Annotated in this window: 54 protein-coding genes, 2 tRNA genes and 3 pseudogenes (2 of these 59 running past the window's edge); 47 read left to right on the top strand and 12 right to left on the bottom strand. The window is 64.9% G+C overall.

Features of this window, described 5'->3' with window-relative positions:
* Together hisE and AC1DZY_RS03825 are read left to right on the top strand one after the other, a co-directional pair.
* Positions 1-189: the final stretch of a phosphoribosyl-ATP diphosphatase gene (gene hisE, locus AC1DZY_RS03820; protein ID WP_476818718.1), read on the top strand. 198 nt of this gene lie to the left of the window's left edge; only the last 189 of its 387 coding nucleotides appear in the window; its start codon lies off the left edge, out of view; the stop codon is at positions 187-189.
* 94 nt (positions 190-283) lie between these two features.
* Positions 284-360, top strand: a tRNA-Arg gene (locus AC1DZY_RS03825).
* An 82-nt stretch (positions 361-442) separates the two neighbouring features.
* On the opposite strand, the gene AC1DZY_RS03830 is transcribed toward AC1DZY_RS03825, so the two are convergent.
* The gene (locus tag AC1DZY_RS03830; protein ID WP_476818719.1) at positions 443-745 is read right to left on the bottom strand and encodes a hypothetical protein; all 303 of its coding nucleotides are present in this window, start codon (positions 743-745) and stop codon (positions 443-445) included.
* A gap of 361 nt (positions 746-1,106) precedes the next feature.
* Here AC1DZY_RS03830 and AC1DZY_RS03835 point away from each other — a divergent pair, with 361 nt between their 5' ends.
* Entirely contained in the window at positions 1,107-3,284 is a 2,178-nt protein-coding gene (locus tag AC1DZY_RS03835) for a methyl-accepting chemotaxis protein (protein ID WP_476818720.1), read from the top strand.
* Between the two features lie 61 nt (positions 3,285-3,345).
* Positions 3,346-3,618 (top strand): annotated as a pseudogene (locus AC1DZY_RS03840) (site-specific integrase); the annotation flags it as partial.
* Between the two features lie 96 nt (positions 3,619-3,714).
* Here the strand turns inward: AC1DZY_RS03840 and AC1DZY_RS03845 are convergent.
* Complete coding sequence (locus AC1DZY_RS03845; protein WP_476818721.1) at positions 3,715-4,800, bottom strand: LacI family DNA-binding transcriptional regulator; 1,086 nt, start codon at positions 4,798-4,800, stop codon at positions 3,715-3,717.
* A 139-nt stretch (positions 4,801-4,939) separates the two neighbouring features.
* Between AC1DZY_RS03845 and AC1DZY_RS03850 the strand changes: the two genes are divergently transcribed.
* The 8 genes from AC1DZY_RS03850 (at position 4,940) to AC1DZY_RS03885 (ending at position 12,823) form a co-directional block, all read left to right on the top strand.
* On the top strand, positions 4,940-5,716 hold the full coding sequence (locus AC1DZY_RS03850; RefSeq protein ID WP_476818722.1) for an ABC transporter permease: 777 nt from the start codon (positions 4,940-4,942) through the stop codon (positions 5,714-5,716).
* Positions 5,717-5,720: 4 nt separating this feature from the next.
* The gene (locus tag AC1DZY_RS03855; protein ID WP_476818723.1) at positions 5,721-6,509 is read left to right on the top strand and encodes an ABC transporter permease; all 789 of its coding nucleotides are present in this window, start codon (positions 5,721-5,723) and stop codon (positions 6,507-6,509) included.
* Positions 6,510-6,522: 13 nt separating this feature from the next.
* On the top strand, positions 6,523-7,320 hold the full coding sequence (locus AC1DZY_RS03860; RefSeq protein ID WP_476818724.1) for an ABC transporter ATP-binding protein: 798 nt from the start codon (positions 6,523-6,525) through the stop codon (positions 7,318-7,320).
* Positions 7,310-8,566 carry a DegT/DnrJ/EryC1/StrS family aminotransferase gene (locus AC1DZY_RS03865; protein WP_476818725.1) on the top strand — a complete coding sequence of 419 codons (1,257 nt, stop codon included), beginning with the start codon at positions 7,310-7,312 and terminating at the stop codon, positions 8,564-8,566. The genes AC1DZY_RS03860 and AC1DZY_RS03865 overlap by 11 nt, the downstream gene beginning before the upstream one ends.
* A 33-nt stretch (positions 8,567-8,599) precedes the next feature.
* Positions 8,600-9,649 carry an ABC transporter substrate-binding protein gene (locus AC1DZY_RS03870; protein WP_476818726.1) on the top strand — a complete coding sequence of 350 codons (1,050 nt, stop codon included), beginning with the start codon at positions 8,600-8,602 and terminating at the stop codon, positions 9,647-9,649.
* A gap of 83 nt (positions 9,650-9,732) precedes the next feature.
* Positions 9,733-11,046: a sulfopropanediol 3-dehydrogenase gene (hpsN, locus tag AC1DZY_RS03875; RefSeq protein ID WP_476818727.1), complete on the top strand. Its 1,314-nt coding sequence runs from the start codon at positions 9,733-9,735 to the stop codon at positions 11,044-11,046.
* Between the two features lie 3 nt (positions 11,047-11,049).
* Positions 11,050-11,820 carry an SDR family NAD(P)-dependent oxidoreductase gene (locus AC1DZY_RS03880; RefSeq protein WP_476818728.1) on the top strand — a complete coding sequence of 257 codons (771 nt, stop codon included), beginning with the start codon at positions 11,050-11,052 and terminating at the stop codon, positions 11,818-11,820.
* Positions 11,821-11,833: 13 nt separating this feature from the next.
* A complete protein-coding gene (locus tag AC1DZY_RS03885) occupies positions 11,834-12,823 on the top strand; it encodes a zinc-dependent alcohol dehydrogenase (protein WP_476818729.1) in 990 nt (329 codons plus the stop codon).
* Positions 12,824-13,007: 184 nt separating this feature from the next.
* Here the strand turns inward: AC1DZY_RS03885 and AC1DZY_RS03890 are convergent, their stop codons facing one another.
* The gene (locus tag AC1DZY_RS03890) at positions 13,008-13,739 is read right to left on the bottom strand and encodes a TetR/AcrR family transcriptional regulator (protein WP_476818730.1); all 732 of its coding nucleotides are present in this window, start codon (positions 13,737-13,739) and stop codon (positions 13,008-13,010) included.
* Between AC1DZY_RS03890 and AC1DZY_RS03895 the strand changes: the two genes are divergently transcribed.
* The 8 genes and pseudogenes from AC1DZY_RS03895 to AC1DZY_RS03930 form a co-directional block, all read left to right on the top strand.
* Positions 13,738-14,664: a ketopantoate reductase family protein gene (locus tag AC1DZY_RS03895; RefSeq protein WP_476818731.1), complete on the top strand. Its 927-nt coding sequence runs from the start codon at positions 13,738-13,740 to the stop codon at positions 14,662-14,664. The two genes, AC1DZY_RS03890 and AC1DZY_RS03895, sit on opposite strands and share 2 nt — an antisense overlap.
* Before the next feature lies 1 nt (position 14,665).
* The gene (locus AC1DZY_RS03900; RefSeq protein ID WP_476818732.1) at positions 14,666-15,763 is read left to right on the top strand and encodes an enolase C-terminal domain-like protein; all 1,098 of its coding nucleotides are present in this window, start codon (positions 14,666-14,668) and stop codon (positions 15,761-15,763) included.
* Positions 15,764-15,776: 13 nt separating this feature from the next.
* Positions 15,777-16,901, top strand: coding sequence for a mandelate racemase/muconate lactonizing enzyme family protein (locus AC1DZY_RS03905; RefSeq protein WP_476818733.1), 1,125 nt, complete (start codon positions 15,777-15,779; stop codon positions 16,899-16,901).
* A gap of 50 nt (positions 16,902-16,951) precedes the next feature.
* Entirely contained in the window at positions 16,952-17,236 is a 285-nt protein-coding gene (locus AC1DZY_RS03910) for a sodium/substrate symporter small subunit (protein ID WP_476818734.1), read from the top strand.
* A complete protein-coding gene (locus tag AC1DZY_RS03915) occupies positions 17,233-18,873 on the top strand; it encodes a sodium:solute symporter family protein (protein ID WP_476818735.1) in 1,641 nt (546 codons plus the stop codon). The genes AC1DZY_RS03910 and AC1DZY_RS03915 overlap by 4 nt, the downstream gene beginning before the upstream one ends.
* Positions 18,867-19,358 (top strand): hypothetical protein, encoded by a 492-nt coding sequence (locus AC1DZY_RS03920; protein ID WP_476818736.1) that lies wholly within the window; start codon positions 18,867-18,869, stop codon positions 19,356-19,358. Before AC1DZY_RS03915 ends, AC1DZY_RS03920 begins: the two co-directional genes overlap by 7 nt.
* Positions 19,359-19,385: 27 nt before the next feature.
* Positions 19,386-20,126, top strand: a complete 741-nt coding sequence (locus tag AC1DZY_RS03925; RefSeq protein ID WP_476818737.1) for a haloacid dehalogenase type II — start codon at positions 19,386-19,388, stop codon at positions 20,124-20,126.
* A gap of 406 nt (positions 20,127-20,532) precedes the next feature.
* A pseudogene (locus AC1DZY_RS03930) lies at positions 20,533-20,721 on the top strand (FAD-dependent oxidoreductase); the annotation flags it as partial.
* 452 nt (positions 20,722-21,173) lie between these two features.
* Here the strand turns inward: AC1DZY_RS03930 and AC1DZY_RS03935 are convergent.
* Together AC1DZY_RS03935 and AC1DZY_RS03940 are read right to left on the bottom strand one after the other, a co-directional pair.
* Positions 21,174-22,136 (bottom strand): Bug family tripartite tricarboxylate transporter substrate binding protein, encoded by a 963-nt coding sequence (locus AC1DZY_RS03935; protein ID WP_476818738.1) that lies wholly within the window; start codon positions 22,134-22,136, stop codon positions 21,174-21,176.
* 242 nt (positions 22,137-22,378) lie between these two features.
* A complete protein-coding gene (locus AC1DZY_RS03940; protein WP_476818739.1) occupies positions 22,379-22,861 on the bottom strand; it encodes a MarR family winged helix-turn-helix transcriptional regulator in 483 nt (160 codons plus the stop codon).
* A gap of 564 nt (positions 22,862-23,425) precedes the next feature.
* On the opposite strand from AC1DZY_RS03940, the gene AC1DZY_RS03945 reads away from it, so the two are divergent.
* From AC1DZY_RS03945 to AC1DZY_RS03965, 5 genes are all read left to right on the top strand, one after another.
* Positions 23,426-24,205, top strand: a complete 780-nt coding sequence (locus AC1DZY_RS03945) for a class II aldolase/adducin family protein (RefSeq protein WP_476818740.1) — start codon at positions 23,426-23,428, stop codon at positions 24,203-24,205.
* A gap of 12 nt (positions 24,206-24,217) precedes the next feature.
* On the top strand, positions 24,218-26,173 hold the full coding sequence (locus tag AC1DZY_RS03950) for an FAD-binding monooxygenase (protein ID WP_476818741.1): 1,956 nt from the start codon (positions 24,218-24,220) through the stop codon (positions 26,171-26,173).
* 191 nt (positions 26,174-26,364) lie between these two features.
* Positions 26,365-26,802, top strand: coding sequence for a hypothetical protein (locus AC1DZY_RS03955; protein ID WP_476818742.1), 438 nt, complete (start codon positions 26,365-26,367; stop codon positions 26,800-26,802).
* Complete coding sequence (locus AC1DZY_RS03960; RefSeq protein ID WP_476818743.1) at positions 26,792-27,787, top strand: sterol desaturase family protein; 996 nt, start codon at positions 26,792-26,794, stop codon at positions 27,785-27,787. The genes AC1DZY_RS03955 and AC1DZY_RS03960 overlap by 11 nt, the downstream gene beginning before the upstream one ends.
* Before the next feature lie 29 nt (positions 27,788-27,816).
* On the top strand, positions 27,817-28,941 hold the full coding sequence (locus AC1DZY_RS03965; RefSeq protein WP_476818744.1) for a GNAT family N-acetyltransferase: 1,125 nt from the start codon (positions 27,817-27,819) through the stop codon (positions 28,939-28,941).
* 9 nt (positions 28,942-28,950) lie between these two features.
* On the opposite strand, the gene AC1DZY_RS03970 is transcribed toward AC1DZY_RS03965, so the two are convergent.
* Positions 28,951-30,453, bottom strand: a complete 1,503-nt coding sequence (locus AC1DZY_RS03970; RefSeq protein WP_476818745.1) for a glucosamine inositolphosphorylceramide transferase family protein — start codon at positions 30,451-30,453, stop codon at positions 28,951-28,953.
* 241 nt (positions 30,454-30,694) lie between these two features.
* On the opposite strand from AC1DZY_RS03970, the gene AC1DZY_RS03975 reads away from it, so the two are divergent.
* Both AC1DZY_RS03975 and AC1DZY_RS03980 read left to right on the top strand, forming a co-directional pair.
* Positions 30,695-32,845, top strand: coding sequence for a GumC family protein (locus AC1DZY_RS03975; RefSeq protein ID WP_476818746.1), 2,151 nt, complete (start codon positions 30,695-30,697; stop codon positions 32,843-32,845).
* Between the two features lie 2 nt (positions 32,846-32,847).
* Complete coding sequence (locus AC1DZY_RS03980) at positions 32,848-34,173, top strand: VpsF family polysaccharide biosynthesis protein (protein WP_476818747.1); 1,326 nt, start codon at positions 32,848-32,850, stop codon at positions 34,171-34,173.
* Here the strand turns inward: AC1DZY_RS03980 and AC1DZY_RS03985 are convergent.
* Positions 34,142-35,389 (bottom strand): glycoside hydrolase family 5 protein, encoded by a 1,248-nt coding sequence (locus tag AC1DZY_RS03985; RefSeq protein WP_476818748.1) that lies wholly within the window; start codon positions 35,387-35,389, stop codon positions 34,142-34,144. The two genes, AC1DZY_RS03980 and AC1DZY_RS03985, sit on opposite strands and share 32 nt — an antisense overlap.
* Complete coding sequence (locus tag AC1DZY_RS03990) at positions 35,386-36,558, bottom strand: DUF1972 domain-containing protein (protein WP_476818749.1); 1,173 nt, start codon at positions 36,556-36,558, stop codon at positions 35,386-35,388. The genes AC1DZY_RS03985 and AC1DZY_RS03990 overlap by 4 nt, the downstream gene beginning before the upstream one ends.
* 164 nt (positions 36,559-36,722) lie before the next feature.
* Between AC1DZY_RS03990 and AC1DZY_RS03995 the strand changes: the two genes are divergently transcribed.
* Positions 36,723-37,889 (top strand): glycosyltransferase family 4 protein, encoded by a 1,167-nt coding sequence (locus AC1DZY_RS03995; protein WP_476818750.1) that lies wholly within the window; start codon positions 36,723-36,725, stop codon positions 37,887-37,889.
* Positions 37,886-39,160 carry a polysaccharide biosynthesis protein gene (locus AC1DZY_RS04000; RefSeq protein ID WP_476818751.1) on the top strand — a complete coding sequence of 425 codons (1,275 nt, stop codon included), beginning with the start codon at positions 37,886-37,888 and terminating at the stop codon, positions 39,158-39,160. Before AC1DZY_RS03995 ends, AC1DZY_RS04000 begins: the two co-directional genes overlap by 4 nt.
* A gap of 12 nt (positions 39,161-39,172) precedes the next feature.
* On the opposite strand, the gene AC1DZY_RS04005 is transcribed toward AC1DZY_RS04000, so the two are convergent.
* Both AC1DZY_RS04005 and AC1DZY_RS04010 read right to left on the bottom strand, forming a co-directional pair.
* A complete protein-coding gene (locus tag AC1DZY_RS04005; RefSeq protein WP_476818752.1) occupies positions 39,173-39,940 on the bottom strand; it encodes an SDR family oxidoreductase in 768 nt (255 codons plus the stop codon).
* A gap of 10 nt (positions 39,941-39,950) precedes the next feature.
* Positions 39,951-41,150: a mandelate racemase/muconate lactonizing enzyme family protein gene (locus AC1DZY_RS04010; RefSeq protein WP_476818753.1), complete on the bottom strand. Its 1,200-nt coding sequence runs from the start codon at positions 41,148-41,150 to the stop codon at positions 39,951-39,953.
* 208 nt (positions 41,151-41,358) lie between these two features.
* On the opposite strand from AC1DZY_RS04010, the gene AC1DZY_RS04015 reads away from it, so the two are divergent.
* The 17 genes from AC1DZY_RS04015 to AC1DZY_RS04095 all read left to right on the top strand — a co-directional run bounded on the left by AC1DZY_RS04015 (position 41,359) and on the right by AC1DZY_RS04095 (position 53,480).
* Positions 41,359-42,120 carry a GntR family transcriptional regulator gene (locus AC1DZY_RS04015; protein ID WP_476818754.1) on the top strand — a complete coding sequence of 254 codons (762 nt, stop codon included), beginning with the start codon at positions 41,359-41,361 and terminating at the stop codon, positions 42,118-42,120.
* Positions 42,121-42,158: 38 nt separating this feature from the next.
* Positions 42,159-43,145 (top strand): 2-hydroxyacid dehydrogenase, encoded by a 987-nt coding sequence (locus tag AC1DZY_RS04020; RefSeq protein WP_476818755.1) that lies wholly within the window; start codon positions 42,159-42,161, stop codon positions 43,143-43,145.
* 66 nt (positions 43,146-43,211) lie between these two features.
* Complete coding sequence (locus AC1DZY_RS04025; RefSeq protein ID WP_476818756.1) at positions 43,212-44,015, top strand: transporter substrate-binding domain-containing protein; 804 nt, start codon at positions 43,212-43,214, stop codon at positions 44,013-44,015.
* A 197-nt stretch (positions 44,016-44,212) separates the two neighbouring features.
* Entirely contained in the window at positions 44,213-44,872 is a 660-nt protein-coding gene (locus AC1DZY_RS04030; RefSeq protein ID WP_476818803.1) for an amino acid ABC transporter permease, read from the top strand.
* Positions 44,872-45,525: an amino acid ABC transporter permease gene (locus tag AC1DZY_RS04035; protein ID WP_476818757.1), complete on the top strand. Its 654-nt coding sequence runs from the start codon at positions 44,872-44,874 to the stop codon at positions 45,523-45,525. The genes AC1DZY_RS04030 and AC1DZY_RS04035 overlap by 1 nt, the downstream gene beginning before the upstream one ends.
* The gene (locus AC1DZY_RS04040) at positions 45,506-46,237 is read left to right on the top strand and encodes an amino acid ABC transporter ATP-binding protein (protein ID WP_476818758.1); all 732 of its coding nucleotides are present in this window, start codon (positions 45,506-45,508) and stop codon (positions 46,235-46,237) included. Before AC1DZY_RS04035 ends, AC1DZY_RS04040 begins: the two co-directional genes overlap by 20 nt.
* Positions 46,238-46,364: 127 nt before the next feature.
* Positions 46,365-46,449 (top strand) — tRNA-Leu (locus tag AC1DZY_RS04045).
* 164 nt (positions 46,450-46,613) lie between these two features.
* Positions 46,614-47,828 (top strand): tyrosine-type recombinase/integrase, encoded by a 1,215-nt coding sequence (locus AC1DZY_RS04050; RefSeq protein WP_476818759.1) that lies wholly within the window; start codon positions 46,614-46,616, stop codon positions 47,826-47,828.
* Between the two features lie 2 nt (positions 47,829-47,830).
* The gene (locus tag AC1DZY_RS04055; protein ID WP_476818760.1) at positions 47,831-48,967 is read left to right on the top strand and encodes a hypothetical protein; all 1,137 of its coding nucleotides are present in this window, start codon (positions 47,831-47,833) and stop codon (positions 48,965-48,967) included.
* Positions 48,968-49,164: 197 nt separating this feature from the next.
* Entirely contained in the window at positions 49,165-49,308 is a 144-nt protein-coding gene (locus tag AC1DZY_RS04060) for a hypothetical protein (protein WP_476818761.1), read from the top strand.
* Between the two features lie 5 nt (positions 49,309-49,313).
* The gene (locus tag AC1DZY_RS04065) at positions 49,314-49,520 is read left to right on the top strand and encodes a hypothetical protein (protein WP_476818762.1); all 207 of its coding nucleotides are present in this window, start codon (positions 49,314-49,316) and stop codon (positions 49,518-49,520) included.
* Positions 49,510-49,803: a winged helix domain-containing protein gene (locus AC1DZY_RS04070; protein ID WP_476818763.1), complete on the top strand. Its 294-nt coding sequence runs from the start codon at positions 49,510-49,512 to the stop codon at positions 49,801-49,803. Before AC1DZY_RS04065 ends, AC1DZY_RS04070 begins: the two co-directional genes overlap by 11 nt.
* Positions 49,800-50,132 carry a hypothetical protein gene (locus AC1DZY_RS04075; RefSeq protein WP_476818764.1) on the top strand — a complete coding sequence of 111 codons (333 nt, stop codon included), beginning with the start codon at positions 49,800-49,802 and terminating at the stop codon, positions 50,130-50,132. The genes AC1DZY_RS04070 and AC1DZY_RS04075 overlap by 4 nt, the downstream gene beginning before the upstream one ends.
* Positions 50,129-50,590, top strand: coding sequence for a hypothetical protein (locus AC1DZY_RS04080; RefSeq protein ID WP_476818765.1), 462 nt, complete (start codon positions 50,129-50,131; stop codon positions 50,588-50,590). Before AC1DZY_RS04075 ends, AC1DZY_RS04080 begins: the two co-directional genes overlap by 4 nt.
* Positions 50,587-50,814, top strand: coding sequence for a hypothetical protein (locus AC1DZY_RS04085; RefSeq protein WP_476818766.1), 228 nt, complete (start codon positions 50,587-50,589; stop codon positions 50,812-50,814). Before AC1DZY_RS04080 ends, AC1DZY_RS04085 begins: the two co-directional genes overlap by 4 nt.
* Positions 50,811-51,707, top strand: coding sequence for a hypothetical protein (locus AC1DZY_RS04090; protein ID WP_476818767.1), 897 nt, complete (start codon positions 50,811-50,813; stop codon positions 51,705-51,707). Before AC1DZY_RS04085 ends, AC1DZY_RS04090 begins: the two co-directional genes overlap by 4 nt.
* A gap of 3 nt (positions 51,708-51,710) precedes the next feature.
* Positions 51,711-53,480, top strand: a complete 1,770-nt coding sequence (locus tag AC1DZY_RS04095) for an AAA family ATPase (RefSeq protein WP_476818768.1) — start codon at positions 51,711-51,713, stop codon at positions 53,478-53,480.
* A 1,074-nt stretch (positions 53,481-54,554) separates the two neighbouring features.
* On the opposite strand, the pseudogene AC1DZY_RS04100 reads toward AC1DZY_RS04095, so the two are convergent.
* Positions 54,555-54,671, bottom strand: a pseudogene (locus AC1DZY_RS04100) (IS1595 family transposase); the annotation flags it as partial.
* A gap of 26 nt (positions 54,672-54,697) precedes the next feature.
* Positions 54,698-55,087 (bottom strand): GFA family protein, encoded by a 390-nt coding sequence (locus AC1DZY_RS04105; protein ID WP_476818769.1) that lies wholly within the window; start codon positions 55,085-55,087, stop codon positions 54,698-54,700.
* A gap of 117 nt (positions 55,088-55,204) precedes the next feature.
* Between AC1DZY_RS04105 and AC1DZY_RS04110 the strand changes: the two genes are divergently transcribed.
* Positions 55,205-55,224 carry the start of a hypothetical protein gene (locus AC1DZY_RS04110; RefSeq protein ID WP_476818770.1) on the top strand. 880 nt of this gene lie beyond the right edge of the window, so the window shows 20 of its 900 coding nt (coding positions 1-20); its start codon is at positions 55,205-55,207; its stop codon lies off the right edge, out of view.

The raw sequence follows: 55,224 nt of genomic DNA on the forward strand, positions 1-55,224 counted from the left end.
ATCTATAACCTCGTCGTGCTCTGGAGCGAGATCGGCATCGCGCCCGACGATGTCTGGCGCGAGATCGACCGGCGCGAGCAGCTCTATGGCATCGCCGAGAAGCTGCCCAAGAACCGCCCGGCAAAATTCCTGAGGCCGTGCGAGCCCGATGCGCAGCCGCTGCGCCGGGTCGCGTCCGGCGAGGATTGAGCGGCCTTCGCTTGCTTTCGGGGTTGCCAAGCCCGGCAAGAGCCGCTATCTCCGCGCCATCGGTCGAAAGCGCCCGCAAGGCGAGGCCCGGTACGCGCCCATAGCTCAGCTGGATAGAGCATCAGACTACGAATCTGAGGGTCGGACGTTCGAATCGTTCTGGGCGCGCCACCACCTTTTTCTGCATGTTAATCTCCTTTAAGATGCTGAAAGGTAACGAGATTTTCGGGTTCGAAAATCCGTTTTCTCGGCTTTAGCCGAGACGCTCGACAAACGCCAATCGCAGCACCATACGGCGAAGCTTGAAGTGCCCGGAATTCCAGATAGTCCAAGGACTTGAGAGGAATCGCATGGCGAGTTCGAACAAATCCTCGTAGGCTTGTTGCGGACGGCAGGTCTGTTCGATCTTTTCCGCCAAAAGCAGCTTCCGGCTTTCGAGCTGGACGATCTTTTTCTCGTAAGCCGGAGCCGCCGCAGGACTGTCGGATTCGATGATCCGTTCCAGCAGCTTGTCCGTCTGCGCTTCGGTATTTTTCAGTTCCCTCCTAAACGCCAAGCGCGGGTCGTACCCCTCTTATGGAATCGTTGGGGTCTACTGCTGGGCTCCGGGATTGCGTCGCGCAGCTCGCTATCACTTCGGTCGCAGTTGCCCCCGCGCACCGCATCGACGTGCGCTTGCTGACCGGCATTGACTTTGCTTTCGTTGCCCTAAACTTGGCCTGAGCGCGCTCCTGACGCGTGCTGTCGTGGGATTTGTCGCTTCATCCGCTGACGAAATTCCACGATTGACGAGCTCTGGCAGACCAAAAACGCAGAACTATGCCGATCGGCCTATAGGTTCAAAACGAACCAAATATTCACAATGTTCGACGCACCTTGACCGAGATGCGGTGAAAGCATCGACAAGGATGCTCGTCATGAAATCTTTGAGCGCGAAAGCGATATTTCTGGTTGTAGGTATCTGCGTCTTGCTTGCAATGACGATGACCGCGATGTCCCACTTCGCGCTCAAAGCCGACGCTGAGGAAGATCTCAAGCAGACCGCTTTGGCGGCGAGAACGCGAGCTGGTGACGTGATTGCTAAGCTCGCTTCGCGAGTGGAAACATTCGCGGCAATCTATGCGGCGCATCCGGATTTGGTCGGCGCGCTTCTCGCTGGCGACAAAGGTCGGCTCGAGGGAACTCTGGTCAGCCAGTTCAAGAAGATTCATGAGCTCGATCCGATCGTCGGTAGCATGGAAGTAAGTGACGGGTCGGGCATTGTCGTGATGCGCGGGCACAACCCGAAAACCTACGGGGACGACAAATCCAAGGAGTTCCTGGTTGCCAAAGCCCTGGGCGGCCAGGTCGGCGTCGGCCTGACCGTTTCGCATACATCGGGCGAAGTCTCGACGGATGCGGTCGAGCCGATCGTAGCCGGCGGCAAACGCATTGGGACATTGAAAATTGGTTCGAGATTCCGGGCCGATACCGCTTTAGAAATCAAGCGGCTCGCTGGAGCGGAAGCGGTCCTGCTCTACAAGGGCAAGGTGAACGCATCTACGATCGCAAATTTGAAGGAGATCGTCGCTATCCCAGCTGCCGCTTTCAGCGACGCAGATACGGCAATTTTGGATGTAGACGGCGTTGCCTATCAAGCATCGGCGCTTTCGCTGCCCATCGTCGGCGGCGAACCACTCACTGTTTTGACGCTGACCGACCGCAAGCCGGTTCTTTCCAAGCTCACTGCTTTCGAAACCAGCCTGGCGCTGAAGGCGTTCCTGCTGATGTTATTGCTCGTGCCTCTAGTTGCCATTGTAACACGACGCGGCGTGCGAGCGATCGAAGACCTGACACGCACAATGAAGACCCTGGCCGGAGGCGATCTCGAAATTGCCATTCCCCATGCGCGCCGCACCGACGAGATCGGCGCCATGGCTGCGGCAATTGTCGTTTTTCAAGACAATGCGAAGCAGGTGCGTGCGTTTGAAGCCCAGGAAAAGCTGACTTCGGCGCAGCGCCTGGCACGAGCCGACGCGGTCGCAAAAGTCGTGGCCGATGTGGGCATCGCTGTCGATCGTGCGCGGCGAGGCGATTTTGGGGCCCAACTCAGCAGCAGTGATGTGCCACCGGAGCTGACAAATCTCGTTGAAGGCGTAGCTGCGATCAACGAGGCCGTCGATCAGGCAACTGGCGAGTTCGCGAGTGTCATGGACGCCCTTGCGCAAGGCGATCTCACTCACAGGGTCGAGGGTGCCTACGAAGGTCGCTTCGGCGAGCTCAAGACGGCGATCAACGGCACGATCGATCATCTGAGTGCAATGGTTTCGACCATCCAGGAGACGTCTGGCCAGGTCAGCGTGTCAGTACGCGAGATCACGATGGGTGCAACCAACCTTTCGCAGCGCACGGAGCAACAGGCCGCCTCGCTCGAGGAGACAGCCGCAACTACGGAACAACTTGCAGCGTCAGTGAAGCAGAGCAGCACCTCGTCGCGGCACAGTGTCGCCGTGGCGAATGAGGCGACCGGGATCGCCGAACACGGCGGCACCATTATCACGGAGGCCGTGAGCGCGATGGCGCGCATCGAGCAATCAAGTCGGCGTATCGCGGACATCACATCGGTCATCGATGAGATCGCATTCCAGACCAACCTGCTGGCGTTGAACGCTGCCGTTGAAGCAGCCCGCGCTGGAGATGCCGGTAAAGGTTTCGCGGTCGTCGCCTCAGAGGTCCGTGCTCTTGCTCAACGATCGAGCGAGGCGGCGAAGGACATCAAGGCCTTGATTGCGTCATCGAGCGGGGAAGTGTCCCAGGGCGTAGCCTTGGTCCATCAGACGGGCGACACCCTTGGGAAAATCGTCACCGCCGCCAAGAACCTGGCGGGTATCGTCGCGGATATTTCGGCGGCAAGCGGTGAGCAGGCGAATGGCATCGACGAGATGGCGCAGGTCGTCGCCCATATGGACGAGATGACGCAGCAAAACGCGGCGCTTTCGGAAGAGAGCGCCGCATCGGCCGATGCTCTAGAACAACAGATCGATCGCCTCAATCGGCTAGTCTCGGGCTTCAGGATCCGCGCCGATGTATCCGCGAGGTTGAGGCTTGTAGCCTGAGGCATCATCGGGTTGAGAGCAATGTTGGAAACGCTGCTCTGCAGTTGCTGAGAGGCAGAGGCTGTTTTCAAGCCGCAGCCGCACTGGCGATCACGTCACCACCAGACAATATGGGCGATTGCTCGACGAGTGGGGCGCACTCATTGACCTGGATCCCGCGCTGTCCGGGACGCGTAGCCTGCGGCGGACAAAAGTGACGCTGGTCTAAAAGCACACTGGCGACCTGCGAGCCTGCCAGCTCCTCTTGGGCCATTTGAAGCTCGAAAGTACGGTGCGATACCTTGGCGTCGAAGTCGATGACGCCTTGATCCTGTCGGAGCAGACCGATCTTTGAAAGCCAGACGGCACGGCAGTCACCGTCGCGCCGTCACCTGAGCCAATGACGGCTCCGAAATGCGAAATCGGGAGCGTCCGCTTCACGCTACGGCACTCACATCCCCTTTCGGTGAAATTCGGTTGCCTGCGGCATCCGAACCTGTGGTCCGGCAAGCCGCTGAGAGGACCGGCGGACCACGAGCTCAACGGGTAGCACTCTCTCCCTGTCGACCGTCTGATGCGCGATCATGGCCATAAGGGTCTGCGCCGCGAGATTGCCGATACGACCGGTAGGCACATGAACGGTGGTCAGCCCCGGCGAGACATGCGCCGACATGTCCAATCCGTCGATCCCGACCACGCTGAGGTCGTCTGGCACCGCCATGCCCCGCGCATGCGCCTCCTCGAGGCAGCCGATGGCGAACACGTCGATGCCACCGATGAGCGCCGTTGGCGGAACATCAAGGTCGAGCAGCATCGCGCAGCCGGCCCTGCCGCCGGCCAGCGTCAACGTTTGTTCGACGACAAGGGAGTCGGGGAGCGACAGGCCCGCCTCCACCAGCGCCGCCCTGGCGCCGGAAAGCCGCGCCCTCTGGCGATCATTGAACTGGAGATGACCGGCGATCATGCCGATCCGGCGGTGTCCGAGTTGGATGAGATGCTCGGCCGCCAGGCGCCCTGCCAGACCGTTGTCGATGGTGACGGCGGTGAAATACCCATCTGCGCACCATGTCAGCACGACAGGCAGGCCCGATGTCTTCAGAAGAGCGGTGGTTTCCGGGGCCCGCTCCGCGCCGACCAGCATCAGCCCGTCCACACCGCGTCCGAGCAAAGCGCGGACGGCTTGCGTCTCGGCGGCGGGGCTGCCCTCGTGGGATGCGACCAGCAGCAGATAACCCGACTGGGCCAGTGTCGCCTGCATCGCCTGCAGCGCACGCGCGAAGATCGCGCTGTCGAGCGTGGGCACGATGGCGCCGATGGTCATGGAGCGGCCGGACGCGAGCGCCCGCGCGGCGCCATCGGGGAGATAGCCCAAGCGCTGGGCGCTGGCCCGAACCCGCGCGAGCGTATCCGGCGATAGGAGGTCGGGCTGGGCGATGGCCCGTGACACGGTTGCAGGCGACACGCCGGCGTCCCTGGCGACATCGCTCAGCTTGACGCGCCCTCCGATCAAAACCGCTCTCCATGAAATTTCTTTCATATCGTCTAGCCGCGAAATCCTGGGCTAACAAGCTGCTCCAGCGCGTCGGGGAAGGTTTTAACGAAAGATTGACATTCGTTCGGCGATCTGGAACGTTTCTTGAAAGCGCTTTCATAAGAAGGGCGCGTTGGGAAACGTCATGATTGGACGACGGGCATGGGCCGGCTTGGGCTCGGTGGCGGCTGTGCTGCTGTTGTGGTTCGGCTTGACCACGGCGACGGGCTTCGTCTCGCCCGGCCGCTTCCCTTCGCCTGCGGATTTCTGGCTGTCGCTGAATCAGGTCGCCATGCGCGGCTATGCCGGCGCCGGGCTCGCGGCCCATGCTCTCCAGAGCGTCAAGCTCGTCGTGATGGGCTTTCTTGTCGCGATCGCCACCGGCGTGCCGCTCGGACTCTGGATGGGCTGGGACCGCCGGGCGGAGGCGGCGATCAATCCGATCTTCCTGATCATACGGCCGATCCCGCCGCTGGCCTGGATCCCGCTCGCCATCCTCTGGCTCGGTCTCGGCGATGGCGCCAAGATCATGGTGATCTGGTTTGCCGCTTTCGTACCATCGGTGATCAATTCATTCGCCGGCGTGCGCAACATCGACCGGCCGATCATCGAGGCCGCGCAGATGCTGGGCACGCCGCGCTGGCGGCTGATCACGGAGGTGGTCGCACCGGCCGCCGCGCCGATGATCTTCACCGGCTTGCGCCTGTCCTTGCAGGCGGCCTGGACCACGCTGGTCGCGGCCGAACTGGTCGGCGCCCTGGCAGGGATCGGCTTCGTGCTGAACGTGGCCCAGCAGGACATCTATCCGGGCATGATTCTGGTCGGGATGGTCACGGTCGGCGTGCTCGGCTGGGCGACGACTTACATTCTGAGCCTGGCGGAGCGCCGCGCGCTCGCCTGGAACGTGGCGGGGAGGGATTGAGCCGATGCAGCCGCTCCCTCTGCGCATGATCGAGAAATGGGCCTGGGGCGCCCTGGGCCTCGTCGGTTTCATCGGACTATGGGCTGCGCTGTCTGCCTTCGGCATCGTGCCGCGCCAGTTCCTGCCTTCTCCGCTCGACGTGCTGGCGCGCTTCGTCCATCTACTGACCAACCCCTTCGCGGGCGCAACGCTTCCGCAGCATCTGGCCTCGAGCTTTCAGCGCTATGCCTATGGCGTACTGCTCGCCGCCTTCATCGGCGTGCCGCTCGGCCTGCTGATGGGCTGGTTCCGCTGGCTCGACGATATCGTCACGCCGCTCTTCGATGGGCTGCGTTTCATCGCGCCGATCGCCTGGGTGCCGTTCGCGGCGCTGTGGTTCGGCGTCGGCATCGGCGGACCGATCCTGATCATCTTCGCCGGCGCCTTTCCGCCCTGCCTGATCAACGCCTATCGCGGCGCGCGCTTCGTCGAGCCGAGGCTGATCGAAGCCGCGCGCATGCTCGGCACCGGGCATCTGCGGATGATCCTGGAGATCCTGCTGCCGGCGGCGACGCCCTCGATCGTGTCTGGCCTGCGGGTCTCGGCGGGGCTCGGCTGGCAGTCGCTGGTCGGGGCGGAACTGATCGTGGCGGCGGCCGGCGTCGGATTCATGATGGTGCAGGCCCAGGCCAATGTCGCGACGCCGACGGTCATGGCCGGGATGGTCGCGATCGGTCTCGTCGGCATGGCGATCGACGTGATGTTGCGGCAGGGCGAGGCCTGGCTTCGCCGCCGCCGCGGCCTTCAGGCGTAAGAGGACGAAGACGATGGGATCGATCCGTTTCGACAAGGTCGACAAGGTCTTCGGGCCCGCATCGGCCGGCGTTAAGGCGCTCGACGACATCAATCTGGAGATCGCCGACAAAGAGTTCGTCGCGATCGTCGGGCCTTCCGGCTGCGGCAAGACCACCTGCCTGCGCATGGTCGCCGGCTTCGAGCCACCCAGCGCCGGCATCGTCAGCGTCAACGGCAAGGCTGTCACCGAGCCGGGGCCCGATCGCGCCGTGGTCTTCCAGCAATTCGCGCTGTTTCCGTGGAAGACGGTGCGCGAGAACATCGAATTGGGCCTGCGCAACAAGAACCTGCCGAAGGGCGAGCGAGACGGGCTGGTCGCGGGCGCGCTCCAGCTGATGAACCTCGAAAGCCATGCCGACGCCTTTCCGCATCAGCTCTCGGGCGGCATGCAGCAGCGCGTCGCGATCGCGCGCGCCTATGTGCTCGACCCCGAGGTGCTGCTGATGGACGAGCCTTTCGGGGCGCTCGACGCGCAGACCCGCGTCGTCATGCAGGAGGAGTTGGTGCGGCTGGCGCGGGTCAATCCGCGCACCGTGCTGTTCATCACCCACGCCGTCGAGGAGGCGGTCTATCTCGCCGACCGCGTCGCGATCATGACGCGGCGTCCCGGTCGCATCAAGGAGGTGCTCGACATCAAGGCGATCCGCCAGGCCGAAAACTGGGACCGCCATGAGCGCATCGAGGACGTGATGGACCTCGAATCCTTCGTGCATCTGCGCACCCAGATCTGGAAGTCGCTGCGCGAGGAGAAGGGCGCCCATGGGGTCTGAGCTCGCCCTGATCCCGCGCCTGCAGCGCGACCTGACCGAACCGGAGCCGATTCCGGAGGCGGGCATCGCGCGCGCCGTCGAACTCATGCGCTCGGGCCGGCTCTTCCGCTATGGCGAGATGGGAGCGGACCAGAATGATGTCGCGCTGCTGGAGCAGGAGTTCGCGGCTTTCACCGGGCGACGCTACTGCGTGGCAGTCAATTCCGGTGGGGCGGCCCTGTGCCTGGCGCTGAAGGTGCTGGATGTGCAGCCGGGCGAACCGGTGCTGCTCAATGGCTTCACGCTCGCGCCCGTGCCCGGCGCCATCCTGCATGCCGGCGCCCGGCCCGTTCTGGTCGAGATCGGCGCGGATTACGTCATCGATTGCGAGGATCTGCGCACCAAGGCCCGCGCTTCGGGCGCGCGAATCCTACTGCTGTCGCATATGCGCGGGCACATCGCCGATATGGATGCCGTAATGGCCGCCTGCGAGGAACTGGGGCTGCTGCTCGTCGAGGATTGCGCCCATGCGCTCTGCGCCATGTGGGGTGGCCGTACCATCGGAACCTTTGGTGCGGCAGCGGCCTTCAGCGCCCAGACCTACAAGCATCTGAACGCCGGCGAAGGCGGCTTTCTGGTCCTCGACGACGCCGATCGCGCCGCACGCGCCATTCTCCATTCTGGCAGCTACATGCTGCACGGGCAGCATCTGAGCGCGCCGCCTCCCGAGCTCATCGCAGGCTGGGAAGAGGATACGCCGAACTTCAGCATGCGCATGACGGCGCTCGCCGCCGCGCTGCTGCGGCCGCAACTGCAGGACCTGCCGCGCCGGGCCGCACGCTGGAACGCGATTCACGACCGGATCGGCAGCGCCATCGCACACTCGCAGCATGTCCGCCTGCCGCCGCGCTCGCCCAAGGAGCGATACTCGGCGACATCCGTTCAGTTTTCGCTGCTCGGCTTCGCGGATGGCGAGATCGCCGCCGTGCTCGATCTTTGCGCCGCCCGTGGCCTGCCGATCAAATGGTTCGGTGCCGGCCGGCAGCGCGGCTTCACCAGCGCACCGCGCCATTGGCGCTATGCCGGCGAGCAGGGGCAGATGCAGCAGACCCACGCCATTCTGGCGGGGCTCTGCGACATCCGCACGCCCCTGTCGCTGACCGATGAGGATTGCGACCTCGCCGCCGAGATCCTGCGCGAGGCCATCGAGACCATCGTCTCCGCTCGGGCGGGGACAGGGGAAACCGGGCGAGCCGCGACAGGCTGAGATCGGGCTAACGACAACAGGGAGAAAACCAAGATGAAACGCATCATTGCCGGACTTGGTATCGCCGCCGCGCTGACCTGCGCCGCGGTTTCGCCGACGCAGGCCCAGACAGCGATCGGGGTCAGCTACCAGCCGTCGCTCTACTGGGCGCTGCCTTTTCATTACGCGACGGTGAAGGGCTGGTGGAAGGATGTCGGCCTGACGCCGAACTTCTCGACCTTCCCGGCCGGCGCGCCGCAGATCGCGGCCTCGGCGGCCAAATCATGGGATGTCGGCGGCACCGGCTCGGTTCCCGCCGTGCTCGGAGCCGTGCGCTTCAACATCCTGACGATCGGGATCACCAACGACGAGTCCAAGACCAATGCGATGATGGTCCGCGGCGACAAGTTCGAGGCGATCAAGGCCGATCCGAAGCTGCTGAAAGGCCAGAAGCTGCTGCTCACCACCAACTCCACGGTGGATTTCGCCGCGCGCAAATGCCTGGCCAAGTACGGGCTGGCGCAGAGCGACATGCAGTTCGTCAATCTCGGCCAGGCCCAGATCATCACCGCGATCACCTCCAACAATGGCGATGTCGCCGGCGTCTGGGCGCCCAACACCTACACGCTCGAGGAGCGGGCCAACGCGAAGTATCTCTGCTCCGGGGCCGATGCGAACGCCATCGTGCCCGGCGCGCTGATCGTGCGCGGCGAGTTCGCTAAGGAGAAGCCAGAGGACGTCGCGAAGTTCCTCGCCGTCTTCCTGCGCGGCTGGTCCTGGGCCAAGGCCAACCCGGCCGAGGCGCGCACGCTGGCGCTCGATTTCTACAAGCAGGGAGGTCTCGAGGTGACGCCCAAGGCGATGGATGAGGAGTTCGCGCTGCGACCGACCTTTGGCCTCGACGAGCAGCTGAAGCTGATGGCGCGCGCCTCCGGCGCTTCCACCGTCGACGGCTGGTTCTCCGAGATCGGCAAGTTCATCACCGATGTCGGCACGATCCCGGCGAACCCGGATGCCAAGAGCTACCTGACCGACGATTTCCTCAAGCGCGTCGCGGCCGATCCCAAGCTCAAGGCCTTCGCGACCGAGTTCGACAAGAAGTGACTTGAAACCGCGACATGACGAGCAGCGGCGGTCTCCGGGCCGCCGCCACATCCACTCCCTTTCGACCGCAAGCGGACAGCGCCATGGCCATCACCCATCTGAAGACCGCCACCAAGACGCCCGAGACCGAAACCGATGCGGCGCGCGAGGTGGTCACGGCCATGCTGGCCGCGATCGAAGCCGGCGGCGAGCAGGCGGTGCGCGATTACGCCCGGAAGCTCGACAAATGGGACGGCGACATCGTGCTGGACAAGGCGGCCATCGCCGCGCGCATCAGCGACATCCCCCAAAGCGTCAAGGACGACATCAGCTTCGCGGCGGGACAAGTCCGGCGCTTCGCGCAGGCGCAGCGCGACTCGTGCCGGGATTTCTCGATCGAGATATCGCCGGGCCTGCATCTCGGCCAGAAGCTCGTGCCGGTGAACACCGCCGGATGCTATGTGCCGACGGGCCGCTACGCCCATATCGCCTCGGCCTACATGTCGGTCGCCACCGCCAAGGCCGCCGGTGTGAAAACCGTCGTCGCCTGCTCGGCGCCCTTTCGCGGCCAGGGCATCCATCCCCACGTGCTGTACGCGATGACGGTGGCGGGAGCCGACATCATCATGTGCCTGGGCGGCGTGCAGGCCATCGCCGCCATGACCTTCGGTCTGTTCACCGGCCAGCCGGCCGACATCATCGTCGGGCCCGGCAACAAGTTCGTTGCCGAGGCCAAGCGTATGCTGTTCGGCAAGGTCGGGATCGATGTCTTCGCCGGCCCCTCGGAAGTCGCCGTCATCGCCGATGACGGCGCCGATCCGCTGATCGTCGCGACCGACCTCGTCGGGCAGGCGGAGCACGGCCATGAAAGCCCGGCCTGGCTGATCACCTCCTCGCGCCGCATGGCCGACGAGGTTGCCCGGCTGATGCCGGAACTGATCGCGACCCTGCCGCCGACCGCGCGCGATGCGGCCGGGGCCGCCTGGCGCGACTATGGCGAGATCGTGCTCTGCGACACGCGCGAGGAGATGGTGGCGGTATCCGACGCCTACGCCTGCGAGCATCTGGAGGTGCATTGCAGCGAGCTCGACTGGTGGCATGCCAATCTCAGCAATTACGGCTCGCTCTTCCTCGGCGAGGAAACCAATGTCGCGTTCGGCGACAAGGTTTCGGGTCCCAACCACATCCTCCCGACGAAGTTCGCGGCCCGCTACTCGGCGGGGCTGTCGGTCCACAAATTCCTGAAGCCCCTGACATGGCAGCGCATGGACCGCGAGGCCTGCCAGCGCGTCGCGCCGGTCTCGGCCCGCATCTCGCGGCTGGAGGGCATGGAGGCCCATGCCCGCACCAGCGACGCGCGCATGGCGAAGTACGCGCCGGGCTCGAATGTCGATCTCGGCGCTCCAGTCGAGGTCTGAGCGATGTTCAGGCTCGCCTCGCTCTTCGACCTCACTGGCAAGACGGCGCTGGTCACCGGCGGCAACAGCGGCATCGGCCTCGCCATGGCCCGTGCGCTCGGGTTGGCGGGCGCCCGTCTCGTCATCGTCGCGCGGCGCGAGGATGCCCTGCGCGAGGCGGCAGAAGGGCTGATGGGAGAGGGGATCGAGACCGATTTCACAGCTGCGGACCTTGCCTCATCCGAGGCCGGCACGGAGCTCGCCGCAGCCTGCGGGCGGCTCGGGCGGTCGATCGACATTCTCGTCAATGGTGCCGGGCTGAACCTGCGCCAGCCCTTCATCCACGTCACGGCCGAGAGCTTCGACCTGCACATGGCGGTGCATCTGCGTGCGCCCTTCCTGCTGACCCAGGCTTTTGCGCCGGCTATGGCGCAGCGCGGCTATGGCCGCATCGTCAACATCGCATCGCTGCAGAGCTACAGGGCCTTTCCGGATAGCGCGCCCTATGGCGCGGCGAAGGGGGGCGTCGTGCAGTTGACGCGGGCGATCGCGGAAGAATGGTCGCGACACGGCGTCACCTGCAACGCCATCGCGCCGGGCTTCTTCCCGACGCCGCTGACGGCGGCGGTCTTCGCTGACCCCGCGCGCGCTGCCAAAAATGCGAACCAGACCGCCATCGGCCGTAACGGCGAACTTGACGATCTCGCTGGCGCCACCGTTTTCCTTGCCGCGCCAGCCTCGGCCTATGTCACCGGGCAGACGCTTGCCGTCGATGGCGGCTTCACCGCGAAATGAAGAGCGCCGCCGCATGAAGGCCCTAGTCTATATCGGCCCCAACAGCCTCGTCTTCCGCAACGAGCCCGACCCGGTGCCGCAGGCCGACGAGGTCCTGGTCCGGGTTGAGGCCGTCGGCATCTGCGGCTCCGACATGCACGCCTATCACGGCTTCGACGCCCGCCGCCCGCCGCCGCTGATCCTCGGCCATGAGGCGGCGGGGCGGATCGCGACAGGGCCACGCGCTGGAGAACGCGTGACGATCAACCCGCTCGTGGTCGATCCCGACTGTCCGTATGCGATCGAGGGTCGCTGGCATCTCTCTCCGACGCGGCAGATCATCTCGATGCCGCCGCGACCAGGCGCGTTCGCGGAGCTGGTCCGCATCCCGCTGCGCAATCTGACGCCGATCCCCGACACGATGCCGGTCGCCCATGCAGCGCTCGCCGAGCCCGTCGCCGTCTCCTGGCATGCGGTACGGGTCGGGATGCAGCGTCTGCATCAGCCTCTCTCGGCCTGCCGCGTCGTCGTGCTCGGCGGGGGCGCCATCGGGCTGGCGGCCGGGCTCGTCGCCCGCCTGTTCGGCGCGCGCCATCTTCTGCTCGGCGAAACCAATCCGCTTCGGCGTGAGACGCTCCTGGCGGAAGGGTTTTCCGTCTATCAGCCGGGGGGCGACGAGCCGCCGGACAACAGCATCGACCTCGTCATCGATGCCGTCGGCGCCGATGCGACGCGCGCTGCCGCCTGTCGTCTGGTGCGGCCCGGCGGCGTGATCATCCATGTCGGTCTGCTCCCCGGCCAGGGCGGCCTCGACGTTCGAAAGATCACCCTGCAGGAGATCACGCTGGCCGGGGTCTATTGCTATACCCCCGCCGACTTCGCCCAAGCAGTCCAAGCCCTCGCCATGGGGCGTCTCGGCGATCTCGGCTGGATCGAGCAGCGCTCTCTCAGCGAGGGCGGCCACGCCTTTGCCGACATCGATGGCGGGCGCGTGGGCGCAGCAAAAATCGTTCTCAACACCTGACGCGGGATTCGCAGTTCATCGGGAGGTCGGCACAGCCGCTTGGACGCTGTCTGGACTGCCGAGTGGCGCTCTCCTGTGAATGCTAACGTGCTTCAAGATTAAACCGCTGCTACTCGGCAACTCGGGCTTGCGCACCACCGGCGCGGGTCGAACTCAGCCGGCATTCGGCGGAAGCCGAGCGTGGTCAGTCAGACCGCGAGATCGATTTAAGTGCCGGTGCTACGATCGCCTGAAGCCGCTCGCGCGAGGGCTTTGTCTTGGCGACGACGTTGAGGCCTTGGACCAAGCATATGAGGAACGGTGCCGCCTTCGCGGCCTGCGCCGGCGCGTCCCCGACCTCGACGGCGCGAACTAGCGCTGACGAGAAGGCGGCTTCCAACCTCGCGAAATGAGTCTGCACCTTCGCGGCGATCTCGGGATCGCGCGCCGCCAGTTCGACGGCGGCATTGGTCGCCAGACAACCCCAGCGGCGCCTGCCGTCCAGTATCGAGTCAACGAGATACGCGAAATAAGCATGGATGCCGGCGGCGCCTGAGGGCGCGCCGACGATACGCTCGATCGCTTGCTTCGAGACCGTGCTGGCGTAGCGGTCGAACGCCGCCAGAAACAGCGAGCGCTTGTCGCCATAGGTGCCGTAGAGGCTACCGGGGTTTAGACCCATCGCACGGCATAATTCCTGGATTGGCAGGCCGTCATAGCCCTTTTCCCAAAAGCGTTCGACGGCGAGATCGAGCGTAGTCTCGGGGTCGAATGTCCTAGGGCGGGCCATGGCGCGGTAGCTCCAGAGTTTCGTTTTCGTTGAAATAGCTGTGCTGCTGCCTGTAGGCGAGGCGCTTGACCGATTATTTTTGAGCGCATATTCAGGAATCGTAATTGAATAATAATTCAAGAACTGGTTTGAGAGCGATTCTGGCATGCGCGTAGCGATGATGGGAGCTGGCGGCATCGGCGGCTATTTCGGCGCCAAACTGGCGCTGGCCGGCGCGGATGTGCGTTTCGTCGCGCGCGGTTCCCATCTCGCGGCGCTCCGCGAGCATGGCCTGACGGTCGAGAGCGACCAAGGCGCGATCAAGCTTCCCAATGTGCAGGCGAGCGACGATCCGCTCGCCTTCGGTCCGGTCGATCTCGTCGTGATCGGCGTCAAGCTCTGGGACACCGAAGACTCGGCGCGCGCCGTGCTGCCCCTCGTGCAGGCGGGTGCGGCGGCCGTCTCGTTCCAGAATGGTGTGCGCAAGGACGCGATCCTGCGCGACGCGCTCGGTTCGCAGGCCGTGCTCGGCGGCGTCAGCTACATCGCAGCCTCGATCGCGAGGCCTGGCGTCATCCGCCATGTCGGCGCCATGCAGAAGCTGGTCTTCGGAGAGTTCGGCGGGGCGGCCTCGGCCCGGACCCAGGGCCTGCTCGACGCCTGCCTTGCCGCCGGCATCGACGCGCAGATCAGCCCCGATATCGGCCGTTCGACCTGGGAAAAATTCGTCTTCCTCGCTGGGCTCTCGGGCGCAACGACGGCGATGCGCTCGCAGATCGGTCCGATCCGCGAGAATCCGCGCACCCGCGCCTTCCTGCTCGGGCTGATGCGCGAGGTCGTCGCCGTCGGCCGCGCCAGCGGCATCGCGCTGCCGGAGGATTTCGCCGAGAACCGTCTCGCCTTCTGCGATACTTTGCCGGCGCAGATGACCTCGTCGATGCATGGCGATCTCGATCGCGGCAACCGGCTTGAACTACCCTATCTGAGCGGCAACGTCGTCGAGCTGGGCGAGCGGTTCGGCATCCCAACGCCGCTCAACCGGGCCGTGGTCGATATCCTGGCCTTGCACCAGGACGGCAGGACGACCGCCTGAAATGACTGCTCCCGTGCCGATCATCACCGGATTTCGCGCGGTCACCGTCAATGTGCCGATGGCGCGCCCGCTCGGCACCAGCGCCGACACCGTGCGCCACGCGCCGCTGCTGCTGATCGATATCGAGACCGATCAGGGCATCACCGGCCACGCCTATCTCTTCTGCTATGTCGCGGCGGCCGGCCCGGCCATTGCCCATCTGCTCGGCGCTGCGCTCGATAGCGTCAAGGGTGATCCGGTTTCGCCGCAGGCGATCGCGACCAAACTGCACAAACGCTTCCGCCTGATCGGCGTGCAGGGCGTGGTGCGGATGGCGCTCGCCGGGCTCGATGTCGCGCTCTGGGATATTCTGGCAAAAGCCGCCGGCCTGCCGCTGGCCGCCATGCTCGGCGCGACCCTTGCCCCAATCCGCGCTTATAACAGCAATGGCCTTGGCCTGATGGCGCCGGAAGCCTGCGCCGACGAGGCAATCGAACTGCTGGAGGGCGGCTTCACCGCAGTGAAGCTGCGGCTCGGCCGTCCGACGCTCGCCGGCGATCTCGCCGCTGTGCGTGCGGTGCGGAAGCGCCTGCCCGATGATGTCGCGCTGATGGTCGATTTCAATCAGGCGCTCAGCCTCGCCGATGCGCTGGAGCGCGGCCGGGCGCTGGATCTCGAAGGTATCTACTGGATCGAGGAGCCGATCCGGCACGACGATTATTCCGGCTACGCAAGGCTGACCGCGATGCTGACGACGCCGATCCAGATCGGCGAGAACTTTTCCGGGCCGACCGCGATGGCGACGGCATTGGCGGCCAAGAGCAGCGACTACGTCATGCCTGATCTCGAGCGCATCGGCGGCGTCACCGGCTGGATGCGCGCTGCCGGGCTCGCGGCGGGCGCCGAGATCGCGATGTCCTCGCATCTCTTCCCGGAGGTCAGCGCCCATCTCCTCGCGGCGACCCCGACGGCGCATTGGCTCGAATACATGGACTGGGCCGGCGCGATCCTGCGCGATCCGGTCGCGGTGGTCGACGGCATGGTCACGCCGTCGGCTGCGCCCGGCGTCGGACTCGCCTGGAATGACGAGGCGGTCGCGCGCTATCGGCTCGCGCCATGAGGGCCGCCGCGCCGTGTCTGCCCTTCCGAGCCGGCCCGCGCCGGTGAAGATCACGGCGGTCTCCACGATTCTGATACGCCTGCCTTTCACGAAGGCCGGGCCACCGATGATGTTCGGCGGCAAGCCCTGGGACACGATGCCGATCCTGTTCCTGCGCGTCGACACGGACGAGGGCATCACCGGCTGGGGCGAGCCGTTCGGCTATCCCGCGATCACCGCCGTCCGCACCGTGATCGAGACGCTGGTCGCGCCGAACCTGATCGGCCGCGATCCGACGGACATCGCCGGCCTGACTCTCGAACTGCAGAGGAAGCTGCATCCGTTCGGACGCAATGGCGGTGCCATGTGCGCGATCTCGGCGGCCGACATCGCGCTCTGGGATATTGCCGGCAAACGGGCCGGGCTGCCGCTGCATCAGCTGATCGGCGGCGCACGCACCGACACGCTCGAAACCTATGCCAGCCTGCTGCGCTACGGCACGCCGGGTCTCGTCGGCGAGGCGGTCTCGCAAGCGCTAGGTCGCGGTCACCGGCTGATCAAGCTGCACGAGATCGGGCTGGCCGAGGTCGCTGCCGCGCGTGCCGCGGCAGGCCCGGAGGTCGAGATCATGCTCGACACCAACTGCCCATGGAGCGCCGAAGAGGCCGTGCGGATGGCGCACGCGCTCGAGCCGCACCGGCTGCACTGGCTCGAGGAGCCGGTGTGGCCGCCCGAGGATTACGACGCTCTGGCTCGTGTCCGGGCGACGGGCATGACGGTCGCGGCGGGCGAGAACGTCGCCGGCGTCGTCGCCTTCCGCCACATGTTCGAGAAAGGCGCTGTCGATGTCGCGCAGCCGGGCGTGACGCGCTGTGGCGGCCTGAGCGAGACCTTGAAGGTCGTGGCGCTGGCCGAGGCCTTTGGCGTGCGGCTGGTGCCGCATTGCGCCCAGTTCGGGCCGGGCTATCTCGCGTCGCTGCACCTGACCGCGGCGCTGGCGACGGTCACGCCGATCGAGCTGCTCTACGCCGATCTCGAAGCCAGCCCGTATCCGGAATTCACGACGGCGCAGGCCGGTCGCGTGCCGGTTCCGCAGGGGCCGGGTCTCGGGTGCGAGCCGGATGCCGCGATCCTGAAGCGCTTTCGATCGGACGATTGAATTTACCAGAAGCCCGGCCAAACGGGCGTGTATCAATGGGGAGGAAGACGATGGACACCTATCGCAAGGAGGCCCGTCTGACGATCGGCTTCTTCGTTCTGTATCTGCTTACGGCGCATACCGCGCCCTGGGCGCTGATCCTCGGCACCAACAACGGCGTCCGCATCTTCGGCTTCCCGCTGCACTATTTCATGGCGGTGTTCCTCGGCTGGGTCGGTGTGCTCGCCGTCTCGATCTGGTGGAACATCGCGGCCGACAAGCTCGACGAGGAGATCGCTGCTTCCGACGGCCCGGCCGTCGCCCCCGCTCCGATACAGGAAGGAGAGCGGACATGACCGCCGCATCCTGGCAGCTCAGCAATATCTGGCTCGGCATCGGCGTCAGCGGCGCGATGTTCGTGCTCTACTATTGCGTCGCGCTCTACTTCCGAGGCGAGACCCACAGCGAGCGCGATCTCTATCTGGCCGGCCGCCAGATCGGCCCGATCATCAACTCGCTCGCGGCGGCCGCGACCTGGATGAGCGTCGCGACCTTTCTCGGCGTCGTAGCGCTGATCCAGCAGTTGCACCTGCCCTTCGTCTACATGTGGATCCAGCTGATCCTCAGCGTACCGTTGCTCGTCCTGTTCTACGGCGCGATGCTGTGGCGGCTCGGGGTCTACACCTCGGTCTCCTTCGTTCGTGTGCGCTACGGCCAGGGTGTCGCCTATCTGGCCGCCGGCTGGATGATCCTGATCATGCTTATGTACATGATCGGCCAGTTCATCGGTGTCGCCAAGGTCTTCGAGGTCCTGCTCGGCCTGCCTTATCTCGCCTCGCTGATCATCTCGGCGCTGGTGATCACCGGCTACATCACACTCGGCGGCATGAAGGGGGCGACCTATAACGACGCCATCCAGATGATCATCATGCTGCTGACGCTGCTCCTGCCGCTGGCGGCGATCCTGAAGCAGCTCGATGCCACCGGCTGGTGGTTCCCGCCGCTCGGCTACGGCAACATGACCGACGCCATGCTCCAGCGCATTCCGGACTTCTTCGATCTGAAGTTCGATCCGCGTTTCTTCCTGGCGCTGTTCGTCGCGCTGACCCTGGGCACGCTCGGCCTGCCGCAACTGGCTCAGCGCGTCTTCACCTCGTCCAGCATCAAGGATGCGCGTCGCACCGTGCCGTGGTTCTGCTTCTGGGTCGGCCTGACCTTCTCGGGTGTCTACGCGGTCGGCTTCGCTGGCGTGTTCCATTTCGCGCGGCTGGGCCAGACCCTGCCGCCGGCGGCGGCCGACAAGACGACATTGCTCCTGAACCTCGCCTACAATCCGGAGTGGGTCAGCGCGCTCGTCATCGCCGGCGCGCTCGCAGCGGGCGTCTCGACCATCGCTGGACTGATGATCGGCGTCGCGACGGTCGCCAGCCATGACATCGTCGGCATGCTCAAGCCCGATCTCGACGAGAAGGCCAAGCTGCGCTGGGGCTACATCGCCCTGATGGTCACCGGCGTCGTCTCTCTGCTGATCTCGCTCAACCCGCCGCCCTTCCTGATCATCTCGATCTTCTGGGCCTTCGGTCTCTGCGCCTGCACGATCACGCCGATGCTGGTGCTCGGCGCCTGGTCGACGCGGATCAACAAATACGGCGCCTTCGCCGGCAGCGCTCTCGCCGGCATCCTCTACATCGTGATCTCTCCCTACGTCTTTCCGCAATTCGCGGTCGGCAAGGGGCTGATCGCGAATTTCGGCTATGCCGCAGCTCTGGTTGCGGTCCCGATCGGCTTCATCGCGACCATTCTGGTGTCGCTGGCCGCCGAGAAGGTCTCTGGCGCGGTCGATGCGGCCACGCGCACGCACACTCAGGCACTGGTCGAGGGCATGCATGGCTGGCCGAGTGTGACCGGCATGCGCTATGGCGCCTCCGGCTGGCTCCTCGTGCTCTGCGTGCTCTGGCTGCCGGTTCTCTGGTGGGCGCTGCGGCCATGGTGAGCCTGCCCGTCGTCCTGCCGCAGCGCGCCGCCGGGCTCGGCGTGCTGCTGCTCGGCCTGAGCTGGAGCGGCGGCGTGTATCTCGCCCGCCACGAGATCGTTGCGGCGTCCGGCCTGCCGCCAGGCGAGGCCTTCGGCTATATCGCGGCTGGCGGGGTCGGTGCGGTCGCGGCATCCTGGTTCGGCATTGGGGCCGTGCTGTTTGCGATGACGCGGCTGCTGCGCGCCCGCGTGCCGTTCTGGAATGTGCTCTGGGCGCTTGCCGGCGCCTTGCCGCCGCTCTGGCTCGCGGCGCCGGCGGCTGCCATGATCCGCGGCGGCGATACCCGTCTTGCGCTTGCCGCGGTGGTAGCGGTCGCCATCGTCGTGTTCCTCGGCATGGCGACGCATGCGATCGCGGAGGTTACCGGCCTGTCGCGGCTTCGCGCCGCTTTCTGCCTTGTGCTCACGGCGGTGTTTTGCCTGAGCGTCGCCACCCTGAGCTGAACCCGTCTTCGCCAGAAAGCAGCACCGATGACCACCAAGGCTTTTGTTTTCGACGCCTACGGCACCCTCTACGACGTCCAGTCCGTTGCCGGCATCACCGATGCCGCCTTTCCCGGCCAGGGCGAGTACATCACACAGCTCTGGCGGATGAAGCAGCTCGAATACACCTGGCTGCGCTCGCTGATGGGGCGGTATGAGGATTTCTGGTCGGTGACGCGGGCCTCGCTGCACTACACCTTGAAGACGCTCGGACTGGAGGCGACGCCCGACTTGTTCGAGCGGCTGGCCCAGGCCTACAACACGCTGAAGCCCTATCCCGACGCGCGCGCCGCGCTCGAGGCGCTTGCCGGCCACGAGTGCGCGATCCTGTCGAATGGCAGCCCGACGATGCTGGCGGCGCTCGTGCGCAACAGCGGCTTCGAGGATCTGCTGAAGACGGTCATGAGCGTCGATGACAAGAAGGTCTTCAAACCCGACCCGCGCAGCTACGAGCTGGTCGAGGAGCGGCTCGGCGTCACGCCGGATCAGGTGATTTTCGTTTCGTCGAACGGCTTCGATGTCGCCGGCGCGAAATCCTTCGGCTTCAGGGTCGCCCGGATCGAGCGGGTTTCGCCGCAGGCGCTGCGCGACGAACTGTGGTCCGCCGACTTTATCGGCCCCGGGAACATGTTCAAGGCGATGCGGATGCAGGCGGAAACGATAGGGTTCGATGCGGATTGGACAATAGGGTCTCTCAGCGAACTCGCGGGGCTGAACGTCTCGCGCTGATCGGCTTCTCCGGCTAGAGCCTGGGTCGATGCAAAGGATGTCCGCACCGGGGCGCGCGGGATATATCAGGGCTGCCTAGAAAAAAGTTTAGTAATTTCAGCAGGTTGTGTTCCTTCGGATTTGCGAGATTTGTATGATGGCCTGGACTGAAATTGCTCGTTGCTAATGTCGGCGCGCTTCAGGGAGTGACCTGCCACCGAGATGTCATCCAGCGGCGATTGGAGCCTCAGCGGGCCTGATCCGGTCCCATTTTCTGGATCGCCGGAGAGTGGCGTTTTCCTGCCTTTGTCACGGTGACGGGCGGTGAGCGCCACCGTGGTTCTGCAATGAGATCGGCGGCTTATGGCCGATGGCCCCATGCAGCCGATCCTCGTTGTGGTATCTGCGCCAAGCCTCCAACTTTTCCTCCGGGCCCGGTCTAGCCGAAGCCGGCGTCGAACTCGGCGCGCTCGGCGAGGTCGTCGTCGATGCCGCCTCGGCTAACAGCGTGCCGTCGATCCATGCGGTCGGCGACGTCACCAATCGCATCAGCCTCGCCCCTGTTGCGATCCGCGAGGACCATGCTTTCGCCGACTCGGTCTTCGGCGGCCAGCCGTAGCAGATGGACCTCGGAGCGCCGCCGAGGAGCTGGTGACGATGCGGTCGGCACGACCGGGGTAAGAACTGCGCCTGTGAAAAGTTGCGTCTTGCCACAGAAGCCTTGAACCTCAGGAACTCTCCGGGCCCCTGCGCAACGGACCGAGAAAAGGCCCGCATAAGAGGGAGAGCCGTGATCATCAAAATGCGGGCCGGCATCCCGATCCACGACAACGCTTTCAACGATATCGGCCAGTTTCGGAAGCCAAGATATCCAGGGCGCGTCGGCCTTGGCTAAAGGCCGACTAAATTACAACGATATTTCAAACACATAAGTGTTCGCAGCTTTATCCTGAATGGCGCGCCATTTCCTGGCTCTTTTTGTGGCCTGTAGCCTGAAAAGCGGCCCTCCCTGCTCCAGGCTATCAAGCCGCTGGAGGACGCCCATTCTGCTGCGGAGGGCACCGCTGATCAACTCGGCTTGATGCCGGCTTCCTCAACGACGCGATTGGCGCGCTGGACTTCGTTTTCGATGAACTTTGCGAAGCTGGCCGGATCCTCCGTGACGGGCTCCGCTCCGAGCGCGGTCAGCCGGTCGATGATGTCGCGTTCTTTCGAGGCCGCCTGCACGGCCGCGTTGACACGCTTCACCGTGTCGGCGGGCAGGCCTTTCGGACCCCAGAGCCCGTACCAGAGCGTGAAATTGAGATCGTTCAGGCCAAGCTCCGCGGCAGTCGGCACGTTCGGCAGCACCGGGCTGCGCTGCGCGCCCAAAACCGCGAAGGCGCGCACGGTGCCGTCATTGACGTAAGCCACCGCGGAGCCGAGCGGCGCCACCATCAACGGCACCTGCCCGGCGAGGACATCGGTCATTGCCGGCGCCGTGCCGCGATAATTGACCAGCTCCGCCGTCGTCCCCGTCCGCCGCTTGAAGCTCTCGGTCGCGAGATGGCCCATGCTGCCCAGTGCCGAATTGGCAAAGTTGAACTTGTCGGGCTCAGCCTTCATCCGAGCGATCAGCTCCGTCATCGTTGCCGGCGTCTTTGCCGTCGAGCCTATCAGGATCATCGGCGAGGTCGCGAAGCGCGAGATCGGGGTGAAGTCCGCCAGCGGATCGTAGAGGACATGGCGCATGACATGCCTGGCCATGATGTGGATGTCGGCGTTGGTCAGGTAGGTCGCGCCGTCGGGCGCGGATTTGGACACCTCCGCGGCGCCGATCGTGTTGCTTGCTCCGGCCTTGTTCTCGACGACCCAGGATTCATCGAGGGCAGGCGCGAGCCGCTGGGCGTAAAGCCGCCCGATGACGTCGATAGCGCCGCCAGGCGCCGCAGGCACGATGAGCCTGACGAGCTTGCGTTGAGCCATGGCGGCGCGCGGCGCAAGGGTCCCGGCCGCGAGCCCCATCAGGGCGGTGCGTCGTGTGATGGTCACCAGATTTTCCTCCGTTTGCGGCCGCTTCAGTGGCGGCTCTCGCTTGTCTGCAAGGGAAACGTCGTCGGTCGGGGCCTCGTCGCAACGGGCGTCGGGATGGCGCGCCCGGTCGTCGAACAGGCTTTCCAGCCAATAAGGCCGCATACTTATTATCAGTATGCCTCGTATCTTCGGACTGTCAAATCCAGGCAGCKCACCGCCCGATCGACCTGGGCGCGGATTTCAGGCGGCCAGACCGTCGATCAGGCCGCTTCCGGCGGATTCACCGCTGCGAGCCGCAGCGGCGCGCGCGAGGCGTCGTTGTTCAGTTCAACGAGTTGCGACAGCATGCGCATGAAGATCTCGCGATCCGCCGGCGCGAGAGGAGCCAGGATGCGTTCCTGGGCGCGACGCGCCAACGGCTCGGCCTCTTTGAGGGCGAGATCGCCCTTCGGCGAAAGATGCAGCACCTTGACGCGCTTGTCCTCCCTGCTGCCAGAACGCTCGATCAGGCCTTTCGCCTCCATCCGCTCCAGGACGTTGCCGAGCGTCGAGCGATCGAAGGCGACGAGCGCCGACAGCCTTGTCGCATCGATGCCTGGGTTTTCGCGCACCGCGACCAACGCCGCATACTGGACCGGGGTCAGGTCGACGGGCGCACATTCTTCGAGGAAGATCGAGACCGCGATCTGCTGGGCGCGCCGGATGAGATGGCCGGGCTTCTGATAGACATCTTCCATCGACATCGTCGGTTTGCCTTTTTGTGGCGGTGGGCGAATTTCACTACGGGAGTGCGTGCAGCGCGGTTTCGTCGCCGCTCGGCAGAAGCGAATACTGACCGGCCATCGCCGGCGTCAGGCTTTGGATGGTATGCTTTCATTCCGTAGACTGTCAAAATATTGCTGCTCTGCAGCATTCTCGTCAATCGCCGTTCTGATGCGGCCAAGGCATTTCGACCCCCGCTAATCGGCCAGATCCGAATACGCTCTGGTCGGCTCGCAGCGACGCCACAGCAGGGCCGCCCTCGCCTCTCGCCGCAAAGCCAAAGCGAGTGCGGTTGACAGGATACGGTCCGTGCGTATCCTGTTATTCAGTATACGGACGATCCATAGAGATCGGGCAAACGGGAGGATCGATCTGGTGATGTCCGGTTTCGGGGAACCTGCAGCGTTGCCACCGAGCGACCGCCGGCGTCTCACGTTCCTCCATGCGTTCCATTTCGATGCCCGTGTCGCCAACACATTCCGGGCCGGTCGCCGGCTCACACCGTAAACGCTGAAAACCAGCTGATTTTCGAAAAGGACCGGACGATGTGCACTGCCGATCATGGCCATCCGATCGCCGTCGACGTCGCCGACACGGCCAGCGCCTCCGTTGCGCCATCGCCGGAGATGATCGAGGAGCTCGTCGCGGCCAATCACATCCTGTTCGACCAGGGCGTCGTCGACGCGTTCGGTCATATCAGCGTGCGCCACGACAGCCGGCCAGACCGTTTCCTGCTCGCCCGCAACATGGCGCCGAGCCGGGTCACGGCCGACGATATCGTCGAGTTCACGCTCGACGGCGAAGCTGTGAACGCAGCCGGGCGCCGGGTTTATCTCGAACGCTTCATCCATGGCGAGATCTTCCGCAGGCGGCCCGACGTGATGGCGGTGATCCACAGCCACTCCCATTCGATCGTGCCGCTCAGCGTGGTGAAGGGCATGAGGCTGCGCGCCATCTTCCACATGGCGGGCTTCGTCGGCCAGGGCGCGCCGGTGTTCGAAATCCGCGAGGCCGGCGGCGATGCGACCGATCTCCTGATCAGCAACAACCATCTGGGCCGCGCCCTGGCGGAGCATTTCGACGGGCACGACATCGTGCTGATGCGCGGCCATGGCTCGACCGTCGTCGGCGGCTCGATCAAGCAGGCGGTCTACCGGGCTGTTTATGCAGAGCTCAATGCCCGCTATCAGTTGCAGGCGATGCAGCTTGGTGACGTCACCTATCTCACCGAGGGCGAGAGCCGCTCCTGCATCGCCAATATCGAGGCGCAGGTTCACCGGCCCTGGGACATGTGGCTCGAACAGGCGCGGGCGCGGCGGCGCTGACGGGTCGCCTCCATGCAATTCCATCTCAATGGTTTCCGGACTGGCGATCCCGGCGTGTCGATGCGGCCCGGCGGCCTTGCGGACGCGCAAGGCCATGACAATTTGCCGGAGGAGGTCGACGTCCTGATCGTCGGCTGCGGCCCGGCCGGACTGACATTGGCTGCGCAGCTCGCGGCCTTTCCCGACATCACGACCCGGATCGTCGATCAGAAGCCCGGCCCACTCGAACTCGGGCAGGCCGATGGCATCGCCTGCCGGACGCTCGAAATGTTCCAGGCTTTCGGCTTCGCCGAACGTGTCCTCAAGGAGAGCTACTGGGTCAACGAGACCGTGTTCTGGAAGCCGGACGAAACCCGGCCGGAGACCATCATCCGCAGCGGGCGGATCCAGGACGTCGAGGACGGGCTCTCGGAAATGCCCCATGTGATCCTGAATCAGGCACGGGTGCACGACTTCTTCCTCGACGTGATGCGCAATTCGCCGACCGGGCTGGAGCCGAACTATTCCCGGCGCCTGCTCGACCTCGCGATCGACACAAGCGGCGCAGCCAATGGCATCGACTTGGGGCATCCGGCGACCGTGAGGCTGGAGCGCCTCGACCCCGCGCGTGAGGGGCAGATCGAGACCGTCCGGGCGCGCTATGTCGTCGGCTGCGATGGCGCGCGCAGCGCCGTGCGCAAGTCGATCGGGCGCGCCCTGGACGGCGATTCCGCCAACAAGGCGTGGGGCGTCATGGACGTTCTGGCGGTGACCGACTTTCCCGATATCCGGTTGAAGGCGCTGATCCAGTCCGCCGGCGAAGGCAGCATCGTCCTGATCCCGCGTGAAGGCGGCTATCTGGTCAGGATCTATGTCGAGATGGACAAGCTCAGCGAGAACGAGCGGGTGGCGAGCCGCAACATCGGCGTGGAGCATCTCATCGCTGCGACGCAGCGCATCCTGCGGCCCTATACGCTCGATGTCCGCGAGGTCGCCTGGTGGTCGGTCTACGACATCGGGCAACGCCTCTGCGACAAGTTCGACGACGTACCGGCCGACGAGGTGACGCAACGCCTGCCCTGCGTCTTCATCGCGGGCGACGCCTGCCACACCCATAGCCCGAAGGCCGGCCAGGGCATGAACGTCTCGATGCAGGACAGTTTCAATCTCGGCTGGAAGCTCGCCGCCGTGCTGCAGGGGCGATCCCCGCCGCAGCTGCTGCACAGCTATTCGGCCGAGCGGCAGGCTGTCGCGCAGGAATTGATCGAGTTCGATCGCGAATGGGCGAAGATGCTCAGCGCGCCGCTTAAAACGTCGGAGAACGGTGAAGGTGTCGATCCCAGGGCGGTGCAGGACTATTTCGTCAGGCATGGACGCTATACCGCCGGAACCGCCACACGTTACGCGCCCTCGGGCCTGACCGGCGCATCGACGCATGCGCATCTGGCCGCCGGAATGCCGATCGGCGCCCGCTTCCATTCCGCCCCGGTGGTGCGCCTCGCCGACGCCAAACCGCTTCAGCTCGGCCACGTCGCACAGGCCGACGGGCGCTGGCGTCTCTTCGCCTTTGCCGACTCGGCCGATCCCGCGTCCCCGGCGTCACGCCTGCGCGCGCTGTGCGATTTTCTGGCGCGTTCGCCCTCGTCGCCGATGCGCCGGCACGGATGGGCGGATGGCGATGCGGACGCCATCATCGACGTTCGCGCGATCTTCCAGCAAGGCCATCGCGATCTGGCTGTCGATGCGATGCCGGCCTTTCTCCTGCCGCGGAAAGGCCGCCTCGGCCTGATCGACTACGAGAAAATGTTTTGCCCGGACCTGAGCGGCGGCACGGACATCTTCAACATGCGCGGCATCGACCGGGAGCAGGGCTGCGTCGTCGTCGTTCGGCCCGACCAATATGTCGCCCATGTCCTGCCGCTGGACGACTTCGCGGGGCTATCGGCGTTCTTTGCAGGCTTCATGACGACGCAGGCCTGTACCGCCTGACGGACCGCGATTTTCTCGGCGCCGCAATCCAGGTCGGACGGAGCCGTGCAGGCGCAGGGGCGTGGCTTCGATGTCGCGCCGGAAATGGCGCTTGGCATGCGCCGACAGGCGGACATTCGTCGACTGGAGCCAAATTCTCAGCCGGCTCCGCGCATCTGATCAAACCACGTGCACAGGACAAAGATCATAGCATGATCTCCATCCTTGGCCGCGAGCATACACAGGCGACCGAGGCGTTGGTTGAGATCGTCGCCCGCTTCGACCCGTTGCCACCGCGAGACCCGCCGCGTTTCGCGGAGGTCGACTGCGCCGGACAGGTTTTTCGCGAGCATGTGCTTGCGCGAATGCATCCCGACACCACGTCGATCTCGACCACGAGCGGGCTCCCGCTCTCGTCTATGTCCTGCGCCACCGAGGACCTGCCTGCCTCACGTCCAACGTGCTCGCGACAGGATCTGGCCCGTTGCCGCACGGCAAGGCCATGGCGCTCGGCATCCTTCGGCCGGGGCCCATCGCAGCACTACGCGGCGTTAACCACTGACCGAGGGAATTTCGCCGCGGTCATGATTCCTGAAAACTCGTCGGTTTTACTGGCGCGCAACAAGGACCGCCCGCGCGATGATCAGTGATCTGGTTGCCAAGATTCTCGACAGGATATCCGGCGCCAGCCTGCTGGCGACGGGCCTGCTGCTGTTGACCGCGCTCGGCAGCGCGCTGATCGCCTATTGGCGCACCGTCGAACACAAGAGCTGGCGCGAATTCTTCGATTTCGTCTTCCCGCACGAGATCATCACCCATCCATCGGCCAAGGCCGACCTGCTGTTCTGGGTGACGAAGAAGGCGTTGATGCCGTTCCTGATGCTGCCGGCCGGCGTCACCTTCGTCGTCGCGGTCGGCTACGGCACGAACCAGCTGTTCTCGGCGCTGCTCGGAATCCAGTCGCCGCTGATCGCGGGACCGGCGGGCGTGACCACGGTCGTGCTGTTCACGATCACCATGCTGCTCGCCTACGACATCTCCTATTACCTCTACCATGTCGCCCAGCACCGCTATCCCGTGCTCTGGGAGCTGCACAAGGTCCACCATTCGGCCGAGGTGATGGTCGGCATCACCAAGGACCGCGTCCACCCGCTCGACGAACTGATGAACCGCATCTGGGACGGCGTCATCCCCGGCATCTGCTTCGGGATCTGGTCGCTGGTCTCGCTCAATCTGGTCGAGCTCACCGTCTTCGGCGTCAACGTTTATGTGATGCGCAACATCCTGATGATGGACTTCGTCAGGCATACCCATTTCAAGATCTCGTTTGGATCGCTGAACAACGTCGTGCTGTGCCCGCACTGGCACCAGCTGCACCACAGCGTCGACCCTCTGCATTACGACAAGAATTTCGGCCTGCTGTTCTCCTTCTGGGACCGTTTGTTCGGGACGCTGTGCGTGCCCAGGCCCAATGAGGACTTCAAATTCGGCCTGATGGAGCGCGGCGTGCGCGACTACCAGTCGCTGCAGGGCCTCTATCTGATGCCGCTGAAGCGGATGTGGGGCCATGTCGCCCGCCGCCTGCGCGGCGACAAAAGCGCGCCCGCCGAGGGCTCTGAAGGCGTGAAGCCGTGAACGCGCATGTTGCAATGGACGAACAGACGATGTCCGCGACCCAGGTCGTCACCTTCGAGATCGTCACCTCCGAGGCGCGGCTTGCCGAGGTCGCGCTAGCCTGGGGCGAGCTTTGGCGCCGCGCCGACGGACTGGTCTTCCAGCATCCGTCCTGGATCGCCGCCTGGTGGCGCACCGACCCCAACCGCGCCCGGCGCGAACTGAAGATCGGCCTGGCCTGGCGCGGCGGCCGGCTCGAGGCCGTGCTGCCGCTGGCAAGCGTCAGGCGCTCGGGCGTGCGCATGCTGGAATGGGCCGCCAAGGACCACAGCGACTATGGCGACGCTCTGCTCGCGCCGGGTAGCGACGCCGCCGTGCTGGCCGCGCTGTGGCGGCATGTCGTCGCCGGCGGCGGTTTCGACGTCGCCTATCTCAACCGCCTTTTGCCGGAGGCTAAGGCCTGGGCCCTGCCGAACGCCACCCCCGCACCGGTCAAGCTTCGCCCCAACCACCGCAGCGAGATCAGCTATCGCGTCGCCGGTTCATGGCCAACCGGCAAGGACTGGTTCGAGCAGCAATCGAAGAAGACGCGCCAGAATTATCGCCGCGGCTGCAAGGTCATGGAGGAAGGCGGGGACCTGCGCTTCCGGCTGATGACGGGAGACGAGCCGCTCGAGCCGGTTCTGGAGCGCGTCGCGGCGCTCAAGCGCAAATGGCTCGCGCGGCACGGGCGCGCCTCGGATCTGTTCGACGAGGGCGCGCCCGCGCTCGCGGCGCTGGTCGGCGTGCTGGCGGAGCTCGGCCTGCTCAGGGTCTTCGTTCTAGAGCGCGCCGGGCTCGTCGTCGCAGTCTCGATCAATTTCGTGCAGCGCAACACGATGATGGCCTTCGTCACCACCTATGATCCCGATTTCGAGCGTGGCTCGCCGGGCATGGTGCTGATGATGGACTATATCCAGTGGTCGATCGACCAGGGCCTGATCATGGTCGACTTCCTGTGCGGGTCGGAGGATTTCAAGCGCCGTTTCGCGACGCAGTCGGTCGAATTGCCGTCGGTGCTGGGCGCGCGCACATTGCGCGGCAGCGTCGCGGCGCTGGCAGACCGGACAGGCCACGCCGTCAAGCGCTGGCGCGCCAGGCGTTCGCCTGCGCCCGAAGCTCAATCCGGCGACTGAGCGGGCCCGCTACCGAAACAGCGCCCGCCGCGACGCGGCGGAGCCGTCGATAAACTCGAAACCCCCGGCGCTGTTCAGCGTGTGCAGCCTCCGGCCCGGCCATGACGGCCCCGGCCGGATGATCGCCTCGACGCTCTGCGCGAAGCCGCCCTCGTCGAGCTGCGTCACGATGGCGATGCCGAGCGCCCGGCCGTAGCCGAGGCGGCAGTCCTGGACCGGGCGCAGCAGCACGCCATCGCGCAGAACCATTTGGCCTGCAGGCCTCGCCGAGGCGATGTCGATCATCACCGGGTTGCGGGGATGGGGCGTCCATGGGCCACGGAAATCCGGGGCGGACCAGAGATGGAGCGCATCGGAGAAGGCGCCGCCGCCGTCGCGCACCGTGGCGAAAAGCCACCATCTCCCGTGATGCTCGATCAGCGTCGCGTCGCTTGCGACGATGCCGTCGATCAGCGTCGCCTCCTTGACCCAGCCGCCGGGAAAAGCCGTGGCGCGAAACAGGTCGACACGGCCGGCGCTGCAGCTTTCGGGGATCATCCAGACCTCGCCCTCGCGCGCGAAGACGAAGGGGTAGGACAGATGGCCATCCTGCTCCAGCACGGGTTCGGGCCGGCCGAGCGGGCCATCGGGACCGAATTCCACTGCCGAGATAATGCCCTTGCCGGTGGCGTGCCGGTAGTCCTCGACGAACAGCGTGACGCGCCCGTTATGGAAGACCGGAAAGGGGTCGGCGTAGAATCGGCTGCCATCGTCGGGCAGGGTCTGCCATTCGGCTTCGGGCAGGCGGCGGAGGTCGAACAGGTCGGGACCGTCGAGCTTGCGCCAGCCGACCCGCCAATGCGGCGTGTGATAGAGGCCGCGATAGACGCGCCCCGCCATTGTGGAGATCAGCCCCGCGCCCGCCCGCTTCGCCAGCCCGGCCACGCCCATCGCTGCTGCGTCCGCGAGAGCGGCTTCATCGCCAGGCAATGCCGGAACGGCGGGGCTTGCGCCGGTGAGCGCGGCGATGATCAGCGTGATAAGGCGATGCAGCACGTCGGCGAGGACAGCCGGCAGCACCGCATGGTGTTCCGTGCCCAGGCGGCCGGCTGCGACGACCCGCTCCTGCTCGACGATTTCGGCCAGCGGCGCGCGGCCTGCGAGCAGCGATGCGATCAGGGCAGACTCGCCCGCCTGTCCGTCGAAGGTCAGTCGCCAGCGACGCCCCCCCGCGGGCCCGGCGTCGGCCTCGCACGAAGCCGTGAGATCGAGCGTCAGATCGCCAGCCCAGGAGGTAGGCTTCGTAAATTGCTCGGCATCGGTCGCGGGGACCAGCGCGAATGCGTCCTTGCCGGCATACCCATGCAGAAGCGTCTCGAACCGCAGCAGCAAGGCCACCGACGGATCAGGCAAAGCGTTGCTCTCGACGAAGACGAGCGACGTTTCCAGCTCCGGTACAGCGTCCAGCCGCGCCAGCAGATCAAGATGCCAGCGTCGGAAGAACCTGCCGTCGATCCGCAGAACCAGTCTCATATCCCTCATCGATCCGGCACGACGGCTGACTGTGTCATCGACAGCTCCACCAGTGTCTCGCATGGGCGCATTTCGATTTGGTTAGCCTCTGTTTCGGAACGTGTCCAAGAGAGTGGAAATCCACGAAAGCGGTTGACTGGATCCTGCGCCGGGGCAGTTGTTAAGAACTCGATGGCAAGGATCAGGTTGGAGAAGCGCCGTAGCGCGGGTGCTTCGCAGAGTTGCGTAATCGAGAGCGGGTATGACGAGCCTCGTTTCCACCGCCCAACAGCAGGATGCCCTGCCCGAGGCCGGTGTACCGGAGCCATATCGGCTGCGCCCGGACGGGACGGTCGAGATCGCCGAGTTGTGGCGCATCCTGAGACACCGGCGTCTGCTCATCCTGAGCGTCGCCGGCCTGATGACGCTCGCCACCCTGTTCTACGGCCTGCTGACGCCCGCCCTCTTCACCGCCTCGACCCAGATCCTGATCGACCCGCGGGATCGCATCGTCGTCAGCAACGACGTCAATCCCAATACCGTCTCGCCCGATGGCGGCATCGCCCAGGTCGAAAGTCAGGCGAGCGTCATCCAGTCGACCGGCGTCCTCATGCGCGCCATTCGCGCGATCGACCTGACGAAGGACGGCGAATTCAACAGCCAGGGCTTTCTGCGCTCGTTTCTCGGCCTGCTGCCATCGGCCCAGCCGTCGACGGGCATCGGCCTGAATCCCGCGGAGGCGCGCGCCCTCGACACGCTCAGACGCAAGCTTTCGGTCAGGCGCGCCGACAAGGTGCTCGTCGTCGATGTCGTCGTGACCACGCAAGAATCCGAGAAATCGGCCCGGATCGCCAACGCCATCGCCGAGGCCTATCTCGCCGATCAGGCCGAGGCGCGCAGCCAGGGCGTACGCGACGCCTCGGCTGGGCTGACCGCGCGCCTGGCCGAGCAGCGCAAGCGCGTCGAAGTCGCCGAGAACGCCGTCGAGCGCTACCGCGCCGAGAACAACCTCGTCGCCGCTTCGGGCCGGCTGATCAGCGAGCAGCAACTGACCGAGATCAGCAACCAGGTTTCGGCCGCGCAGGCGCGCTCGGCCACGCTGAAGGCGCAGGTCGAGCAGATCAGCCAGCAGCGCCGGACGGACGGCAACCTCGCCGGCAGTTCGTCCGAGGCGATGCAGTCGGCGGTGATCGCCAAGCTGCGCGAGCAGGAGGCGACGCTGATCCAGCGCGAGGCGGAGTTGCAAAGCCAGCTCGGGCCAAGGCACCCCTCGATCGCGGCGGCGCGAAGCCAGGTCGTCCAGGTCCGCCAGTTGATCGCGACCGAGATCCAGCGCGTCGAGCAGTCGGCCCGCGCCGACTACGCGCGCGCCCTCAACAACGAGAAGCAGCTCGTCGCCAAGCTCGACGCCCTGACCAAACAGACCCAAGGCTCCGATCAGGCTTCGGTGCGCCTGCGCGACCTGCAGCGCGACCTCGAGGCGGTCAGAGCGGTCTATGCGACGTTCCTGCTGCGCGCCCAGGAAACGCGCGAGCAGGCCAATCTCGACACCACCAACGCCCGCATCATCAGCCAGGCGCAGGCCCCTGCCCAGAAGAGCTGGCCGCCGCTCGGTCTTCTGATCGTCGGCGCCATGGGTCTCGGGCTCGGGCTCGGCGCCGGACTCGCGCTCATCCGGGAATACATCTCGCCGACGCTGCTGTCGGTCAGGCAGGCCGAAAGCGCGATCGGTTCTCCGGTGATCGGCGTCCTGCCGGCCGAGAAGCGCCGCTCGCGCCTGCGGCGATCGGTCAACGATCCGCAGGAGCCGCCTCCGCGCGACATGGCGGCCGAAAGCGTCGCGGGCCTGGCCTTGATGCGCCTGTTCCAGCCGGCTGACGGCAAGAACGGCGCGGCGCGCAGCATGCTGCTGGTCTCGACCGCCGCTGATGCGAATGAGCGGCAGCGGATTGCGCTTTTGCTCGCGGACGCCGCCACCAATCGCGGCGAACGGGTGTTGCTGATCGACGCCGATGTCGAGCAGACGCAGGAGAACGGCGTCGCAGGGCTCCTCGATGTGCTGCGCGGCGAATGCGGTTTCGAGGCCGCGATCCATTTCAGCAAGAGCCAGGACGTGGCGCTGATGTCGACGGGCCGCCCCAAGGCCATGCCGGCCAAGCCAAATGGCCGTCTCTTCGCGACGCGCATGCTCGCCGAAGCCAGTCGACATTTCGAGACGGTGGTGATGGATGGCGGCGTGCTCACGCAGAACATCAAGATCGCGCCGCTGGTCGGCACGGTCGAGCACATCGTGCTGGTCGCGGAGCTCGAACGGTCGAGCCAGGCCGAGATCGCCAAAATTGTTCAGGCGACGCACATCATGGGCCGCAGGATCACCGGCACGATCCTCGTCGATCCCGCGGGACGTGCGTAGCCGTGAGTGCGCCGAGCCTTCCTGCGCCCACGGGCGCCGGATTCGCGCCGCGCTGGGCCCGGATCGGCAGCTTCAGCCGTCTCGGCACGATCCTCGCCGTGCTCGTGCTGTTTTGCATCTCGGGCGGCATGCTCTGGCTCGTCGGCTACAATTACGACGGCCTCGCCGGTGGGGCCGCCACGAAGATCCACCCCTCGACCTATATGATCATGCTCGTTTTCGGCTGGAGCGTTCTTGCCTGCGGCGATCCTGTCAGCCGAAGCATCCACCTCGTCAACCAGCGCCCCGCGACGATCTTGATGCTCGTCGTCAGCGTCGTCGTCATCGCGATCACGATTCTGCGCGACGGACAGGGTCTCGGCGGCATCGTCGACACCTATATCGCCGCCTGCCTGCTGGTCCTGCTTCTGGCCGACGCCGACGAGACGCTGATGGCGCGGCTGGAGCGGCTGCTGCACATCGTCATGGCGGTGAACGCCGTCATGGCGCTCGGCGAATTCGTGACGCAGATCAGGTTCTTTCCCTATCGCTTCGACGGCGTCGCCTTCGAGACCGACACGCGCTCGACCGCGCTTCACGGCCATCCGCTCGCCAACGCCATGGTGACGGCCTGCTATCTGATGAGCTTGATGAATGGCGGGCGATCGATGCCGGGCTGGGCGCGCGGCGCGATGATCGGCCTGCAGAGCGCTGCCCTCGTGGTCTTCGGCGGCCGCACGGCACTGCTGATCTGCCTGTTCGCGGGCGCAGCCTACGGGTTCGTCGCATTGCTAACGACGCTGAAGCGTGGCCGTGTCTCGTTGCCGACCGCGGCGGCCGCCTGCGTTCTGGCCGCCGCCATTCCCGCTGCTATTGCCGGCCTTGCGGGGCTTGGCTTCTTCAACGACGTCGCCGATCGCTTCGTCTCCGATGGTGGCAGCGCCAATGCGCGCAAGGAGATGTTCGACCTGCTCGCCATGTTCTCGCCCGGCGACCTGTTCTTCGGCCCCGATACCGATCTCGTCGACACGCTGCGGCGCGTCAACGGGCTCGAATGGGGCATCGAGAACCCCGTCATCCGCATGGTGCTCTATCAGGGCGCGATCGTGACCCTGCTGGTGACGATCGGGTTTTGCGCGTTCATGTTCGAATTGTCCCGCGTTACGCGCGGCGGCCTCTGGCTGCCGATGGTGATCTGGATCGTGCTCCTGAACGGCTCGGAGAGCATCTCGACCAAGACGACGCTGATGTCGAAATTCGCCGTGATCGCACTGTGCATGTACCGGCCGGGGCCACGCCTCGGCCAGACGATGCCCCCTACTCGGCCAGCGTCAGCCCGAGCGCCCTGACGATCGGCGGATCGAGCCGCCGCGTCGTATCGTCCATCATGCCCATGCCGTCGAAGGCGTTCCAGAACGCCCAGGGAAATCCGAAGCTTTCGGCGCTGCGGCGGACGTCCTCGACATAGCGCGCCCGGTCCGCCGAGCCGGAAGCGACATAGCGCTGGTCGGAGCGCAGCGCGCCGAACTCGCCCATCAGTATCCGCGCAGGAGGCACGCCTTCGCGCTGCGCCCAGGCGCTGATACGGGCAAGATAGCCGTCGATGAAGCGCCGGTCGGGCTGCGCCTCGAAATACACTTTCAGGACGCGCTCGGTCTCGGCATAGGCCTCGCGCCTCGCCTGCTCGGAGCGCTCCTTGTCCTGCGCCATCCGGGCTCGCACGGCGGCCAGCGTCGCCGGCAGCGTTCCCGCCGAAGCAGGCCAGGGCACCGCATTGAGCGCCTTGTAGACCGGCTCGCTCATCCACGGCGCGCCCTGATGGCTGAAGAGATAGGGCTCGTAGAAATGGAAAGTGTAGATCAGCGGCTCGAAGCGGGCGAGCCGGCGCGGCGACAGCGTCTCCAGCCCCTGCACCATGCTGCCGCAGGCGCCGGTCGCAACCAGCGTCAGGCGCGGAGCGGCCTGTCGCGCCACCGACAGGATGCGCTCCTGCATCAGGCTCCATTCCGGCGCGCCGCAGCCCTGCGACGGCTCGTTGACGGGCTCGAGCGCGACGCGGGACTGATCGAGCAAGGCCAACCGCGCGGCGAAAGCGCCGACGAGATCGCAATAGGCCGCAAAGGCAGGGGCTTCCGGACCGCCCAGCATCCGTTCGGCGTTCCAGTGATGCGTCGCCGCATTGGCGTGGAGGTTCACGACAACCGACAGATCATGTTGCAGCGCCAGCGAAACAGCGGCGGCGACCTGCTCGACAAGCGCCCGGCGCAGCGGCGGCGTGGTGGCCAGGAAAGGCCCGGGATCGACCGGAATGCGCACGAAATCGAGGCCGGTCGCTCGCAGCCGCGCCAGATCGGCTGCCGTGGGGACGGGGCGGTCGAACTGGAAGGGTGGCCAGTCATAGTCGGTTCGCGGGGCCGGGTGCTCGCGGGTCAGCGAGAACCACGGCCACAGGTTGACGCCGCGCCGAAGCGCAAGCGCGCCGCCGCCAGTCGTCTGCGCCGTGCTGCCATGGCCGAATGCGAGCGCGGCCGCGCCGGCCAACACGGCCCGACGAGCGATCCTCATCCCGCGTGCCGCCCGGCCGGCTTGAACCGCCTGCCCGGCGAGACGGTCTGGCCGGCGACCAGCGCCAGGGCTTCACGCTCGTACTGTTCGAGGACATCCTCCCAGTTGAAGGTTTCCTCGGCGCGCCGCACTGCGGCGGCCCGCATCTGCGCGACCACGGCATCGCCCCTGACGACGGTGTCTATCACCTGCGAGCAGCTTTCCTCGTCGGAGAAAAACAGGCCGGCGCGACCCGCCGTCCAGCGATTATAGACATTGTCATGCGCGATCACCGGGCTGCCGGCCCACAGCGACTCGACCAGGGATGGATTGGTGCCGCCGACGGTATGGCCGTGCATATAGGCGCGCGCATGGAAGCGCAGGGCCTGCACCGCATTCTCATCATAGATCGCGCCCGGCATGATCACCTCCGGGCCCGCAGCCGCCATGACCTCGCGATGATAGGCGTTTCCATCGACAAAGGTGCCGAGAACCACGAGCTTCATGCCGCGCGGCTCACGCGAGAAGGCCTTGACCATGGTCAGGATCGAATTGTCGGGCTCGATGCGGGCGATCGAGATCATGTAGCGTCCGGGCTCCAGCCCAAGCGCTCGCACGCGCGCCTCGGACGCCGCGGCGACGGGAACACCGCCATAGGGGATCATGGTGATTGCGCGGCGCGGGCGGCGCGTCGCCAGATGGTCGGCGATTGCCGGATGGTCGGCGATGAGCCTGTGCGAGGACCAGGCCGCGATCCATTCATTGGCCCAGAACCAGGCGCGCACGGCACGCGACCATTTCGGACGCCGCCATTCGATGCCGTCCATATTGGTCAAAATCTTGCGACCGGCCAACCGGAGATAGGGCAGGAACACCGCGCTGTTATAGCCCAGCACCAGGCTGAGCGCCGGCCGGCTGGCGGCATCGCGAACGCAATGCCAGTCGAATTCCAGCGTGGCGCGCGGCCCCGTCGAGGCAACCTGGGTATGGATCAGCTCGATGCCGCGCCACATTTCGCTGCGGAAACGCTCGGTCACGACCGGCACTTCGTCCTGGCAGTAGACGCCGACCCGCCATCCGCGCTTGACCAGGAACAGCGCAAGATGCTGTGCAAAGGTCTCGAATCCTCCGTGGGCGGCTGGGAGGCCGCGCGTTCCCAGAATGAGAAGCGTGGGGATCGGGTTTGCCATCGTCTGTTCCAGCCGTTTCGCGTCGGCTGAATAAAACAGAACAATTTTCAAAGTGCTTGAAGTTGAAACCTAAAATTGTCTCTACTTTTACGTGTGCTGGCATATGGTTTGCGTCATCTGACCAAACGGCGTGAAACTGTGTCGTGATGGGACGGAAATGGGTCGTGCCGCTGAAGATTGTCTGTATCCATCAGGGCTATGAGCTTTACGGCTCCGACCGCAGCTTTGCCGAAAGCGTTGCGGCTCTGCGTCTGGCCTATCCGTCCGCGACGATCGAGGTGGTGCTGCCGCGTCCGGGCCCTATCGTTGGGCTGCTGGAAGGCGTCGCGAGCGCCATCGTCTTCGAGCCGCTCTGGATCCTCCGCCGCAAGGCGCTGCCGTGGCTGATCGCGACGGGGGTCGTGACCCTCCCGCTGGCGCTGATGCGCGCGGCAAGACGCTTCGCACGTTGCGACCTGGCTTATGTCAACACCTCCGTCATCATCGACCACACGCTGGCGGCCCGCTTTTTTCCCGGCAGGGTCATCCAGCACATCCACGAGATTCCGGAAGGGGTGATGCGCCCGATCCTGCGCGGCCTGGCGCTCTGGAGCCGCAGCCGGCTGATCTTCAACTCGCGCGCAACCCGCGATGCCTTCGCGCCGCCAGCAGCCCGGCCGGGGCACGTCATCTACAACGGCATCGCCGATCCCGGCGCATGGGCGCCGACCGGCTATGACGGCACGCAGCCCCTCAAGATTCTGATGCTCGGCCGGATCAACCGGATCAAGGGCCAGGAAATCCTGCTCGAAGCGCTTGCAGGCCTGCCGGAAGCGGCAAGGCGAAAGCTGTCGGTCCGGATCGTCGGCAGCGCCTTCGAGGACGCCGCGCTTGAGCAGGCGCTGCGCCACAGGGTCGCAGCGCTTGGGCTGGGCGAGACCGTCAGCATCGAACCCTTTCTCGACGATCSCGAGCCGCTCTATCGCTGGGCCGACATCGTCGTCGTACCCTCGCGCCGCCCGGAATCGCTCGGACGCGTGGCGATAGAAGCCATGGCCTACGGCCGGCCGCCATTCGTCTCCGCGATCGGCGGCCTGCGCGAGGTCGTCGTCGACCACGTCACAGGCCGGCTCCTGCCGCCGGGTGATGCCGATGCGCTGGCGTCGGCGCTGATCGGGATACTCGACGACCCGACCTGCCTCGCGCCCATGGCGCTCGCCGGACGGGCACGATTCCTCGAACTGTTCAGCGCTCCGGCAGTGGCTTCGGCCATCGGGGCTTTGGCGAGAGAGATGATCGCAGAGCAGGCGCAGGGCATCCAAGCCGACGACGTCGGAGCGCGGCCCGCATGAGGTTTCGCGATCTCCAGGCCAAGGCCGCGAGGCTCGTCGTCATGATCGGCGGCGAGGCGATGCAGAGCGCGTTCCATCTCGGGCTCAACCTGGCGTTGCTGCACCAGGTCTCGGCGCATGACTACGGCATCTTCGCGCTGGTCATGGTCATCGGCGGACTCGGCCTGACCTATATCCGTTCGTTGACGGCGCTGCCGGCGAGCATCTTCATCTCGCAAAGCCGCAGCGCGGGCGCCGCCAGCGCCTTCGAGATCACCTTCGGCTCGGCCGCCACGCTGCTTTCGGCCACGCTCGGGATCGCGGTCACGGCGGTGCTGCATCTGTGGCTCGACCATGGCGCGCTCGGCGGAGGGCTCTTCGTCGGACTATGGGCGGCCCGCAGCCATCTCCGGACGGTGTTCTTCGCACGCGGCCGGCAGGCGCTGGTCAGCGTCAGCGACCTCGTCTTCACGCTCAGCGGCGCGTCGGGCGCCACGCTCGTGCTGCTCGCCGGCGGCCATGTGCTGCAGAACACCTTCCTGATCCTGGCGGCGGCGAACTCGCTCGGCATCCTCGTCCTGCTGACGGTGCGGCGTCGCCCGATCCGCGTCACCGTCGGGCGCCATGTCTGGCGACGCTACGGCAAGCTCTGGCGCGACCTGAAATGGTCCCTGCTCAGCGTCAGCATCACCAATGTGCAGGGCCAGGGCATGGCGCTGTTGGTCGCCGCCATCGCTGGGCCGGAGGCCTATGCGCCGATCGCGGCCGCACTGGTGATGTTCGTGCCGCTCAGGATCGTCTCGACGGCCTTCGCCAATATGATGCATCCGGAGATGTCGGCGCTGCTGGCGCGTGGCGACGATGCCGGCGTCGGACGGATGATCCGGACATGGCTGGCGCCGCTCGCCCTGCTCGGACTGGCCTATGGCGTCGCCGCGCTGCTCGCCTTGCCGCTGATCCAGCCCGACAGCCTCGAGAATGCGCGATTCTACAAGATCTCCCTGATCGCCTGGGTGATGTCGGCCATTCCGATGCTCTATGTGATGCCGCGCATCTGGCTCGAGGTCACGCTCGACTACCGCAGCATCGCGATCCTCTCGGCCATCGCCGCCATCGCCGGCCTGACGCTGGTTCTGGTTATCCTGCTGACGTTCGCCTCGTCCTGGGCCGTGCTCGGCGGCGCGGTCTCGGAGGCCATCGTTCTCGCCGGAACCTGGGGCATCGTGATGCGCCGGAGACGGGCCATGGCAGCCCTGGCCCCGGCCGCGAAGATTCCAGCCGGAACGCCCTGACGCGGACCGCCCTCAGAGCACGGACGACATCCCGCCATCGACATAGATGATCTGGCCGTTGACGTAGTTCGAAGCCTGCGACGCCAGGAACACCGCCGTCCCGATCAGCTCGTCGGGCGTACCCCAGCGTTTCGCCGGAGTGCGGCCCTTGACCCAGGCGTCGAAGGTCGGGTTGTCGATCAGCGCCTGGTTCATGTCGGTAACCATGTAGCCGGGACCAATCGCATTGGCCTGGATGCCGTGCTCGGCCCATTCGGCGGCCATCGCCCGCGTCAGCATCTTGATGCCGCCCTTGGCGACCGTATAGGGAGCGACGGTTGCGCGCGCGAGTTCGCTGGTCAGCGAGCCGATATTGATGACCTTGCCGGAGCCGCGCGCGATCATGCGTTTGGCCGCCTCGCGCCCGATCATGAAGGCCGAGGTCAGATTGGTGTCGATGACGCGCTGCCAGTCGGCGGTCGCAAGCTCGACCATCGGCTTGCGAAACTGGATGCCGGCATTGTTGACGAGGATGTCCACAGTGATGCCGGCTGCATCGAAACCGGCGAACGCTCTCAGGATTTCCGCTTCGTCGGTGACGTTGAAAGGCGCCGGCTCGGCCTGATACCCCGCTGCACGGAACTCCGCGACGGTCCCGGTGACGCGCGCCGGATCGGTGCCGTTGATCAGGATGCGCGCGCCGGCGACCGCCAGTCCCTCCGCCATGGCACGACCCAGTCCACGAGAGGAGCCGGTGACCAGCGCCGTCTTGCCGGTGAGGTCGAACAAGGGATTGGTCATGGCTCGGTCCTCACAGGCTGGAGCGGCGGACGGTCAGGTCCGAACGCTCGAAGACGGCCGGCAGGAGTTCGACGCCAAGCCCGACGCCCTCCATCGGCAGGACGTAGCCGTCCTTGATGACGGGCATGGTGTCGACGAGTTCCTTGTACCAGCCGGTGTAGAAGGCGCGCACCGATTCCTGGATCAGCGTGTTGGGCTGGCTGAAGGAGGCGTGGATCGCGGCGATGAAGCCGACCGGGCCGATGCAGTCATGCGGCGCGAAGGGGCGGTGATAGGTTTCCGCCATCGCCGCGATCTTGCGTCCCTCGGTCAGGCCGCCGGTCCAGCACAGATCGGCCATGACGATGTGCATGGCGTCGCGGTCGAGCATCTCCTTGTAAGGGAAGCGCGAGCCCAGCGTCTCGCTGGCGCAGACCGAGACCGTGGTCGAGCGCGCGAATTCGGCCAGCGCCTGCGGCGAGTTCATCCGGATCGGGTCCTCGTACCAGGTCGGCTCGTATTGCTCGAGCACGCGGGCGATCTTGATCGCGGTCGGCAGGTTCCAGAGCGAGTGAAGCTCGACCATGATCTCGATCTTGTCGCCGACCGCCTTCCTGATCTTCTCGAAGGGCTCGCAGGCTTTCCGCATCTGGTCGGGCGTGATGTGGAGGCCCTGGTTCTCGATCGCGGCAGGATCGAACGGCCAGATCTTCATCGCCGTGATGCCGCTTTCCAGCAGGCTCTCGGCGACGGCGTCGGCGCGGTTCATGAAGCCGTCGAGATCCTCATAGGGGCCTTCGCTCAAACCAAGATTCCAGGTCGAGACCGGCTTGATGTTGTGCGAGCGGACATATCCATAGCCCGCGCAGGTGTTGTAGATGCGCTGCTTGTCGCGGCAAAGGCCACCGAGCATCTGGTGGACCGGCTGCTTGCAGACCTTGCCGAAGATGTCCCACAGCGCGATGTCGACTGCGGAGGTCGCCCGGGATTCGACGCCGGTCGAGGCCTGCGCCATCGGCAGGTTGGTCATCTCCTTGTGCAGCGCCTCGATGTGGAGCGGGTTCTTGCCGAGCAGGCGCATCGAGAGTGTGTCGTGCAGATGCGCCTCGACCGCGCCGGCGCCATAAAAGGTCTCGCCGAGCCCGATCACGCCAGCGTCAGTGTGGACGCGCACCCACAGCACATTGGCGAACTCTTCAGTCCGCAGCGTTTCGATCGCGGTGATCTTCAAGGCCTGCCTCCCATGGCGGCGGGCGTTCTTCGCCGGCCTGTCGGGCCGCGGAACGCCTCGGATGGATTTCGCACCGGCCACCCTCCCCAAGGGAACGAGCGGTCAGGACAGGGCGACCATAGAAGCACTTGTAAAATATCACAACATGTTTACGGTCGCTTCCAAGACGGAGCCAGACAACGAGTTCCGCCACGGAGGAAGACGCGACATGGCCAAGCAGCCGACACGGCCAAAGCTTGTCGACGCGAGCGAGCCGCAGGCTCCGCAGCGGCGCAATCGCGTCAATCTGTTCGAGTTGGCCTATCACCGTATCGAGGAACTGCTGGTCAGATGCGAGCTGCCGCCCGGGCGCTTCCTCGCCATGCAGGAACTCCAGGAGATGACCGGCTTTGGCCGGACGCCTGTCCACCACGCCGTCAACCGCCTCGCCGCGGACACGCTGATCATCATCCGGCCGCGTCATGGCCTGCAGATCGCGCCGATCGACCTCGCCCGCGAGCGCGTGCTCCTGCATCTGCGCCGCGACATCGAGCGCTTCGTCATCAGGCTGGCGGCCGAGCGCGCCGGCCCCTCGCACCGCAACCAGATGCTGCATATGGAGCGGCTGCTACGCGAGCGCCGCGACGGGCTGACGCTGGCCGAGTTCAACCAACTCGACCGCAGGATCGACCAGATGGTGCTGGCCGCCGCCGGCGAGCCCTTCCTCGAACACACGCTGCGGCCGCTGCACACGATCTTCCGCCGCATCGGCTTCCTCCACCACACCTACATGACCGAAAAGATCAGTCTCGACGGGACTATCGACCACCATCTCGCCGTGCTCAACGCCATCGCGACAAAACATGTCGAGCGCGCGATGACGGCCTCCGACGCGCTGATCGGCTTCGTCGACGGCATGTTCGACGAGATGGAAGCCCGCATCGACCCTTCGCTGCTGGATTGCAGCGTCGAGCCGCTGCTCGGCGCCTGACACGAAAACACGTTCACCTCGGGAACCCGGCCACGCTCATGCGCATCATCTTCCACGGCGAGAACGCCGCTTCCTTCGGCGAGGGTTTCGCCAACCTCGTCGGTCCGCAGGCCGATATCCGGATGTTGCCCGATGTGCTCGGCGTCGGGGCTGACCAGGACGCCTATGCGCAAGCCGATGTCGTGATCGGCGTGAAGTTCGATGCCGGCCTGCCGATGCCGTCCCGGCTGAAGCTGTTTCATGTGCCCGGCGCAGGCTACGACGCCGTCGATCTCGGCCTTCTGCCTCCCGACGCCAGTGTCTGCAACTGCTTCGGCCATGAACAGGCCATCGCCGAATATGTCATGAGCGCATTGCTCGCGCGCAGTATTCCGCTCGCCGACGCCGATCAGCGCCTGCGCCGGGGCGACTGGGCCTGGTGGGCGGGTGCGCCCGACCGCGTCCATGGCGAGATCGCGGGCAAGACCATCGGCCTGCTCGGCTTCGGCCATATCGGCAAGGCGATAGCGCGACGTGCCAAGGCTTTCGAGATGAAGGTCCACGTCGCCAACCGCAGCCCCGTGGCAATCTCCGATCTGGTCGACGGATCCTTCACGCTGGACGAGCTCGGCGATTTCTGGGGCTCGGCGGACTACATCATCGTCTCCGTGCCGATGACGCCGGAAACGGCGGGGATCGTCGGCGCGACGGCGCTGGCGGCGATGAAATCCGACGCCGTGATCGTCAATGTCGGGCGCGGGCCGACCATCGACGAGGCCGCCCTGTTCGAGGCCTTGCGGGCGGGCGCGATCGGAGGGGCGATCATCGACACATGGTATCAGTATCCCGGTCCGCATCAGGCCGATATCCTGCCGTCGAAACTCCCTTTCCATGAGCTTTCAAACGTTTTAATGACGCCGCACATGTCGGGCTGGACCAGCGGAACGATCCGCCGGCGTCAGCAGACCATGGCGGACAACATCAGGCGCTGCTTTTCGGGCTCCCCGCTCGAAAACGTCGTGCGACAGGGACGTGGCGTCCTCTGAACACCTCACCAACCGGCCATACGAAGCCGGATCCATCATCATTCCAACTCAACCAGGGAACGCACCATGAGCTTCTTCAGACACTTCAAGACCGTCGGCACGGTTCTGGCGCTGGGCGCAGGCCTGCTGCTGGCCGGCCAGGCCTCGGCCCAGTCGATCACCGACATCATCAAGCGCGGCTCGGTCAAGATCGGCGTGCTGATCGGCGCCCCGCCCTATGGCTCGGTCGACTCGCAGGGCAACGCGATCGGCTATGATGCCGACGTGATCGCGCTGATCGGCAAATATCTCGGCGTCAAGGTCGAGATGGTGCAGCTCACCCCGCCGGCCCGCATCCCGGCGCTGGAGGCCAACAAGGTCGACTTCCTCGTCGCGACGCTCGCCCCGACGCCCGAGCGCGCCAAGGCCGTGATGTTCTCGATCCCCTACAGCGCCTTCCAGACCGGCATCTACGCCAAGAAGAACGTCGCCATCAAAACCTGGGCCGATCTCAAGGGCAAGAAGGTCGGGGTCAATCGCGGCTCCAGCGTCGAGCGCGAGTTCACCAGCCGCGAGAAGGAGCTGAACCTCACCATCCTTCGCTTCGAGGACGACGCCACCACCATGCAGGCGCTGTTCTCCGGCCAGGTCGAGGCCATTGCCGGACCCGACGCCCAGGCCAACGCCGCCATGAAGGCGCGTGGCGAGACCGAGACCGAGCTCAAGTTCGTCTTCGGCGTGCAGCCCAACTCGATGACCATGCGCAAGGACGCCTGGGAGCTTCGCCAGTGGCTCAACAACTTCATCTACTACGTCAAGCAGAACGGCGAGCTCGACGCGATCGCGCAGAAGTGGGTCGGTAGCCCACTGCCGCCGCTGCCGACCTTCTGATCTGGATTTGTGATCGGACCCGCCGGCGCGCGCCAATGCGCGCCGGCGACCCTCGACCTCAAGAACATTGCGCGAAAAGTGGGAACCGGTTTTTCGCAAGAGCAATGCTCTACCTTTTATGATTGATCACGATTTTCGTGATCGAGGGCCGAAGGAGCGCGCTTTTGCTCTTCCAAGATGTCATTTCCAAATGGCCGATGATCCTGAACGGGGTCGTGCTGACGATCGTTTTGTCGTTCGTCGCGATCGGGCTCGGTCTCGTCCTCGCCACGCTGATGACCGCGCTGCGCAGCCTCGCCGGCAACTGGGCCGGCTACGTCGTCGACGCCTATGTCGAGCTGATGCGCAACACGCCCTTCCTGGTCCAGCTCTTCATGATCTTCTTCGGCCTGCCGCAGCTCGGCATCCGCCTGAACGGCCTTGAGGCCTCGCTGCTGGCGATGACGCTCAACCTCGCCGCCTACGCCACCGAGATCATCCGCGCCGGCGTCGATTCGATCCACAAATCGCAGATTGAGGCCGGGCTGGCGCTGGCCATGAGCAAGCGTCAGGTCCTGCAATATGTCGTGCTGCAGCCGGCCTTCGCCCGCGTCTGGCCGGCGCTGTCGAGCCAGTTCGTGCTGATGATGCTCGCGTCCAGCATCTGCTCCTTCGTCTCGGTGCAGGAGTTGTCCGGCACGGCCGCGATCATCGAGCAGGACACGTTCCGCAGCTTCGAGACCTACATCATCGTCACCGTGATCTATCTCGTGCTGGCACTCTCGCTGAAGCTCTTCCTCAACTGGCTCGGCCGGAGAATCTTCCCGCAGGTCTCCGGCCTCGCCCGCCTCACCGAAGCCCATGGGGAGGCGGCCTGATGCAGACCTTCGGCTGGCCCGAGGCCTATTTCATCCTGCGTTCCGCGAGCTGGACGCTGGCGCTGACTGCCATCGCCTTCGTCATCGGCGGCGCGATCGGCGGCGTCTTCGCGATCATGCGCCTGTCGCAGGTCAAGCTGCTGCGCCGCTTCGCGGGCGGCTACATCCTGGTGATCCAGTCGATCCCCGTGCTCATGGTGCTGTTCATGAGCTATTACGGGCTGTCGGCTATCGGCATCGAGCTGCCGCCCTTCTTCGCGGCCTCGGCCTCGCTGGCAATCTATGTCTCGGCCTATCTCGCCGAGATCTGGCGCGGCTCGATCGAATCCGTGCCACGCCAGCAATGGGAGGCCTCCGCCTCGCTGGCGCTGACAACCCCCCAGCAATACCGCTACATCATCCTGCCGCAGGCGATCCGGATCTCGCTGCCGCCGACGGTCGGCTTCCTCGTCCAGCTCGTGAAGAACACCTCGATCGTCCAGGTCGTCGGCTTCGTCGACCTGATGCGCGCCGGCATGCTGGTCAATAACGCGACCTATCAGGCCTTCCAGATCTTCACGCTGGTGGGGGCGATCTATTTCGCCATCTGCTTCCCCCTGTCCCGGCTCAGCCGCCATCTCGAGAAGGTGATGAATGCCAGCCGTTCTCATTGACGAAGTCCACAAGAAATTCGGCAATCTGGAGGTGCTGAAAGGCGTCTCCCTGACCGTMGAAACCGGCCAAGTCGTCGCCCTCATCGGCCGCAGCGGCTCGGGCAAGAGCACGCTGCTGCGCTGCATCAACGGGCTCGAGGCCTTTCATGCCGGCCGCATCGAGGTCGCCGGCCATACGCTCGACCAGGATCCCAAACACCTGCGCGAGCTGCGCAAGGATGTCGGCATCGTCTTCCAGAGCTACAACCTGTTCCCGCATCTCACGGTCGGGCAGAACATCATGCTCTCGCCGCGCATCACCCAGAACGTCCCGACCGCCCAGGCCGAGACGCTGGCGCGCGAGGTGCTCGCCCAGGTCGGCCTGTCGGAAAAATTCGACAGCTATCCCGACAATTTGTCGGGCGGGCAGCAGCAGCGCGTCGCGATCGCGAGATCGCTGGCGATGCGGCCCAAGGTGATGCTGTTCGACGAGGTCACCTCGGCGCTCGATCCAGAGCTCACCGGCGAGGTGCTGCTGGTGATGGAGAAGCTCGCCAAGGGCGGCATGACCATGCTGCTGGTGACGCATGAGATGAACTTCGCACGCAACATCGCCAGCACCACCGTCTTCATGCATCAGGGCAAGATCTGGGAGAGCGGCCCATCAAAAGAGCTCTTCGCCAACCCGCAGACGCCGGAACTGCGCAACTTCGTCAGCGCCGGCGCGCACTGAGCCCGTTGCGTCGGGCAAGAGGCTTGGGGCGCTCGACGCCGTCCGCCGCGCCCCGGCAGCGAAATCGGGCGCGTTCTCCTAATTGACCGCGTCCGATCGATCGCTATAGTCCCGCCCGCCTGCAAGGGCCCCTGTGGCGGAATTGGTAGACGCGCTCGACTCAAAATCGAGTTCCGCAAGGAGTGCTGGTTCGATTCCGGCCAGGGGCACCAAAGCGCTTTTCGCCAACGTCCGCTGGCGTCCATTATCCCAACAAAAACTGCACTTCTGCTGGCTCTAGGGTGCGCTGGCGGCCGCTGACGTGCGTTGACAGTCGCGAAAATAGTTGGCCCTTTGGGAGCAATAGGCCAACAGGCCAACTTCTCAAGGCCAACACATGCCGCTCACCGACCTTGCCATCCGCAATGCCAAGCCAGCGGCACGCACTGTGAAGCTGTCGGATGGCGGTGGCTTGCAGCTTTGGGTGGAGCCGAGAGGCGCGAAGCTTTGGCGTCTTGCCTATCGCTTCGACGGCCAGCAAAAAAAGCTGTCGATCGGCACGTACCCCGAGATCGATCTTCGAACGGCTCGCGAGCGGCGCGAGGACGCCAAGCGGCTTCTGCGTGACGGGCAAGACCCCAGCGCGGTTAAGCGCCTTGCGAAGCTGACGGGAGAGGCCAACAGGCGAGAAACCTTCGGGGCCATCGCCGCCGAGCTTCAAGTCCAGAAAACCAAGGGCGGGCTTTCGGAAGCCACCATCAACAAATTCACCTGGCACATCAAACTGGCCGAGCCATTGCTCGGGAAGCGTCCTATCTCGGAAATCACTGCTGCCGAGGTCTTGGCCTGCCTGCGTAAGGTCGAAGCGCGCGGGCATCATGAAACGGCGAATCGGCTGAAGTCGATTATCGGCGCGGTTTTTCGCTTCGCCGTTGCCACGCAGCGGGCGGCCGGAGACCCGACACAGGCACTTCGCGGCGCGCTGATCTCTCCAGTCGTCAAAAGCCGGGCCGCTCTAACTGAGCCCAAAAAGTTCGGAGCGCTTTTGCGGGCGATTGAGGCCTACGAGGGGATGCCCCTGACGCGACACGCGCTGCGGCTGATGGCCCTGCTCTTTCCGCGTCCGGGAGAACTGCGGTTGGCAGAATGGCGCGAGTTCGACCTCGACGAAGCCCTATGGATAGTGCCGGCGGGGCGCATGAAGATGCGACGGCCCCATTCTATCCCGCTGCCGCGCCAAGCCCTCGAAATCCTTGCCGAGATTCGTGCGATATCCGGCGGAGGCGCACTTGTTTTTCCCTCTGTCCGATCGGCGCACCGACCGATGTCTGAAAACACTCTCAACACCGCGCTCAGGGTGATGGGCTTTTCTGCTGATCAGGCAACGGCGCATGGCTTTCGAGCAAGCGCCTCGACCCTCTTGAACGAAAGCCGGCAATGGTCCGCCGACGCTATCGAGCGCGCACTCGCTCACGAGGATGAGGACAAGGCCCGGAAGGCTTACGCTCGCGGCCAGTATTGGGACGAGCGAGTTTGCATGGGAAAGTGGTGGGCCGATCATCTCGATGCGCTGCGCCAAGGCACCAAGATCCATTCACCGGCGAAGCAATAGCTATGTCCGCTCCACATACCCTGCCTGGGGGCCACGAGTGGCTATCAGATGCATTTGAGCGTGCTTGGCGCACGATCGAGGACAGCGAGAAGCATTTCCTCGCCCTTAGCCAACGCGTCCCCTACGAAGAGTTTTCGAAACAGGCTGGGGGCAACTGGGACGGTGTGCCCGATGATGCCTGGAATGCGTATGACGAATCTCGTCGGCGGGTCGAGCGAATGATGCGCACGGCTCTCGCGTCAGGCCGATTTCGCGCGATGATCCGAGATGTGAAAACCGGTGAACCAGCCGAACTCGCCGACCGGGAACGTTGGGTTGCCGCCATTTCGTTCGGCGTCCCCGGCTTGAGCACCCAGCTTCATCATCTGGCATGCCCCGGACCAGAAACCGGAGGCGCACCCGTATTTGTCAGAGACGATGAATTGGAGAGGTTTATCCGTCTCCAACTTCCGGCTTCGAACTCCGTGGCGGGGGCGGACCTAATAGCCAGAACGCCTTGGGCGCTTGCACCCGAGATCGACCTGTCGAGCTTGGATCAGATGCCGGGTGGCGATTGGGTTCTACTAGGCCCGGCGATCAGCGTGCTGACTTTCGGCTCCCTCATACCGCCTGCCGATGTCGCTCCACTGGTGGCGGCAGCGCGCCGGGCGCGCACAGGGGCTGCATTGCTCGATCAGGCTCGCCAGGGGAAAATCAAACTCTTCGGTTCCTGCGCTATGGTGGGCCGTCCTGAGGCCATCCCAGTCGCCGTCTTCGCCCATGATCTGGCCATAACGAACGACGGAGCCGGGTTCGATATCGATCCTGCAAGCGGTGATACGGAAGCCTATGCGAGGTTTCGCGACGACAGGCCTCATGCGTTGAGGTGGAATGATGTCACCGTGCTGCGATCATCATTGCGTAGCTGGATTTCTGGTCTGCTCGACAAAACATCGCCGCCTCCCAAGCCAAAAAAGCGAGCCGCTTCACCGGCTGACATCGAGGCGTTGAAAGCGGCGTATCCAGATGCGTGGCCCGACTGGCGGACCACCGAATCATGGCGCATATCCAGCCGGCCTGAAGTTTCCCGCGATTCATTATATGCGCTTTGGCAGGCGCACTCCCCAGACCTCACTCGCGGCAGGAAACCCCGAAGCTGAAATGTCCGGGGCAATGTTCGGGCAATTTCTCCCCGAACAAATGAACAAATCGCAGAGAAGCTTCTCTGCGGCCACAAACGTCCTCGCCCGCCGGTTGCGTTCCCATGAACGCGGGCAACTGAGGACGTAAAATGGAAGCATATACTCCCCCTGTAGATCGCCTGGTCCCTGTGCTTGCCGCGTTTGGCATGATGGGGATGCGCACGACGAACGGCTACGCAAAGCTGAAGAACGGCAGCCTGAAAGCCGTCCGCAATGGCCGGCGCACATTCATCCGCGCCTCCGAGATCGAGCGCTATATCAACGCGCTCGAAGCCGCCTCCGAGAAGGAGGCCGCGTAAACATCATGGCTACCAAAAAATCGAACCCGGTCGCTGGGGTCAGCGCCGGGCTCGGGAATGCGCTTTCCGTGGCAGGAAGCATTCCTGAGTATAGCATCCCGAACGTCATCGTCCAGCGGCTACAGCGTCAGTTCGCCATCAGCGAATTACACGCGGCCACCGTCGCGCATCTTGCCGGGCTCGGCCCGATGGAGGCGCGTCATGGCCGGTGAAATCCTCAAGTCCATCACCGTCGTCATCGAGGGCGACACGACGCCGCGCACGTTCAAGGGCCGCGACGCCTGGGCTCTCGGCAACCTCATCGCCGCCGGCGAAAGGGGTTGCACGCCGATCGACCATCCCGGTCCGCGCTGGTCGCACTACGTCTTCAAGCTGCGCGGCGGCGGGCTCGGCATCGAGACCATCGACGAGCGTCATGCCGGTCCATATGCGGGCAGCCACGCTCGCTACGTCCTCCGGACGCTTGTCACCGTGGTCGAACGGAGGGCGGCATGAACCAGTCCCTCCCCGAACTGCGGTCGAAGATCATCGCCGGCATTCTCCAGCACGTCGCGGAGACACCCAGTGCAGTGTCCTACAGTGCGGTCTTTGATCGCGCACTGGCAGCGACCAGCCTGACGGAGAAGGAGGTCTCTCAAGACATCCTCCATGCCACATCGCACCTGATCCTGTCGGGTTTGCTGCGGTCCAACCGCTTCGACATGGACATGGGGGAAATCACCTTCGCCCATGACACCAACGTCGTGGCCGGGCAGCGCTTGCTCGGCTTCGTCTGGGACGAGACGCTTCCGTGCGGTGAGGAAGACGAAGGAGATAAGGCATGAGCGATATCGTGCGTCCCCTCTCCGTCGCCTCCGTTGGCCTTGCCAATCTCCGCTACTTCCGCCCGCCGCTCCCCGGCGAGCGGATGGTCTGGCACTCAGTCCAAGATCTGCACGCTTGCATGGCGCTGCCGCGCGGTCTGCGGCGCGACTTCAAGTCGAAGCTCCGAAAGGAGTGGGCGCGGGACACTCGCGCCGTCATGACCGATGCCGGCCCTACCACCCTCGCGCCGCCCTGGATGGCGCAGGGGCTCATCGCTTCAATGATCGAGAGCGGGTTCGCCAAGGTTCGACTGGAACACGCTTATGTCGCCGGCATGGTTGCGGCGACGAAAGTCTATCATGACGAGATGGGCCTGACCGAACTGGAGGGCGTTAACAACTCGCTGCGGGCGTTCCGGAACGAGAATGGCATCCCTGGTCCGCATCCCGTCATCGTTCCGTTGGGAGGCGCATCATGAGCGCCGTTCCCTACATCAATCACGACGGGGCCTGTCAGCCCCGCGCCTTCCTGATGACGGCGATGTCGATGGCATCGCTTCATCTCGATCACGCCACCGACCACCTCGCGACGAACGACGACATCGCCCTGCAGCGCTCGCTCGAAAAGTTCGGCGCGTGCGTGAAGGCGATGCTCGACACGGTGCCCGAAGTCTTCGCCGTCAAGAACGGGGGTGCGCCATGAGCGCGCCCCTCACTCCCGCCGATTGCGACCTGCGCGACTTCGCTTTCATGCCGCTCGATATCGTGCGGATCTTTGGCAGCGAGTTCCACGCCACCGCCAACGATGCGGAGTGGCGCGCAGGCGTCACCCTGTGGCTGAAAAGCTTTCATCAAGTGCCAGCGGGATCGCTCCCCGATGACGATGTCGTCCTCGCCCGCCTCGCCGAGATGGGCCGGGATGTTCGTGGCTGGCGCAAGGTCCGCTCGGTGGCCATGCGCGGCTGGCGGCGCTGCGATGACGGCCGACTTTATCACCCCGTCGTGGCGGAGAAAGTGAATGAAGCCTGGGACCGAAAGATGCTCGCCAGAGAGCGCGGCAAAAAGGGCAACGAGGCCCGCTGGGGTCGCATTCGTGGACGACTTGAACAGGAAAAATCAAAAACTACTCAAGATGACAAACCGCATCGTGATTTCGATGGTGCTGTCATCCCGGATGAAAAGCCCAACGAAATCAATCAAAACGCCGTCCTCACTCGATCCTTGAACGATCCCCGGTCGATCCCTGAAGGATCGCAAGGGACAGGGACAGTATATTCCGTAGCTAAAGCTACGGCTGCAGGCAGCCCGGAAATGCCTCCGGCGGAACCCGCTATGCCCGACTGGCGGACAGAGCTTTTCCGGCTTGGGCCGCCCATCGTCCGGAGCCTGACCGGCAGGCCGGAAGACAAGTCGCGCTCGCTGATCGGCAAGTGGCTCAAGGTCGGGCGAGACGATTGCCGGCGCGTTCTCCGCACGATCGAGGATGCTCGGGATACCAACCCGGCCGATCCGGTCGCCTGGATCGAGGCAGCGTTGCAGGGGCGGCAGTCGAAGCCAGCGGATTCGATGGCCTTCATCATGGCGCGGGGAGGTTGACCGATGGAGTTTCTGGAAACCCTTCGCCGTGAAGGCATCCGGCTTCGCAGCTGGCAGCCCGGCAATCACAAGACGACGTGCCCGCGCTGCTCAGCGAGCCGGAAGAAGAAAACCGACCCATGCTTGTCCGTCACCATTTTCGCCGACCGCGCCCGCTGGCAGTGCCATCACTGCGGCTGGACCGGTGGCGCCGGTGGAGATGCCCAACCTCATCATCGCCAGGAGCGTCGCATGTTCAATCGCCCCGCCCGCGTCGAGAATCCGCAGCGGCCCGACAAGCTGCTGGCGTGGTTCGCCTCGCGCGGCATCAGCGCCGCCACCGTCGAGCGGATGGGCATCTATCGCTCGCGCCAATGGTTCCCGCAGATCGAGGCCGAGGCCGACTGCATCGCCTTCCCGTACGAGTGGGCGGGCATGCTGCGCAACGTGAAGTATCGCGACGCGGCCAAGAACTTCCGCCAGGAGAAGCAGCCCGAGCCGGTGCTGTACAACGCCGACGCGATCGAGCCGGGCAAGGATCTGATCTTCGTCGAAGGCGAGATGGACGTACTCGCGATGATCGAGGCGGACTTGTTCAACGTCGTCAGCCTGCCGAACGGAGCGCCGGACAAGCCGGAACAGTCGGACAAGCGCTATGAGCCGCTGGCGACGCATGCCGCCGAACTGGAGGCAGCCGGCCGCATCCTGATCGCAACCGACATGGACGGCCCCGGCGAATTGCTGGCGCAGGAGCTGGCGCGCCGTCTCGGCAAGGACCGTTGCTGGCGGGTTCGCTTCCCGGCTGCCGGTGACGTGCAGACCAAGGACGCCAACGAATGCCTGATGGACCACGGCAGGGAGGTTCTCCGCGAATGCATCGCCAACGCCGAGCCATGGCCGATCGATGGGCTGTTTGGCGTCGGCGACTTTTCAGAGCGCGTCTGGGAAATCTATCGCGGTGAAGGTCCGCAGCCCCTGACGACCGGCATGGGACCTGACATGGATATGGCCTTCAAGGTTCTGCCTGGCCAGTTCGTCGTGGTCACCGGAATTCCCAACCACGGCAAGAGCCGCTGGCTCGATCAGGTCGCGGTTTCCATGGCCCAGATCCATGGCTGGCGTTGGGCCGTGTTCTCGCCGGAGACCGGCACCGAGAACCACATCGCCGACCTCTGTGAAATCAGGGCCGGGTTGCCGTTTCACCCCGGACCCAACCCTCAGCTGGATTCAGAAGGCCTCGCCGTGACTCTTGGGTGGGCACAGGAGTCGTTTCGCTTCATCGACGCAGGTGAGCATACCCCCAGCATCGATTGGGTGCTGGAGCGCGCCGCAGCGGCCGTCCTGCGATATGGCATCCGGGGGCTGATCATCGACCCGTACAACGAGCTGGAGGCCGGCCGACCGCCGCAGATGTCAGAGACGGAATTCGTCTCGCAGCTCATCAGCAAGTGCAAGCGCTTCGCCCGCGCTCACGATGTCACCGTGTTCATGGTCGCGCACCCGACCAAGATTGCGAACCCCGGCGGCGGCAAGGAGCCCATGCCCAGCCTCTACGATATCGCCGGCTCGGCTCACTGGCGCAACAAGGCCGACGCCGGCCTCGTCGTGTATCGCGATTACGAGGAACGCTGCACGCTCGTCGTCTCGCGCAAGATCAGGCGGCAACCGATCTGCGGAGCGCCCGGCGCGGTGAAGTTCTGGTTCATGGGCGCGACCCGCCGCTTTGAGCCTGCTGGTGGAAGCTACCAGCCGCTCGGCGAGAAAGCTGAGCCGCGACTGAAGTCTGCGGCTTGATGCACCGTCGCACACCTCGTCGTGCAGGCCTTGAGCATGCAGTTGAAACGGCACCAGATAGCCAGAGCGGGCGAGCGAGACGGCGTGCGGCTTTGGAGCCGTCCTGACTAGATGGTCGCCCACATCGCGGCGATAAAACGACATGCGTTCTCGACGTTCTGCCTCCGCGTGGCAAAGGCTCTTGCCGCGTCCTGCGCCTCGCCTGATTGGACATCGAGAGACAGGCATAAGCTTCCTATGGGCGTCCTGTTGGCCGCGTGGTGCTCCGTGATGTGCATCAGCACCAGCGCGGCCGCATAACTCCCCATCTCGCGACGCCGCTGGATTGAGCGTTCCGATGCATCTTCTTCCGGCTTCGTCAGCCGAAAGAGTGCGCCGCCAATCTCATTTTGGCTTCGATGCGCCCTCTGAATCAAAATGTCGCAGTTTACTGAGACGCCGACGCCGGAAATGTTAAGACGTTCCTGATTCGATGGGCCAGGAACGCAATCGAGGCCAGCCAGCCGAGCCCTGACGGCATCGAAATTGTCAAGAACATCGAGGGACCCGCTTGCATCATCTCTCGCAAACGCCGATAGCGCAGCGTCGGTCGCGCGCTGGTGGAATATTTCCCTAGCGCTCCCGATTATGTCCGTTGCCCGGTCAGGCGAGCACGTTGCGTTCCGCATCACGTTCCGCACATCGGAATATCGAACGACGACCGCAGTGCTGACCTCCTTCGCTCGCCGAAGGATTCCGACCCGAGCAGTTTCGGTCGAAACCATAAATTTCGCGAGTTCGTTTGCCGACAGCCTCGGCTCGAGCCGGATACGAGTATGAGGACGCGCCATGGACGAGGATGACCTTTTCGTCGCGCAGAGGATCGATAACTACCGTATGTTGTGCGTTTCATCTCTTGCGCGCAAGACGGTATATGACGCTGCGGCAACTCATTTGGGGGCCGACGCCGGCTATTTCGTTTACGAGGTAGACGACCGACCTGATGTAGGAGGCCTGCACGTGCTCGCTAAGGTGGCTTCGGTTGAAGCGGCATATCGGTTGGTTGAACTTATACTCGACCGAGGCAGAGCCGTCTCAATGGCTTGAACGCTGCCAATAGCCCTTCCATTGCCGGCTTACGGGATGTGCAAGCGTTGCGCTCACCACCATCAAATATTGCTCGCCATCGCTCACCCGGTAGTGAGCATCGCGCTACGATCGAGGCACTTGCTACCGGCTCAAGCGCCTTGAGGAAATTGCGGCAAGCCGTCGTCAATGCTCAACCACGGGACCTTTTGTTCGACCCATATATGCGAGCCGGGCGGCAGTGCATTCGGATTGTCGAGCGTTCCCAGCGCCACAGTGATCCATGGCCCATCCTGCGGCTCGGCGAAGACCGGCGTCCCGCATAAATTGCACGACATGCGATGAAGCCGGCCCGATGAGGCCCAGCGCGTTGTTTCGCCCGACCGCTCGACATCCCGATCGTTGAATAGCGCCCTGGCGTAGAAAGGTCCGCCCGTCGCGGCCCTACACAGCCGGCAATGGCAGATGCGTACATTGATCGGCTCGGCGGTGGCGCGCCATCGCACCTGTCCGCAGAGGCAGCCGCCAGAATATGTCGTCATGGGTCACGCGCCCCCCGAGCTTGGCTGATTTAGCCAGATTTGTGGCAGCGATTGCCAGAGCTTTTCGGCGAAAGCGTGCCTAGAATCCCGGTGATGGGTTATCGCGGGAGTAAATAAATGGGCACGACACTCAGGCA

The organism is Allobosea sp. P2_A10 (assembly GCF_056405115.1).

What these genes read in the sequence shown, in the direction of transcription:
- AC1DZY_RS03865 (WP_476818725.1), top strand. Translation starts at nt 7,310, where the DNA reads ATGGGGTCTGAGCTCGCCCTGATCCCGCGCCTGCAGCGCGACCTGACC.
- AC1DZY_RS03915 (WP_476818735.1), top strand. Translation starts at nt 17,233, where the DNA reads ATGACCGCCGCATCCTGGCAGCTCAGCAATATCTGGCTCGGCATCGGC.
- AC1DZY_RS04035 (WP_476818757.1), top strand. Translation starts at nt 44,872, where the DNA reads ATGCAGACCTTCGGCTGGCCCGAGGCCTATTTCATCCTGCGTTCCGCG.
- AC1DZY_RS04025 (WP_476818756.1), top strand. Translation starts at nt 43,212, where the DNA reads ATGAGCTTCTTCAGACACTTCAAGACCGTCGGCACGGTTCTGGCGCTG.
- AC1DZY_RS03985 (WP_476818748.1), bottom strand. Translation starts at nt 35,389, where the DNA reads ATGAGGATCGCTCGTCGGGCCGTGTTGGCCGGCGCGGCCGCGCTCGCA.
- AC1DZY_RS04020 (WP_476818755.1), top strand. Translation starts at nt 42,159, where the DNA reads ATGCGCATCATCTTCCACGGCGAGAACGCCGCTTCCTTCGGCGAGGGT.
- AC1DZY_RS03845 (WP_476818721.1), bottom strand. Translation starts at nt 4,800, where the DNA reads ATGAAAGAAATTTCATGGAGAGCGGTTTTGATCGGAGGGCGCGTCAAG.
- AC1DZY_RS03965 (WP_476818744.1), top strand. Translation starts at nt 27,817, where the DNA reads ATGTCCGCGACCCAGGTCGTCACCTTCGAGATCGTCACCTCCGAGGCG.
- AC1DZY_RS04050 (WP_476818759.1), top strand. Translation starts at nt 46,614, where the DNA reads ATGCCGCTCACCGACCTTGCCATCCGCAATGCCAAGCCAGCGGCACGC.
- AC1DZY_RS04080 (WP_476818765.1), top strand. Translation starts at nt 50,129, where the DNA reads ATGAGCGATATCGTGCGTCCCCTCTCCGTCGCCTCCGTTGGCCTTGCC.
- AC1DZY_RS04105 (WP_476818769.1), bottom strand. Translation starts at nt 55,087, where the DNA reads ATGACGACATATTCTGGCGGCTGCCTCTGCGGACAGGTGCGATGGCGC.
- AC1DZY_RS04005 (WP_476818752.1), bottom strand. Translation starts at nt 39,940, where the DNA reads ATGACCAATCCCTTGTTCGACCTCACCGGCAAGACGGCGCTGGTCACC.
- AC1DZY_RS03855 (WP_476818723.1), top strand. Translation starts at nt 5,721, where the DNA reads ATGCAGCCGCTCCCTCTGCGCATGATCGAGAAATGGGCCTGGGGCGCC.
- AC1DZY_RS04000 (WP_476818751.1), top strand. Translation starts at nt 37,886, where the DNA reads ATGAGGTTTCGCGATCTCCAGGCCAAGGCCGCGAGGCTCGTCGTCATG.
- AC1DZY_RS04095 (WP_476818768.1), top strand. Translation starts at nt 51,711, where the DNA reads ATGGAGTTTCTGGAAACCCTTCGCCGTGAAGGCATCCGGCTTCGCAGC.
- AC1DZY_RS03850 (WP_476818722.1), top strand. Translation starts at nt 4,940, where the DNA reads ATGATTGGACGACGGGCATGGGCCGGCTTGGGCTCGGTGGCGGCTGTG.
- AC1DZY_RS03835 (WP_476818720.1), top strand. Translation starts at nt 1,107, where the DNA reads ATGAAATCTTTGAGCGCGAAAGCGATATTTCTGGTTGTAGGTATCTGC.
- AC1DZY_RS04030 (WP_476818803.1), top strand. Translation starts at nt 44,213, where the DNA reads ATGATCCTGAACGGGGTCGTGCTGACGATCGTTTTGTCGTTCGTCGCG.
- AC1DZY_RS04085 (WP_476818766.1), top strand. Translation starts at nt 50,587, where the DNA reads ATGAGCGCCGTTCCCTACATCAATCACGACGGGGCCTGTCAGCCCCGC.
- AC1DZY_RS03870 (WP_476818726.1), top strand. Translation starts at nt 8,600, where the DNA reads ATGAAACGCATCATTGCCGGACTTGGTATCGCCGCCGCGCTGACCTGC.
- AC1DZY_RS03945 (WP_476818740.1), top strand. Translation starts at nt 23,426, where the DNA reads ATGTGCACTGCCGATCATGGCCATCCGATCGCCGTCGACGTCGCCGAC.
- AC1DZY_RS03940 (WP_476818739.1), bottom strand. Translation starts at nt 22,861, where the DNA reads ATGTCGATGGAAGATGTCTATCAGAAGCCCGGCCATCTCATCCGGCGC.
- AC1DZY_RS03970 (WP_476818745.1), bottom strand. Translation starts at nt 30,453, where the DNA reads ATGAGACTGGTTCTGCGGATCGACGGCAGGTTCTTCCGACGCTGGCAT.
- AC1DZY_RS03955 (WP_476818742.1), top strand. Translation starts at nt 26,365, where the DNA reads ATGATCTCCATCCTTGGCCGCGAGCATACACAGGCGACCGAGGCGTTG.
- AC1DZY_RS03925 (WP_476818737.1), top strand. Translation starts at nt 19,386, where the DNA reads ATGACCACCAAGGCTTTTGTTTTCGACGCCTACGGCACCCTCTACGAC.
- AC1DZY_RS04090 (WP_476818767.1), top strand. Translation starts at nt 50,811, where the DNA reads ATGAGCGCGCCCCTCACTCCCGCCGATTGCGACCTGCGCGACTTCGCT.
- AC1DZY_RS04060 (WP_476818761.1), top strand. Translation starts at nt 49,165, where the DNA reads ATGCGCACGACGAACGGCTACGCAAAGCTGAAGAACGGCAGCCTGAAA.
- AC1DZY_RS04015 (WP_476818754.1), top strand. Translation starts at nt 41,359, where the DNA reads ATGGCCAAGCAGCCGACACGGCCAAAGCTTGTCGACGCGAGCGAGCCG.
- AC1DZY_RS03900 (WP_476818732.1), top strand. Translation starts at nt 14,666, where the DNA reads ATGACTGCTCCCGTGCCGATCATCACCGGATTTCGCGCGGTCACCGTC.
- AC1DZY_RS04065 (WP_476818762.1), top strand. Translation starts at nt 49,314, where the DNA reads ATGGCTACCAAAAAATCGAACCCGGTCGCTGGGGTCAGCGCCGGGCTC.
- AC1DZY_RS04075 (WP_476818764.1), top strand. Translation starts at nt 49,800, where the DNA reads ATGAACCAGTCCCTCCCCGAACTGCGGTCGAAGATCATCGCCGGCATT.
- AC1DZY_RS03860 (WP_476818724.1), top strand. Translation starts at nt 6,523, where the DNA reads ATGGGATCGATCCGTTTCGACAAGGTCGACAAGGTCTTCGGGCCCGCA.
- AC1DZY_RS03920 (WP_476818736.1), top strand. Translation starts at nt 18,867, where the DNA reads ATGGTGAGCCTGCCCGTCGTCCTGCCGCAGCGCGCCGCCGGGCTCGGC.
- AC1DZY_RS03975 (WP_476818746.1), top strand. Translation starts at nt 30,695, where the DNA reads ATGACGAGCCTCGTTTCCACCGCCCAACAGCAGGATGCCCTGCCCGAG.
- AC1DZY_RS03990 (WP_476818749.1), bottom strand. Translation starts at nt 36,558, where the DNA reads ATGGCAAACCCGATCCCCACGCTTCTCATTCTGGGAACGCGCGGCCTC.
- AC1DZY_RS03890 (WP_476818730.1), bottom strand. Translation starts at nt 13,739, where the DNA reads ATGCCAGAATCGCTCTCAAACCAGTTCTTGAATTATTATTCAATTACG.
- AC1DZY_RS04070 (WP_476818763.1), top strand. Translation starts at nt 49,510, where the DNA reads ATGGCCGGTGAAATCCTCAAGTCCATCACCGTCGTCATCGAGGGCGAC.
- AC1DZY_RS03895 (WP_476818731.1), top strand. Translation starts at nt 13,738, where the DNA reads ATGCGCGTAGCGATGATGGGAGCTGGCGGCATCGGCGGCTATTTCGGC.
- AC1DZY_RS03950 (WP_476818741.1), top strand. Translation starts at nt 24,218, where the DNA reads ATGCAATTCCATCTCAATGGTTTCCGGACTGGCGATCCCGGCGTGTCG.
- AC1DZY_RS03910 (WP_476818734.1), top strand. Translation starts at nt 16,952, where the DNA reads ATGGACACCTATCGCAAGGAGGCCCGTCTGACGATCGGCTTCTTCGTT.
- AC1DZY_RS03885 (WP_476818729.1), top strand. Translation starts at nt 11,834, where the DNA reads ATGAAGGCCCTAGTCTATATCGGCCCCAACAGCCTCGTCTTCCGCAAC.
- hpsN (WP_476818727.1), top strand. Translation starts at nt 9,733, where the DNA reads ATGGCCATCACCCATCTGAAGACCGCCACCAAGACGCCCGAGACCGAA.
- AC1DZY_RS04055 (WP_476818760.1), top strand. Translation starts at nt 47,831, where the DNA reads ATGTCCGCTCCACATACCCTGCCTGGGGGCCACGAGTGGCTATCAGAT.
- AC1DZY_RS03880 (WP_476818728.1), top strand. Translation starts at nt 11,050, where the DNA reads ATGTTCAGGCTCGCCTCGCTCTTCGACCTCACTGGCAAGACGGCGCTG.
- AC1DZY_RS03960 (WP_476818743.1), top strand. Translation starts at nt 26,792, where the DNA reads ATGATCAGTGATCTGGTTGCCAAGATTCTCGACAGGATATCCGGCGCC.